The organism is Streptomyces sp. NRRL S-378 (assembly GCF_000720645.1).
Lineage (GTDB): Bacteria > Actinomycetota > Actinomycetes > Streptomycetales > Streptomycetaceae > Streptomyces.
Map to the genome: position 1 here is coordinate 1 of NZ_JOBX01000048.1, position 54125 is coordinate 54125.

At 73.3% G+C, this 54125-nt stretch carries 49 protein-coding genes, 3 tRNA genes and 1 pseudogene; 15 read left to right on the forward strand and 38 right to left on the reverse strand.

Going from position 1 to position 54125, the window contains the following annotated elements:
* Window positions 1-345: 345 nt before the first annotated feature.
* Entirely contained in the window at window positions 346-960 is a 615-nt protein-coding gene (locus tag IH80_RS0127690) for a histidine phosphatase family protein (protein WP_030964124.1), read from the reverse strand.
* A 126-nt stretch (window positions 961-1086) separates the two neighbouring features.
* On the opposite strand from IH80_RS0127690, the gene IH80_RS0127695 reads away from it, so the two are divergent.
* The 3 genes from IH80_RS0127695 to IH80_RS0127705 are packed head-to-tail and all read left to right on the forward strand — an operon-like array spanning window position 1087 to window position 5173.
* Window positions 1087-2256: a hypothetical protein gene (locus IH80_RS0127695; protein ID WP_107056913.1), complete on the forward strand. Its 1170-nt coding sequence runs from the start codon at window positions 1087-1089 to the stop codon at window positions 2254-2256.
* Window positions 2244-3827, forward strand: a complete 1584-nt coding sequence (locus tag IH80_RS0127700) for a hypothetical protein (protein ID WP_030964127.1) — start codon at window positions 2244-2246, stop codon at window positions 3825-3827. Before IH80_RS0127695 ends, IH80_RS0127700 begins: the two co-directional genes overlap by 13 nt.
* Window positions 3824-5173, forward strand: coding sequence for an AAA domain-containing protein (locus IH80_RS0127705; protein ID WP_234432403.1), 1350 nt, complete (start codon window positions 3824-3826; stop codon window positions 5171-5173). Before IH80_RS0127700 ends, IH80_RS0127705 begins: the two co-directional genes overlap by 4 nt.
* A gap of 30 nt (window positions 5174-5203) precedes the next feature.
* Here IH80_RS0127705 and IH80_RS0127710 read toward each other — a convergent pair whose 3' ends face one another.
* Window positions 5204-5686, reverse strand: coding sequence for a MarR family winged helix-turn-helix transcriptional regulator (locus IH80_RS0127710; protein WP_030964129.1), 483 nt, complete (start codon window positions 5684-5686; stop codon window positions 5204-5206).
* A gap of 114 nt (window positions 5687-5800) precedes the next feature.
* Here IH80_RS0127710 and IH80_RS0127715 point away from each other — a divergent pair, with 114 nt between their 5' ends.
* The 4 genes and pseudogenes from IH80_RS0127715 to IH80_RS0127730 all read left to right on the forward strand — a co-directional run bounded on the left by IH80_RS0127715 (window position 5801) and on the right by IH80_RS0127730 (window position 7782).
* Entirely contained in the window at window positions 5801-6388 is a 588-nt protein-coding gene (locus tag IH80_RS0127715) for an NADPH-dependent FMN reductase (RefSeq protein ID WP_030964130.1), read from the forward strand.
* A gap of 204 nt (window positions 6389-6592) precedes the next feature.
* Complete coding sequence (locus IH80_RS0127720) at window positions 6593-6937, forward strand: hypothetical protein (protein WP_030964132.1); 345 nt, start codon at window positions 6593-6595, stop codon at window positions 6935-6937.
* A 156-nt stretch (window positions 6938-7093) separates the two neighbouring features.
* Window positions 7094-7718 (forward strand): annotated as a pseudogene (locus IH80_RS39755) (bifunctional DNA primase/polymerase).
* Window positions 7709-7782, forward strand: a tRNA-Lys gene (locus tag IH80_RS0127730). The pseudogene IH80_RS39755 and the gene IH80_RS0127730 overlap by 10 nt, the downstream one beginning before the upstream one ends.
* Before the next feature lie 43 nt (window positions 7783-7825).
* Here the strand turns inward: IH80_RS0127730 and IH80_RS0127735 are convergent.
* Window positions 7826-9061, reverse strand: coding sequence for a M6 family metalloprotease domain-containing protein (locus IH80_RS0127735; protein ID WP_030964136.1), 1236 nt, complete (start codon window positions 9059-9061; stop codon window positions 7826-7828).
* Between the two features lie 345 nt (window positions 9062-9406).
* Between IH80_RS0127735 and IH80_RS0127740 the strand changes: the two genes are divergently transcribed.
* Window positions 9407-11284: a putative bifunctional diguanylate cyclase/phosphodiesterase gene (locus tag IH80_RS0127740; RefSeq protein ID WP_051810033.1), complete on the forward strand. Its 1878-nt coding sequence runs from the start codon at window positions 9407-9409 to the stop codon at window positions 11282-11284.
* A 63-nt stretch (window positions 11285-11347) separates the two neighbouring features.
* Here IH80_RS0127740 and IH80_RS0127745 read toward each other — a convergent pair whose 3' ends face one another.
* The 4 genes from IH80_RS0127745 to IH80_RS0127760 form a co-directional block, all read right to left on the reverse strand.
* On the reverse strand, window positions 11348-12658 hold the full coding sequence (locus IH80_RS0127745) for a hypothetical protein (RefSeq protein WP_030964140.1): 1311 nt from the start codon (window positions 12656-12658) through the stop codon (window positions 11348-11350).
* Window positions 12659-12764: 106 nt separating this feature from the next.
* The gene (locus tag IH80_RS0127750) at window positions 12765-13970 is read right to left on the reverse strand and encodes a tachylectin-related carbohydrate-binding protein (protein ID WP_030964141.1); all 1206 of its coding nucleotides are present in this window, start codon (window positions 13968-13970) and stop codon (window positions 12765-12767) included.
* A 21-nt stretch (window positions 13971-13991) separates the two neighbouring features.
* Window positions 13992-14267, reverse strand: a complete 276-nt coding sequence (locus tag IH80_RS0127755) for a hypothetical protein (protein ID WP_030964142.1) — start codon at window positions 14265-14267, stop codon at window positions 13992-13994.
* A gap of 5 nt (window positions 14268-14272) precedes the next feature.
* Entirely contained in the window at window positions 14273-14614 is a 342-nt protein-coding gene (locus IH80_RS0127760) for a hypothetical protein (protein ID WP_030964143.1), read from the reverse strand.
* Window positions 14615-14751: 137 nt separating this feature from the next.
* Between IH80_RS0127760 and IH80_RS0127765 the strand changes: the two genes are divergently transcribed.
* On the forward strand, window positions 14752-15738 hold the full coding sequence (locus IH80_RS0127765) for a LuxR C-terminal-related transcriptional regulator (protein WP_030964144.1): 987 nt from the start codon (window positions 14752-14754) through the stop codon (window positions 15736-15738).
* Between the two features lies 1 nt (window position 15739).
* Here IH80_RS0127765 and IH80_RS0127770 read toward each other — a convergent pair whose 3' ends face one another.
* The 3 genes from IH80_RS0127770 to IH80_RS0127780 all read right to left on the reverse strand — a co-directional run bounded on the left by IH80_RS0127770 (window position 15740) and on the right by IH80_RS0127780 (window position 19500).
* Window positions 15740-15982, reverse strand: coding sequence for a DUF397 domain-containing protein (locus IH80_RS0127770; RefSeq protein ID WP_030964145.1), 243 nt, complete (start codon window positions 15980-15982; stop codon window positions 15740-15742).
* A 392-nt stretch (window positions 15983-16374) separates the two neighbouring features.
* On the reverse strand, window positions 16375-18063 hold the full coding sequence (locus IH80_RS0127775) for a glycosyl hydrolase family 18 protein (RefSeq protein ID WP_030964146.1): 1689 nt from the start codon (window positions 18061-18063) through the stop codon (window positions 16375-16377).
* 255 nt (window positions 18064-18318) lie between these two features.
* On the reverse strand, window positions 18319-19500 hold the full coding sequence (locus IH80_RS0127780) for an LLM class flavin-dependent oxidoreductase (RefSeq protein ID WP_030964148.1): 1182 nt from the start codon (window positions 19498-19500) through the stop codon (window positions 18319-18321).
* A 251-nt stretch (window positions 19501-19751) separates the two neighbouring features.
* Here IH80_RS0127780 and IH80_RS0127785 point away from each other — a divergent pair, with 251 nt between their 5' ends.
* Window positions 19752-20510, forward strand: coding sequence for an IclR family transcriptional regulator (locus IH80_RS0127785; RefSeq protein WP_030964149.1), 759 nt, complete (start codon window positions 19752-19754; stop codon window positions 20508-20510).
* A gap of 104 nt (window positions 20511-20614) precedes the next feature.
* Here IH80_RS0127785 and IH80_RS0127790 read toward each other — a convergent pair.
* The 7 genes from IH80_RS0127790 to IH80_RS0127820 all read right to left on the reverse strand — a co-directional run bounded on the left by IH80_RS0127790 (window position 20615) and on the right by IH80_RS0127820 (window position 29287).
* A tRNA-Lys gene (locus tag IH80_RS0127790) sits at window positions 20615-20688 on the reverse strand.
* 48 nt (window positions 20689-20736) lie between these two features.
* Window positions 20737-21378, reverse strand: coding sequence for a LuxR C-terminal-related transcriptional regulator (locus IH80_RS0127795; protein WP_037881293.1), 642 nt, complete (start codon window positions 21376-21378; stop codon window positions 20737-20739).
* Window positions 21375-22658 carry a sensor histidine kinase gene (locus tag IH80_RS0127800; RefSeq protein ID WP_030964151.1) on the reverse strand — a complete coding sequence of 428 codons (1284 nt, stop codon included), beginning with the start codon at window positions 22656-22658 and terminating at the stop codon, window positions 21375-21377. The genes IH80_RS0127795 and IH80_RS0127800 overlap by 4 nt, the downstream gene beginning before the upstream one ends.
* A gap of 258 nt (window positions 22659-22916) precedes the next feature.
* On the reverse strand, window positions 22917-24602 hold the full coding sequence (locus IH80_RS0127805) for an AMP-binding protein (protein WP_030964152.1): 1686 nt from the start codon (window positions 24600-24602) through the stop codon (window positions 22917-22919).
* A gap of 26 nt (window positions 24603-24628) precedes the next feature.
* On the reverse strand, window positions 24629-25222 hold the full coding sequence (locus IH80_RS0127810) for a lytic polysaccharide monooxygenase auxiliary activity family 9 protein (RefSeq protein ID WP_030964154.1): 594 nt from the start codon (window positions 25220-25222) through the stop codon (window positions 24629-24631).
* Window positions 25223-25427: 205 nt separating this feature from the next.
* Window positions 25428-27920 (reverse strand): SPFH domain-containing protein, encoded by a 2493-nt coding sequence (locus IH80_RS46270; protein WP_234432404.1) that lies wholly within the window; start codon window positions 27918-27920, stop codon window positions 25428-25430.
* An 11-nt stretch (window positions 27921-27931) separates the two neighbouring features.
* A complete protein-coding gene (locus IH80_RS0127820) occupies window positions 27932-29287 on the reverse strand; it encodes a peptidoglycan-binding protein (RefSeq protein WP_030964156.1) in 1356 nt (451 codons plus the stop codon).
* Between the two features lie 215 nt (window positions 29288-29502).
* On the opposite strand from IH80_RS0127820, the gene IH80_RS0127825 reads away from it, so the two are divergent.
* A tRNA-Lys gene (locus IH80_RS0127825) sits at window positions 29503-29576 on the forward strand.
* A 68-nt stretch (window positions 29577-29644) separates the two neighbouring features.
* Here the strand turns inward: IH80_RS0127825 and IH80_RS0127830 are convergent.
* From IH80_RS0127830 to IH80_RS0127890, 13 genes are all read right to left on the reverse strand, one after another.
* Window positions 29645-30319 carry a class F sortase gene (locus IH80_RS0127830; protein ID WP_030964159.1) on the reverse strand — a complete coding sequence of 225 codons (675 nt, stop codon included), beginning with the start codon at window positions 30317-30319 and terminating at the stop codon, window positions 29645-29647.
* 15 nt (window positions 30320-30334) lie between these two features.
* Window positions 30335-30940 (reverse strand): hypothetical protein, encoded by a 606-nt coding sequence (locus IH80_RS0127835; RefSeq protein WP_030964162.1) that lies wholly within the window; start codon window positions 30938-30940, stop codon window positions 30335-30337.
* 165 nt (window positions 30941-31105) lie between these two features.
* Entirely contained in the window at window positions 31106-31885 is a 780-nt protein-coding gene (locus IH80_RS0127840) for an HAD-IIA family hydrolase (RefSeq protein ID WP_030964163.1), read from the reverse strand.
* 127 nt (window positions 31886-32012) lie between these two features.
* Window positions 32013-33533 carry an alkaline phosphatase family protein gene (locus IH80_RS0127845; RefSeq protein ID WP_030964165.1) on the reverse strand — a complete coding sequence of 507 codons (1521 nt, stop codon included), beginning with the start codon at window positions 33531-33533 and terminating at the stop codon, window positions 32013-32015.
* A gap of 147 nt (window positions 33534-33680) precedes the next feature.
* Complete coding sequence (locus IH80_RS0127850; RefSeq protein WP_030964166.1) at window positions 33681-34763, reverse strand: 2-aminoethylphosphonate ABC transporter substrate-binding protein; 1083 nt, start codon at window positions 34761-34763, stop codon at window positions 33681-33683.
* Between the two features lie 73 nt (window positions 34764-34836).
* Window positions 34837-35634, reverse strand: coding sequence for an ABC transporter permease (locus tag IH80_RS0127855; RefSeq protein WP_030964167.1), 798 nt, complete (start codon window positions 35632-35634; stop codon window positions 34837-34839).
* Complete coding sequence (locus IH80_RS0127860) at window positions 35621-36466, reverse strand: 2-aminoethylphosphonate ABC transporter permease subunit (protein WP_420708867.1); 846 nt, start codon at window positions 36464-36466, stop codon at window positions 35621-35623. The genes IH80_RS0127855 and IH80_RS0127860 overlap by 14 nt, the downstream gene beginning before the upstream one ends.
* A gap of 148 nt (window positions 36467-36614) precedes the next feature.
* A complete protein-coding gene (locus tag IH80_RS0127865; protein ID WP_030964170.1) occupies window positions 36615-37664 on the reverse strand; it encodes an ABC transporter ATP-binding protein in 1050 nt (349 codons plus the stop codon).
* Window positions 37661-38461: a phosphonatase-like hydrolase gene (locus IH80_RS0127870; RefSeq protein WP_078906777.1), complete on the reverse strand. Its 801-nt coding sequence runs from the start codon at window positions 38459-38461 to the stop codon at window positions 37661-37663. Before IH80_RS0127870 ends, IH80_RS0127865 begins: the two co-directional genes overlap by 4 nt.
* A gap of 5 nt (window positions 38462-38466) precedes the next feature.
* Window positions 38467-39594: a TIGR03364 family FAD-dependent oxidoreductase gene (locus IH80_RS0127875; RefSeq protein WP_030964172.1), complete on the reverse strand. Its 1128-nt coding sequence runs from the start codon at window positions 39592-39594 to the stop codon at window positions 38467-38469.
* Between the two features lie 157 nt (window positions 39595-39751).
* Window positions 39752-40516 (reverse strand): GntR family transcriptional regulator, encoded by a 765-nt coding sequence (locus IH80_RS0127880; RefSeq protein ID WP_030964173.1) that lies wholly within the window; start codon window positions 40514-40516, stop codon window positions 39752-39754.
* Window positions 40517-40831: 315 nt separating this feature from the next.
* Complete coding sequence (locus tag IH80_RS0127885; RefSeq protein ID WP_030964175.1) at window positions 40832-41590, reverse strand: hypothetical protein; 759 nt, start codon at window positions 41588-41590, stop codon at window positions 40832-40834.
* A gap of 594 nt (window positions 41591-42184) precedes the next feature.
* Entirely contained in the window at window positions 42185-43420 is a 1236-nt protein-coding gene (locus tag IH80_RS0127890; RefSeq protein ID WP_051810035.1) for an ROK family transcriptional regulator, read from the reverse strand.
* 56 nt (window positions 43421-43476) lie between these two features.
* On the opposite strand from IH80_RS0127890, the gene IH80_RS0127895 reads away from it, so the two are divergent.
* The gene (locus IH80_RS0127895) at window positions 43477-44583 is read left to right on the forward strand and encodes a Gfo/Idh/MocA family oxidoreductase (RefSeq protein WP_030964177.1); all 1107 of its coding nucleotides are present in this window, start codon (window positions 43477-43479) and stop codon (window positions 44581-44583) included.
* Window positions 44584-44797: 214 nt separating this feature from the next.
* Here the strand turns inward: IH80_RS0127895 and IH80_RS0127900 are convergent, their stop codons facing one another.
* The 4 genes from IH80_RS0127900 to IH80_RS0127915 form a co-directional block, all read right to left on the reverse strand.
* Window positions 44798-45655 carry a fumarylacetoacetate hydrolase family protein gene (locus tag IH80_RS0127900; RefSeq protein WP_030964179.1) on the reverse strand — a complete coding sequence of 286 codons (858 nt, stop codon included), beginning with the start codon at window positions 45653-45655 and terminating at the stop codon, window positions 44798-44800.
* A 122-nt stretch (window positions 45656-45777) separates the two neighbouring features.
* Complete coding sequence (locus IH80_RS41055) at window positions 45778-46674, reverse strand: hypothetical protein (protein WP_107056915.1); 897 nt, start codon at window positions 46672-46674, stop codon at window positions 45778-45780.
* Between the two features lie 112 nt (window positions 46675-46786).
* Window positions 46787-47140 (reverse strand): DUF6412 domain-containing protein, encoded by a 354-nt coding sequence (locus tag IH80_RS0127910; protein WP_107056916.1) that lies wholly within the window; start codon window positions 47138-47140, stop codon window positions 46787-46789.
* Window positions 47141-47288: 148 nt separating this feature from the next.
* On the reverse strand, window positions 47289-48086 hold the full coding sequence (locus IH80_RS0127915) for a class E sortase (protein ID WP_030964183.1): 798 nt from the start codon (window positions 48084-48086) through the stop codon (window positions 47289-47291).
* A gap of 74 nt (window positions 48087-48160) precedes the next feature.
* Between IH80_RS0127915 and IH80_RS0127920 the strand changes: the two genes are divergently transcribed.
* Window positions 48161-49156 (forward strand): SEC-C metal-binding domain-containing protein, encoded by a 996-nt coding sequence (locus IH80_RS0127920; RefSeq protein WP_030964184.1) that lies wholly within the window; start codon window positions 48161-48163, stop codon window positions 49154-49156.
* 31 nt (window positions 49157-49187) lie between these two features.
* On the opposite strand, the gene IH80_RS0127925 is transcribed toward IH80_RS0127920, so the two are convergent.
* From IH80_RS0127925 to IH80_RS44925, 3 genes are read right to left on the reverse strand one after another with little or no spacing between them, the layout of a single operon-like run.
* Complete coding sequence (locus tag IH80_RS0127925; protein WP_078906778.1) at window positions 49188-50117, reverse strand: YDG/SRA domain-containing protein; 930 nt, start codon at window positions 50115-50117, stop codon at window positions 49188-49190.
* A 51-nt stretch (window positions 50118-50168) separates the two neighbouring features.
* Window positions 50169-50465, reverse strand: coding sequence for a hypothetical protein (locus tag IH80_RS0127930; protein WP_030964189.1), 297 nt, complete (start codon window positions 50463-50465; stop codon window positions 50169-50171).
* A gap of 39 nt (window positions 50466-50504) precedes the next feature.
* Entirely contained in the window at window positions 50505-50666 is a 162-nt protein-coding gene (locus IH80_RS44925; protein ID WP_158943641.1) for a hypothetical protein, read from the reverse strand.
* 216 nt (window positions 50667-50882) lie between these two features.
* On the opposite strand from IH80_RS44925, the gene IH80_RS0127940 reads away from it, so the two are divergent.
* Window positions 50883-51419, forward strand: a complete 537-nt coding sequence (locus tag IH80_RS0127940) for a GNAT family N-acetyltransferase (protein ID WP_234432405.1) — start codon at window positions 50883-50885, stop codon at window positions 51417-51419.
* Window positions 51420-51453: 34 nt separating this feature from the next.
* Window positions 51454-52470, forward strand: a complete 1017-nt coding sequence (locus tag IH80_RS0127945) for a hypothetical protein (protein ID WP_051810042.1) — start codon at window positions 51454-51456, stop codon at window positions 52468-52470.
* On the opposite strand, the gene IH80_RS0127950 is transcribed toward IH80_RS0127945, so the two are convergent.
* The gene (locus IH80_RS0127950) at window positions 52440-53828 is read right to left on the reverse strand and encodes a DUF445 domain-containing protein (protein ID WP_078906779.1); all 1389 of its coding nucleotides are present in this window, start codon (window positions 53826-53828) and stop codon (window positions 52440-52442) included. The two genes, IH80_RS0127945 and IH80_RS0127950, sit on opposite strands and share 31 nt — an antisense overlap.
* Between the last annotated feature and the right edge of the window lie 297 nt (window positions 53829-54125).

Consider the following 54125-nt stretch of genomic DNA (forward strand, 5'->3'; position numbering starts at 1 on the left):
GACCAGGGCCGCCTGGCCGGGCCCGGGCAGCACGCGCCGAGCCGAGGAGATACCCCTGCCCGGCACCCCGACCCACCCGCACCACACCCGTACCCCGCCCCCGCCGCACACTCCGGCCGACCGGACCCCCGAGCAGCCCCGCAGGGGACCCGCCGCACGGTCCCGACCCGGCACAGCAACCCCGCAGGGGCACCGCACCACGCCCCATACCCCGGCCCCGCCGCACGACTCCGGTGGACCGGACCACCGCCCAGCCACCCCGCAGGGGACCGCCACGACCGGACCCCGCGGAGCAACCCCGCAGGGGCCCCGTACCCCGCCGGGCGGCAAGGGCGGCCCGGACTGCTACCCCCGCGGGAGCGGATCGGCGTCCAGGTGGCCCGTGTCGTTCCAGCGCTCCAGGGCCGGTGCTCCGTACGCCCAGCCCAGGACCGAGAGGGACGTCGGCTCCAGGCGGATGCGGGCGCCGAAGGACGCGTCGAAGCCCAGCCAGCGCGCGGCCAGCGTGCGCAGGATGTGTCCGTGGGCGAAGACCAGGACGTCCCGCTCCGCCGAGCGCGCCCACGCCACCACCTCGTCGGCACGGGCCGAGACGTCGGCCACCGACTCGCCGCCCGGGACGCCGTCGCGCCAGATCAGCCAGCCCGGCCGGACCGCCTGGATCTCGGCCGGGGTCATGCCCTCGTACTCGCCGTAGTCCCACTCCAGCAGCGCGTCCCACGGTTCGGCCCGGGCGCCGAAGCCGGCCAGGTCGCAGCTCTCGCTCGCGCGGACCAGCGGGCTGGTGCGCACCTCCAGGCCGGGCAGGCCCTTCCACGGGTCGCGGGCCAGGCGGTCGCCGAGCAGTTGCGCGCCCTGTTTGCCCTCCTCCAGCAGCGGCACGTCCGTGCGTCCGGTGTGCTTGCCGAGCTGGGACCACGCCGTCTGGCCGTGGCGGGCCAGCAGGATGCGGGGGGCCATGCGAATCTCCCGATCGGTGCGTTTCCTCGTCCGCCCATCATCCATCACGCTCCCGGCCGCCCCTCCCAGCGGCCCGTTTCCGCACTCCGCACACGATTGTCAGTGGCGGATGGGACACTTCCGCGGGTGAGCTCTTACCCGCCCCGCAGTCCCGCGCAGCCGACCACGCTGCGGCAGCGGCTCGCCGGCCTGCGAGGTCCTGACGTACAGCCCCGCCCGCTCGACGCCCGGGCGCTGGCGGCCCTGGCCGCCAACCCCGGCTGCGGCAGACGCGCCCTGCTCGACGGCGCCGGTGTGGACAAGAACGCCCTGGCCACGGCCCTCGGCTCGCCCGCCGCCTTCGGGCAGTCGCAGTTCGCCATCGTCCGCGGGAACTCCTTCGAGGCGAAGGTGAAGGGCGACGGCGGCGCCGAGCTGCTGCGGCTGGTCCACGGGCATCTGGATCCGGCCGCCGAGCCGCCCGGGGCCGGCGCCCGCGTTCCCGACCTGACGGCCGCCGGGCCCGAGGGCCGCGCCGCGCGGACCGCCCTGGCCCTGCGCGAGGCCACCGCGGCGGAGGAGTGGACGCTGCTGGACCACCCGATGCTGGCCCTGGAGGTGGCCGGTTCCCCGGCCTATCTGGAGCCGGACGCCGTGGTCGTGCACCCCGACGGCCGCTGGACCGTGGTGGAGATCAAGTCGTTCCCCATGATCGACGCGGCCGCGGACGCCGCGAAGGTGGGCGCGGCGGCCCGGCAGGCCGCCGTCTACGTCCTGGCCTTGGAGCGGACCGCCGGGAAGCTGGCCGGCGCCGAGGTCGGGCACACCGTGCTGCTGGTCTGCCCGAAGGACTTCTCCAACCTGCCCACGGCCGCCCCCGTCGACATCCGCCGCGAGCGCTCGGTGACCCGCCGCCAGCTGGACCGGCTGACCCGGGTCGAGGAGCTGGCCGCCGCGCTGCCCGAGGGGCTCAGCTTCGACCCGGAGCGGACCGCCGAGGAGCTGGCCGAGGCGGTGTCCGCGGTGGACGCCGCCTACGCCCCCGAGTGCCTGGCCGCCTGCGAGCTGGCCTTCCACTGCCGGGAGCGGGCCCGCGCCGCCGACGAGGTGACCGCGCTGGGCCGTTCCGTGCGGGGTGAGCTGGGCTCGCTGACCACCGTCGAGGAGGCCCTCGCGGCGGCCGCCGGCGGCGGGTGCGCCGAGGACCCCACCGCCGCCGCCCTGCACCGCGCGGCCCGGCTGCGCGCCGAGGCGCTGGAGGCCGCTGCCGCCCGTCCCCGTCCGCACGCTCCGGAGATCCCCGAATGCCCCTGCTGAGCACCCTGGCCCGGCTGGAGGCCGTCCGCGCGGGCCGCGCCCAGCCGATCGCGACGGTGCGCCACCGTCACCTGAGCGAGAAGCCGCTGGTCTTCGTGCCGCTGACGACGGCCGGTGAGGCCGGGGCCCCGCTGGGCGCGCTGGTCGGCACCGACCGGCACGATCCGCGCGTCTTCGTGATACCCCAGCCCCGTGACCGGGACCTGCGCTGGGCGTTCCTCGCCGACCTCGCCGTGCACGTGCTGGCGCACATCGAGGCGTACGCCGACGCGGTGGAGCCGGCCGAGCGCACCGAGACCGATCCGGAGACGGGCAAGAGGGTCAAGGTGGAGACGGAGCTGTGCGTCGACGCCCCGCAGCTGATCGTGCCGAGCCGGGCGGGCATCGAGTACGTCCGCCTGCTCGGGCGGTCGATGAGGTTCCGGCGCACCGCGGAGGAGGATCCGGACAATCCCTTCCCGGCGCCGTCGCGGGTGCCGCTGCTGGGCCGCTGGTTCACGCACCTCGGTGAGCGCGCGCGGGTGCCCGGGTCCTCGATGCTGCTGTCGGCGACGGATCTGCTGTCCCGGCACTGGGCGACGGGCCAGAGCAATCTGGAGGACCAGCACCTGGGCGCGCTCCTGGCCTGGATCGCCCCGCCGGGGGGCGGGTCGGGGGCGGAGGCGGCCCTGCGTGCGGAGCTGGGCCGGGACGAGCACGGCCAGTTGCTGTGCCCTCCGGCCGGTCCGGCCACCGACCCGGCCTTCGACAACAAGCTGCTGGCGCCGGCCATCGCCCGCTACGACGCGGCGCGCGCGGCCCTGGCGGCCGGGCCGGGGGACGACGACCGTGAGGTGCGGACGGCCGAACGGGCCGTGCGCCGGCTGGTCGTGGACCAGATGTCGAGCACCTGGTGGGCGACGTGGGAGGCGATCGACCTGGTCCGCGGGCTGCCGCCGGGCGAGCGGGCGCAGGAGCGCTGGGCGCGCGACCGCTGGTCGTACACGGGGCACCGGGACCGCGTGCGGGCGGGCGAGCCGCCGCAGCCGCGCCGCGACGACGCGGTGACGGCGGCCCAGAAGCTGGCCACGCGGGAGACCGAGCAGGTGCGGCTGGACGCCCAGGAGGCGCTGGACGACCCGCTCGTCATGGCGGGCCGGCGGCTGGCGGGCGAGGCCTTCGCGGGCGAGGTCACCGAGGTGGTGATGGAGTGGACGGAGTCGAAGCGGCCGAGTCCGCGTCCGCTGGTGACGGTGTCCACGGAGGACCGGCCGCAGCTCGCGGACGGGGGCGTGGTGAAGGTGTACCGCTCCCTGGACGGGCGGCCGCAGAGCGCGCAGTTCGTCCGTGTCGAGGAGGACGGGCAGGTGGTGCTGCGGCTCCTCGACAAGATGGGCCGCGGCCGGGACCCGGAGCCGGGTTCCGTGCCCGAGAAGGGCGACCGCGTGTGCTGGACGCTGTTCGAGCACGACGCGCGCGGTGGCCCGAAGCTCCCGGACCCGGAGCGGACGCCGTGGACCCATGGCGGCCCGCCGGGGTCCGGGTCCGCCGTTCACCTTCCCGACGCCGTCACCGACGAGGACATCCTGTGACTCCTGTGTCCGCTCCCGCCGCCTTCGACCCGGGTGCGGCGGCCGCCCGGGCGACCGCCGCGATCCTGCACGACACCCTGTACGGGACCGAGCGGGGTGTCGTCGTCGACTCTCCGCCGGGGGCCGGCAAGTCCACGCTGGTGGTCCGGGCGTCCCGGGAGCTGGCCGCCGCGGGGCGCCGGCTGATGGTGGTGGCACAGACGAACGCGCAGGTCGACGACCTGGTGCTGCGGCTGGCCGACAAGGATCCGGAGCTGAAGGTCGGCCGGCTGCACAGCAGTGAGGGGGATTCCTACGATCCGGCGCTGCGGGAGCTGCCGTCGGTGACCCTCTCGGCGAAGCCCGGGGATCTCGCGGAGCTGCCGATCACCATTTCGACGGCGGCGAAGTGGGCGTTCGTGAAGGACGTCGAGCCCTGGCAGCACGCGATCGTCGACGAGGCGTACCAGATGCGCTCCGACGCGCTGCTGGCGGTGGCCGGGCTGTTCGAGCGGGCGCTGTTCGTGGGCGACCCGGGGCAGCTGGACCCGTTCAGCGTGGTCGGCGCGGAGCAGTGGGCGGGGTTGTCCTACGATCCGTCGGCGTCGGCGGTGAGCACGCTGCTGGCGCACAACCCGCAGCTGCCGCAGCACCGGCTGCCGGTGTCCTGGCGGCTGCCGGCGACGGCGGCGCCGCTGGTGTCCCGCGCGTTCTACCCGTACACGCAGTTCCGCAGCGGTACGGGGCCGGGCGACCGGAGGCTGTCGTACGGGGTGGCCTCGGACGGGTCGGGCCCGGACCGGGTGCTGGACGAGGCTGCGGAGGCGGGCTGGGGGCTGCTGGAGCTGCCTGCGCGGCACACGCCGCGGACCGATCCGGAGGCGGTCGGCGCGGTGGCCCTGGTGGTGCGCCGGGCCCTGGACCGGGGGGCGGTGACGTCCGACGAGCAGTCCTCGGGGCCGGTGGCGCTGACGGCCGACCGGATCGCGGTCGGCACTGCGCACCGCGACCAGGCGGCGGCGGTCCGCGCGGCGCTGGCCTCGCTGGGGGTCTCGGGGGTCACGGTGGACACGGCGAACCGGCTGCAGGGCCGCGAGTACGACCTCACGGTGGTCCTGCACCCGCTCTCGGGGCGCCCGGACGCGACGGCCTTCCATCTGGAGACGGGCCGGCTGTGCGTGCTGGCCTCGCGGCACCGGCACGCCTGTGTGGTGGTGGCCCGGGCGGGCATAGCGGAGCTGCTGGACGACCACCCGTCGACGGAGCCGGTGCAGCTCGGGGTGACGGTGAAGTTCCCGGACGGCTGGGAGGCGAACCACTCGGTCCTGGCGCACCTGGCGGAGCACCGGGTGCGCTGGCGGCCGTAGGGGGGTCCCGCCGGTCGGGGCGGGGTCCGCTCAGTGCCGGCCCTTGCGGGGGGTCCCGAGGCGGTGGCGGAGCACCTCGCCGACCTCGGCCAGGGCCTGGAGCTGCTGCGGGGTCAGGATGTCGATGAGGTGGCGGCGCACCGATTCCACGTGGAGCGGTGCGGCTTCGGTGATCGCGGTCACCCCGGCGGCGGTGAGGACCACCTCGGCACCCCGGCCGTCGGTCGCGACGTCCTCGCGGCGGACGACGCCGCGCTGTTCCATGCGCGTGAGCTGGTGGGACAGCCTGCTGCGCGACCACTGCATCAGGTCGGCCAGTGCGCTGATCCGCATGCGGTGCCCGTCCGTGGAGCCGAGCACGGACAGCACGTCGTAGTCGGCTTCGGAGAGCCCGCTGTCCTGTCCCAGGTCGCGGGCGATCTCCGCGTTGACCAGCGGGAACATCCGCCGCCACGCGTACCAGGCGTCCTGCTCGGCCTCGGTGAGCCAGCGGGGCTCGGATGCGGGGGTCATGTCTTCCACTGTAACCAGATCGGTGACACATCATCTACCTTGTTGACACGTCACACACATAACGCTTTCATTAGGTGACACATCAACAACCGCATCGATCGGGAGAGTCCGCCCATGACCCGCCTGCACGTCATCTCCGCCGCCACCCGCCCCACCTCCTCCGGCCGCCCGCTCGCCCAGTGGGTCACCGGCCGGGCCCGCGAGCACGGCGGCTTCGAGGTCACCCCGGTCGACCTCGCCGAGATCGCACTGCCCTTCCTGGACGAGCCCGAATACGCCTCCACCGGGAACTACGCCCATCAGCACACCCGCGACTGGAGCGCCCTGGTCGACTCCGCCGACGCCTTCCTCCTCGTCCTGCCGATGTACAACGGCGGCTTCACGGCGCCCTTCAAGAACGCCATCGACTTCCTCTACAACGAGTGGAAGGGCAAGCCGGTCGGCATCGTCAGCTACAGCGCCGGCCCCACCGGCGGCGCCCCGGCCGCCGAGATGCTGCTTCCCGTCCTGACCCGCCTCGGCATGCGGCCCGCCGAGCACTCCGTCGCGATCCCGGGCATCCGCAAGCTGATCGGCGCCGAGGGCTTCGAGGCCCCCGAGACCCTCTCCGGCGAGCTGGCCGCCGTACTGGCCGACGTGGCCGAGCTGGCGGCGAAGCGCGAGGCGGAACTCGCGGCGGAGGCGGTCACGGTCACCGCCTGAGCGGCCTTCCGGCCGGGTGGCGGTACTCCTTGCGGGGCTGACGGCCGATCACCTGAACGACTCTCCCGCCACCGGATCCACCCCTCCGCTCGCGCGCCCCATTCTCCGTACAGGCGTTCCCTCCCGTCGGGGCGCGCCCTTGCGGGGCATTGGACAATGGACGGTGGCCCGGAAGGATTTCGCACGCGCACCAGGAGGACAGGGATGGCAGAGCCCGAGCGGACCGAGCGGCGGCTGCGGCCGGCGCCTCTGCTCTTCGAGCCCTCGGAGGCCGTGGCGGATCCGGAGCACTTCTTCGACCTGGAATCGATCGAGGACCCGCGCGAGCTGCTGGCCCGCGCGACCGAGCTGACCCTCGCCTTCCGGGCGGCGCAGGAGCGGGCGGTGGAGTTCCAGGCCCTGGCGGCGGCCCAGCTGGCGGATCCGCGGCGCTTCGACCGGCTCACCGCCGCGGCCATCGCCGAACGGGCGGAGTGGACGGAGGACTACGCCCGCAAGATGATCGAATTCGGCGAGACCCTCCAGCACGGCCGCGCCGACCTGGCGTAGCGGCCGGGGCGGCCGGCATCGTGGCCGCCGGGCTCGTCACCCCGGGGCGCTGCGGCCCGGCATATGCGGGGGCAACATACTCCAGACCTACTCACCCTGTCCCGGTTTTCGGTAACTCCTGGAGTTCGGACCGCTACGGCGGGTAGACCTTGGCATATGACGACGCTGACGACGGCCCACGGATGCACCGCCCTCCATGCGCGCGGCGAGCGCACGCGCACCGCGCCCGCCACGCACGTCACGCCGCAGGGAGCCGCCTGGCTGACCTCGGCCTCCGCGTATCCCCGGCGCACGCTCGCGCTGTGGGAGGCCCGGCCCGGCCTGTCGGCGACGCTGCCCTGCGGGGAGGTCTTCGACGTCGTCAACGTCCCGCTGGTCCTCGGGCGGCGCGTCCTGGACCTGCTCTGGGCCGAGGGCCCCGGCTCCGGCCCGGTGGCCGTGCACCGCGGCCGGATGCTGCTCTTCGCCGCCCCCGGCACCGCGCACCGGCTGCCCGCCCTGCTGGCATGGGAGGAGTGGGGTGCCTCGCGCACCGCCCCGGCGCCCCTGTGCCACGGCCGGGGCGACGCCGTCACCGTGCCGCCGCTCGCCGCCGGCCCCGGCCCGTCGCGGTGGGTCGTGGCCCCCGATGCGCGGGAGCCCTGGCTTCCCGGGCCGGAGGCGCTGCTCTGGGCCTTCGTACGGGCAGCGCGCACCGCCACACCGACGGGACCTGGGGATATCGATTTTTCGTTCCGTCGATCCTCCTGCTAATGTCTTCCTCGTCAGCAAGCGCCGCTAGCTCAGTTGGTTAGAGCAGCTGACTCTTAATCAGCGGGTCCGGGGTTCGAGTCCCTGGCGGCGCACAGACGGAAGAAGGCCCTCCACGCGAGTGGGGGGCCTTCTTCGTCATGTCGTGATCTTCACCGTGTATGCGCCGGACCGGGTGCGGTCGGCCACCTCGATGGTGATCCGCTCCCCCGGCACCGTGTACGTCTCGCCCACCTCCAGCGGTGCGTCCGCCAGCGGCGGGTACACCGAGCGGTCCCAGCAGGCCTCCGTCTGCGGGTGCGCGTCCAGCACCTCGATGGGGCCGCCTCCCGACGCCGCCTCGTTGCGCACCCGGTAGACCAGCACGCCTTCGGTGCAGCTGTCGCCGTCGTTGCCGGACGAGCCCCGCGCCTCGACGGCGATCGCGCTGCCGGGCCCCGTACGGACGACCGCGAGCCGGGTGCCGCCCGTGCCGCCGCTCGGCGGGGCCTGCCCCAGCGGCTGCAGGGTGTGCAGCGACGAGCCCGACTGCACGCAGTCCACCTGGGAGGCCTCCAGCCAGCCCAGCTTCCACTTGTGCCAGGCGAAGAGGTCCGGGGACATCCCGAACTGGCTGCCCATGACGTCCCAGTCCCCGACGTAGGTGTCCCAGTCGCCCTTGCCGTCCGTGGGCCGGTGGTAGAGGTCCGGCAGGTCGAAGACGTGCCCCGTCTCGTGGGCCAGCACGTTGCGGTCCGGCGGGTGGCGTTCGAAGACGGTGACGATCCGCCGCAGTTCCGCGCCGTCGGCGACGATCGGGCGGTCGAAGTTCACGACCTTCGTGGCGTCGGAGTCGACCCCGGGCGCGTCCGGGTCGGCGACGAAGTAGACGACGTCGTACGCGCCGAAGTCCACCTGGGCGTCGGCCGCGGCGACCGCGTCCCGCAGGTAGGCGGCCCGGTCGCCGGGGGCCCAGTCGCGCTTTATCCCGTACGCGGTGGACGGCTTGGGCATCCGGATCCACTGCTTCTGCGGGTGCGGGACCAGGCGGAACCGCCCGTACGAGGCCTGCTCGAAGAAGTCGCTGGTGGCGGGGAAGTAGTCACGGGTGAGCAGTTCGGGGGTCAGGGTGCCGGTGTGGTCGGGGAAGGAGAGGAAAACCATGACCGCGTCGAGCGTGCGCTCCGGCTTGGGGTAGGCGCCGTTCCAGGTGTCCAGCCCGAGCGAGTGGTGCGCGGCCGTGCGGGTCAGCGCGCAGGGCCCGGCGCCGGAGTCGGCCACCGCGGGACCCGCGACGAGCGACATGGCGGCGAGCGCCGTCAGGGAAGTGAGTGCCGCGGCGGTACTTCGGACGCGAGAGCGGTCCACTCCCCCGGGTGTCTGCTGTCGCGTCACATCGACCTCCGGTGGTGGATTCGTGCCTGTTTAGCCACCTTGAGGCGATTGTCTTACTAATGCCCTGTTCCGCTGCCCCACACGAGTGAGCGGTGCGGCAAGCCGGTGACCCGCGGGGTTCACGCGGTTGCCTACGGAACGTCACGACCGATCACCCGAGATCAGTGGGGACCACGCGCCGCTCAGAGCCGCGCAGAAACGATCACGCGATCTTGGTCCGACGATCCGTCATCACACCGAACCTCCGCGTCTCAACCGGTGACGCCGCTGGATAGGGCCTCCCCACAGCCTCTATGATCGGCACACTTTCCTGCACGGACACTCACGAACACTGCGGGGCCAACGGTGAGCGGAACCTCAGAAGGAACCGGTTCGGCGGCCGACAGCATCCGATCGGCCATTACGGAGCGTCACCCGGCAGTGCCGGCAGTGCCGTCGGCGTCCCATCGCGCCGAGTCCGAGCTGCGCGACTACCGGGCCGCCTTCAACGCGGCCCACCTCGCCATGGCGGTCGTGGACCGCGAAGGCTACGTGGTCACGGCCAATCAGGCATTCGCCGGCCTGCTCGGCAGCGAACCGCACGCACTCGTCCACCGCTGCGCCGCCGACCTGGTGGACCTGGCCGCCGAGGCCCGTACCTGGGCCGCGTACCAGGAGGTCCTGCGCGGACGGCAGGCCCGGCTGCGCTGCACCCGCCGCCTCAAGCACCCCGACGGACACTCGCTGTGGACCGAGGTCACCCTGGGACCGGTGCCGGGCACCGGCAACGTCCTGCTGTCCGTCTCCGACATCAGCGACCGGCGCGACCTCCAGGCCCGGCTGCGGCACCTCCAGATGCACGACCCGGTCACACGGCTGCCCAACCGGGCGCTGTTCTTCGAACGGCTCTCCGCCGCCCTGGAGGCGTCCTCCTACGACCACGGCGGCGGCACCGGCCGGATCGGCCTGTGCTACCTGGACCTCGACGGCTTCAAGGCCGTCAACGACACCCTCGGACACCGCGTCGGCGACCGGCTGCTGACGGCCGTCGCCTCCCGGCTGACCCAGTGCGCCGACCAGTCCGGCTACGGGCGCCGGGGCGGGCACCTGGTCGCACGGCTCGGCGGCGACGAGTTCGCCCTGCTCGTGGAGGACTCCACCGGTACCGAACAGCTCGCGGACCTGGCCAGCAACGTCCTGGCCGCCGTGCAGGAGCCGTTCGACCTGGCCGGGCAGCGGCTGTCGGTCTCCGCGTCCATCGGCGTGGTGGAGCGGGCCACGGACGGGACCTCCGCGACCGGGCTGATGCAGGCCGCCGACACCACCCTGTACTGGGCCAAGGCGGACGGCAAGGCCCGCTGGACCCTCTTCGACCCGGAGCGCAACGCCCACCGCATGACCCGGCAGGCGCTGTCCTCCACGCTGCGGCCGGCCGTGGAGCGGGGCGAGTTCGCGCTGGAGTACCAGCCGCTGGTGGACCTGGAGAGCGGCGCGCTGCGCGGGGTGGAGGCGCTGGTGCGCTGGAACCACCCGCAGTTCGGCACGCTCACGCCGAATCGGTTCATCGGTATCGCCGAGGAGGACGGCTCCATCGTCCAGCTGGGGCAGTGGGTGCTGCGGACGGCGTGCCGGCAGGCGCGGCGCTGGCAGATCGAGCAGCCCAGCGACACCCCGGTCTTCGTGTCCGTCAACGTCGCCGTCCGGCAGGTGTGGGACTCCGACCTGGTGGGCGACGTCGCGGAGATCCTCTCCGAGACGGGCCTGGCACCGCAGCTGCTGCAGCTGGAGCTGACCGAGTCGGCGGTGATGGGCTCGGCCGGAAGACCGCTGCAGGCCCTGCAGGCGCTGAGCGACATGGGCGTGCGCATCGCCATCGACGACTTCGGCACCGGCTATTCGAACCTGGCCTACCTCAGCCGGCTGCCGGTCTCGGTGCTGAAGCTGGACGGCTCGTTCGTCCGGGGCTTCCGCTACGACGAGGGCGCGCACCCGAACCCGGCCGACGAGACCATCGTGGAGGCCCTGGTGCAGCTCGCCCACCGGCTCGGCCTCACCGTGACCGCGGAATGCGTGGAGACGGCCGGGCAGGCGGCCCGGCTGCGGCGCGTCGGCTGCGACACGGGCCAGGGCTGGCTGTACTCCCGCGCGGTGGCCCCGGACGTGATCGCCCGCATGATCGGCCGCCGCGTGGAGGCGCCGGCCGCCCCTCTCCCCGACGAACCGGCCCAGCACCCGCTGGTCTGAACGGCTCCGACCGCGCCGAAGGCCGGACCGTCCGAGGGGCGGTCCGGCCTTCCGGCATGCGGGTCAGCCGTTGACGGTCTGGTCGTAGCGCAGGGCGACGTAGCCGGAGGCGGCGTGGCCGGCGATCCGTCCGTCGCTGCCGCCGCTCAGGTAGTCCTGGCCGCGCATCATGTCGTCGTTCGGGTTGGACTCGTGGATGTACGAGAACTTCCCGGCGCCCTTGTCGATCCACTTCTCGAACAGCACCACGTGCCCGTCCGAGGTGTTCAGCGCGTCACCGGGCTGCAGGTCGGACTTGGAGATGGTGGTGCTGACGCTCGGCAGGCTGGCGGTCGTGTAGCTGGTGGAGGCGTGCCACGCCATGGAGATGAAGCCCGAGCAGTCGGTGCGGTAGGTGTGGTCGCCGTCCGGGTCGGAGGCGTACGCGCTCTGGCTGTAGGGGATGTCGCGGTTCAGCCAGTTCACGGCGCGGCTCATGATCTCGCTGCGCGCGATCTGGCCGCCCTTGGTGGAGGGCGTGGGGGTGGGCGGGGCGGGCGGCTGGTACGTGCAGTCGTTGGCGAAGGCGGAGAGCAGGCTCTGGGTCCAGCCGCTCGCGTCGACCGGGTCACCGGGGTGGTAGGCGATGTCGTCGCCCTTGCCGTCGGTGGGGTCGGCGTCGTGGTACCAGTACATGCCGCCGTTCGTCCGGCCGTAGTAGAGGCCGCCGCCGGGCGAGACCAGGCTGTCGACCGCCGACCAGCCGCTGCCCTTGAGCTGCGAGCTCTCCCAGTCCCCGACGCCGTTGATCTGGTAGGAGAGCAGCCTGCCGTCGGCCGTGCTGGCGACGAGGACGTCGTCGCCCGCCGCGGCGAGGGTCTTGAGGACGAAGCCCTCGTCGATCACGACGTGCTTGGCGATGTGGGCGGGTCCGCTGGGCTTGGCCTGGGAGACGTTGTACCGGTGCAGCTGGCCGGCGACGGTGCCGTAGAGGTGGCCGGCGCCGTCGTAGGTCATCTTGTCGAAGGTCCAGCCGCCGTCCCAGATCTTCGTGACGCCGGCCAGGACGAGGGCGTTGTCGTTGGTCTGGATGTCGACGCGGTACAGCTCTCCGGCCGTGGACGTCACGAGGACGGTGTTGAAGTTGAGGGTGGCCATCGCCTTGGGCGTGAAGCCGAGGTTCGCGCCGATCAGCGTCTTGACGCGGTCTCCCGTGTTGGGGGATATCGCCGTGTAGGTGAGGCGGCCGTCGGGGAGCGTGCCGTAGACGGACACGTTGCCGCCGCAGATGGCGGCGGCCTGGGCCGGTGCCGAGGTGACGGTGACCAGGCCGAGGGTCGTGGCGCCGACGGCGAGGGTGGCGGCGAGGCGGCGCTTGAGGGACGACGAGAGCATGGGTGTCTCCGGTTTCGGGCGGCCCGGACGTACGCGCGTCGGGCCGGGGAGGGGGAGGCGAAGCGGCAGGAGGGGGGAGGCGAAGCGGCAGGAGAAGGGCTGCGGCTCAGTACCAGTTGTTGTTCAGGAAGTGGTTCCAGGCCGCGCAGGGCGTGCCGTACCGGCCGTCGATGTAGGACAGGCCCCACTTGATCTGGGTGACGGGGTTGGTGCGCCAGTCGTCACCGAAGGCGTCCATCTTGGAGCCGGGCAGGGCCTGCGGGATGCCGTAGGCCGTGGAGCCGGGGTTGTCGGCCCAGTAGCGCCAGCCGCTCTCCTTGTCCCACAGCTGCTCCAGGCAGTTCCACTGCGTGGAGTTGTTCCAGGCGCCGCCGTCGTGCTTGTTCATCAGGTCGCGCCCGGCCGCCTTCACCGCCGGGATGTCCCGGCCGTCGAGCGGCTCCGTGGTGGTGGTGCAGCTGAAGGTGGCCGGCTGGGCGGAGAGCAACTGCTGCGTCCAGCCACCGGTGTTGACGGGGTCGTCGTTGTGGTAGGCGATGTCGGCGCCGGAGCCGTCGGCCGGGTCGGCGTCCTTGTACCAGTACATGGCGCCGGTGGTGGCGATCCGGCCGTAGTAGAGGCCGCCGCCGGGTGAGACGACCTGGTCGAAGGCGGACCAGCCCGAGGTCTTGAGGTCGTCGCGGTCCCAGCTGCCGTCGCTGCCGATCGTGTACGAGTAGAGGGCGCCGGCCCCGGTGGTGGCGAGCAGCCGGTCGTCCCCGGCTGCGGTGAGGGTCTTCAGGACGAAGCCGCTGCCGATCTCCTTGCGCTGGCCGATGTGCGCCGAGCCGGTCGGCTTGGGCTGCGAGACCAGGTACTGGATCAGCACTCCCCCGGCCGTCCCGTAGAGGTGGCCGTGTCCGTCGTAGGTGAGCTTGTCGTGGGTCCAGCCGCTGTCGAAGAGCTTGACGGGCGGGCGTTCCAGGACGAGGGAGGTGTTGTTGGTGAGGACGTCGAGGCGGTAGAGCGCACCCGTCGTCGAGGTGACGAGGATCGTGTTGAAGTTCAGGGTGGCCATCGCCCTGGGCTCGAAGCCCAGGTCGGCACCGACCAGCACCTTCTTCAGCTCGCCGGTGGCCGGTGTGATGGTGCTGAAGGTGAGGCGGCCGTCGGGGAGGACGCCGTAGAGGGAGGCGGTTCCGCTGCAGGTGGTCGCGGCGGTTGCCGCGGGAGCGGCGGCGACGGCCGCGGCGGTGAGCAGGCCGGCTCCGAGGGCGCCGGACAGGGCGGCGACCGCGGTCTTGCGGGCAGCCCGGCGGAGGGTGGTGGTCACGGGTGTTCCTTCGTGAGGGCGTCAGCGACGTGGTTCGGCGGTGCGGTAGCCGTGGGCGCACAAGGGGGCGCGGGCTCCGTCGAGGAGCGCGCGGGCCTGGTCCAGGGCGGCGGCCTCGGAAACGGCACGCAGGAAGAGGTAGAGGTCGACGCCTTGGCCGGCGTCCTTGGCCCGGACGTGTTCGAGCCCGTGCGCGGCCTCGGCGTGGGCCCAGATCAGGTCGGAGAGGAGCGCGAGCACGCCGGGGCGGTCGGGGTCCTGTCGGGGCCCCGACAGGGCGGCCCGGACGATGCGCACGCCGGCTAGTCCCAGTTGATGCTGCCGTCGGCGTCCGCCGGGGGCGTGTCCCAGTTGATGCTGCCGTCGGCGTCCGCCGGGGGCGTGTCCCAGTTGATGCTGGCGCCGACGTGGCTGCCTTCGGCGGGGGCGGGCGCCGAGGTGGCCGTGACGGCGGCGGCGCAGAGGGCGGCGAAGGCGGCGGCGACAGCGGCGAGGCGGGCGGTGCGGGACATGGCTTCCCCCGAGGTCGAGTGCTGGGTGGTGGTCCGTTCGGTGCGGTGTGCTGCTGCGCGCTGTCCCGGATCGGCCTTGAGGCTCTGGCCCGAGCCGGGGACTCCCGCCCCCGCCGTTCCGGTGATCACCATGCTGCTGTCCCGGCGAGCGGTGCAGAAGGGTTTCCGGCTGGCACCAAGAGGTCTGGCACCTTGGTGCCGGACTTCGCCTACGATCACGGTGGCGGCGGCTCGGCAGGGCGGCCGAAGTTGCGCTGGGGGGCGGGGACTTGCTGCAGGCACTGGGGCTCGGGGCCGATGTGGAAGCCGTGTACCGGGGGATGTTGACCGACCCGTCCGGAGGGGTCGCCGAGCTGGCCGCCCGCCTCGGCCTCACCGAGACGCAGGTCCGCGACGGCCTGGACCGGCTGGTCGACCTGGACCTGCTCAGACCGTCCCGGGACTGCCCGGGCGCCCTGCGGGCGGTCCGCCCGGAGCTCGGCCTGGAGCTGCTGCTGCGCCGCCAGGAGGAGGAACTGGCCCGGCAGCAGGAGGAACTGGCCCGCAGCAAGGCCGCGGCCGCGCAGGTCGTCTCCGAATTCGCCGAACTCCGCCCGAACACCGAGGTCGACGGGGCGGAACGGCTCGTCGGGATGGACGCCATCCAGAGCCGCCTCGAACAGCTCGCCCACGGGCTGGAGCGCGAGTGCCTGGCGATCCTGCCGGGCGGCGCCCTGTCCGAGGCCAGTCTGGAGTCCTCCCGGCCGCTCGACGAGCGTGCGCTGGCCCGCGGCATAGAGATGCGCTCGGTGTACCAGGACAGCGCCCGCAACGATCCGACGACGCTGGCCTACGCGCGCTGGCTCACGGAGCAGGGCGGCCAGGTCCGGACGAGCCCGCTGCTCCCCCCGCGCCTGCTGGTCTTCGACCGCACGGTGGCGGTCGTACCCATCGACCCGGCCCATTCCCGACTGGGTGCGCTGTGCACGAGCGCTCCGGGGATCGTGGCGTCCCTGGTCACCCTGTTCGAGCAGACCTGGCAGGCCGCCGTGCCGCTGGGCGCGGACCGCGGCCGTACCGACGGCTCCCGCCCCAGCCCGGCCGAACTGGAACTGCTGAAGCTCCTGGCCTCCGGCATGACGGACGAAGCCGCCGGCAAGCGGCTCGGGGTGTCGCTGCGTACCGTCAGGCGGCAGATGGCCGCGCTGATGGAACGCCTGCACGCCACGAGCCGCTTCGAGGCGGGCCTCAAGGCGGCCCAGCAGGGCTGGCTCTAGGTCACAGGCTGCGGACGAAGGCGGCGAAGGCCGACGCCCCGACCGTGAAGGTGGGCCCGTCGGGATTCTTGGAGTCCCGCACGGCGACCCGGCACGGCTGCGCGGCCACCTCGACGCACTCGCCGCCGGAGTTCCCGCTGTACGAAGCCTTGCGCCATGCGGCGCCGCCGAGGGGTGCGCACTCGACGCACTCGCCGCCGTTGGACCCGCTGTAGGGCGACTGACGCCACAGCGCGCCCGTCAGGTTCCTGGTGCTTCCCCCAGCGTTCCTCCATTACGCGAGCGATCAGCTCTGCCGACGCCCGGGGTGAGAGGGCCTCGGCCTGCAGGCGAGCGCAGCCCAGCGAACGCTCCTTGATCACTTGCGGGTTGGCGGTCATGTGCCCGGAGTCGTAGCTCTGGGCCGCCGATCTCCCGGTGGAGCGCCGCCTCGTCCAGCACCACCCGTAGCACCGGCGGGTTGTCGCGGGCCAGGACCATGGGGCGGCACCCCCAAGCGGGAAACAGGCTTGTGGCCGAGCGTAGCGATTCCACTACGGGCCGGTGTCCGGAATCCGGCAACCATGTGACACACCTCCGCCCCGCCCCGGGAGAGGGGCGGGGCGGAGGCGTCGCTCGGCGCGGGGTGGGGGGAGATCAGCAGGCGCCGAGGTCCTTCCAGACACCCCATTCACCGGTGGTGCCCGGCGTCTCGTTCTGCGTCCACCACTGGGCCTTGTACTTGCGGCCGTTGTGGGAGACCTCGCTGCCGCCGGTGTAGACGGTGCCCGCGACGTAGGCCGGGGTCGAGCCGCAGCCCGTGGTCGGCGGGGTCGTCGGCGGGGTGGTGGTCGGCGGGGTGGTCGGCGGCGTCGTGGGAGGCGTGGTCGGCGGGACGGTGGTGCCGCCCAGGGCGTCGGAGATCTGGCCCAGCAGCGTGGCGTTGTTGTCCAGGCCGAGGAGCGAGTACATCATCGCGCCCGCCAGGCCGCGCTGCTTGCCGTACTCCACCCGGGCCTGGATCGACTTCTGGTTCAGGCCGGTGAAGAACTCGCCGTCCTTGTAGAAGTACGAGGACTTCGACTGGTCGTCCCAGAAGGTGGTCGCCGCGTTGTCGACGATGCCGCCGAGCTCCTTGTAGTGCGCGATGCCCGCCTGCTGGCTGAGCGGACGCGCGGCGGAGCCGCCGGTCGCGGTCTGGGCGAGGCCGTTGGTCGTGCCGGCCGGGACGCCCTTCCAGCCGCGGTAGTAGAACTCGTAGCCCAGGGTCAGCTTGTTGGCGGGGAAGCCGCCGGTGATGCCGTAGGCCGGGTTGCCGTCGATCCAGGAGTCGATGGCGTTGTCGATGCTGTACTTCTCGGTGCCCGGCGCGATCGGGTCGGTCGGGTCGGCCGCGGACGGGTACAGCGGGGACTGGTGGTACGTCGGCCCGTCGCCGTCCCAGGCGCCGTGCATGTCGTACGTCATGATGTTGGCGTAGTCCAAGTACTGGCCGATCTTGTCGGTCTCGATGTACTTGATCTTGTCCTGGCCGGCCGGGAGGGCTGCGGTGAGCAGGTACTTCTTGCCACCGTTGGCCGCGCCCTCGGCGTCGAGCTGCTTGCGGAACTCCTGGAGCAGCAGCGTGAAGTTCTGCTTGTCCTCGGGGCCGTAGTGGTTGCCCAGGTGGCCGCCGGAGGAGCCGGGGTACTCCCAGTCGATGTCGATGCCGTCGAAGATGCCCGCCGCGGTGCCGGCGCCGCCGAAGCCGCCCTCCACCGGGAGGTCGCCCTTGATGTACTGCTTGATGCAGGAGGCGACGAACTTCTTGCGGGAGGCGTCGGTCTTGGCCGCGTCGTGGAAGTACTTGGAGTACGTCCAGCCGCCCAGCGAGATGTTGATCTTCAGGTGGGGGTACTTGGCCTTCAGTTCCTTGAACTGGTTGAAGACGCCCACGATCGGCTGGTTCCACGTGTCGGCCACGCCGTCCACGCTGTCGGCGGCGCTGAAGGACTTCTGGTAGTCGGCGTAGCTGTCGCCCGCGCCGTCACCGGCGTTGGGGTTGTTGTCGTCGCCGGCCGCCTTGTTGGCCTCGAAACAGGTGAGCTCGGTGGGGTGGATGTTGCCGAACGAGTAGTTCAGCACGTCGAGCTTGCCCGCTATGCCCCGGGTGTCGAGGTGCTTGGGGTAGAAGGCGTTCCCGTACACCGACCACTGGTCGTAGTAGGCGATGCGGACGCCGCCCGCCGCCGCTCCGGCCGTGGCGTCGGCAGCCTGGGCCGTGCCGAGGCCGGCGAAGGAGGCGAGCGCTCCGGCTGCCAGCGCGGCCGTGGCGGCGGCCGCGACGAGGGGTTTACGGATGTGCATGAACTGCCTCCGGGGGGCTGGGAGGAGAGAGCGGGAGGTTCGGGTGAGAGAAGTGATAGCGATCACTCCAGCCCCGCGTCAATGGTTCGGACCAAAGAAGGACTAGACCACTCCGGCGCCATTTCCCCAAGTCAGAGACCTGAACGCGCATCAGAAACCGCTCGCCACCCCGGGTGACGAGCGGTTTAAGGTTCCCTTGAGACACGCTCGCGCAAGGTTTCGGCAATGAACCAGCCAAACCCCGTTATCCGGCGTTCAGTTGACCTCGAGCGCCTCCGCGGGCATGCCGTACGCATCTGCGACCAGTCCGTACGAACGCAGTCGGGCGGCGCCGCTGTGGGCATTGGCGGTCAGCATCAGCTCGTCCGCGCCGGTGCGCTTGGCGAGGGCGTCGAGCCCGTCGGCGACCGCGTCGGGGGTGCCGTGGACGATGTTGGCGAGCCAGCCGTCCACGAACTCCCGCTCCAGCGCGGTGTAGGGGTACGCCGCCGCCTCCTCGGGTGTGGGCACCAGCCCCGGGCGTCCGGTGCGCAGCCGCAGCATCGACAGCGCGCCCGTGGCCACCTGGGCGCGGGCCTCCGCGTCGGTGTCGGCGGCGAGCGCCGAAACCCCGATGACGGCGTAGGGGGCGTCCAGGACGGCTGAGGGCCGGAAGCTGCTGCGGTAGAGGTCGAGCGCGGGCAGGGTGCCGGCCGCGGAGAAGTGGTGGGCGTAGGCGAAGGGCAGGCCGAGCTCGCCGGCGAGCTGCGCACTGAAGCCGGAGGAGCCGAGCAGCCACAGCGGCGGCCGCCCGGCCGGGCCCTGCACCGGACCCGGCACGGCGTGCACGCGGGCGTAGGGATGCCCGTCCGGGAAGTCGTCGTCGAGGAAGCGGGTGAGCTCCATGAGCCGGCGCGGGAACTCGTCCGCGCCCTCTTCGACGCGTCCTGGCCCGCGCAGGGCGGCGGCGGTACGGCCGTCGGTGCCGGGGGCCCGGCCGAGGCCGAGGTCGATCCGGCCCGGGGCGAGCGCCTCCAGGGTGCCGAACTGCTCGGCGACGGCGAGCGGGGCGTGGTTGGGCAGCATCACGCCGCCGGATCCGAGCCGGATGCGGGAGGTGTGCGCGGCGAGGTGGGCCAGGATCACGGCCGGGGAGGAGCTGGCGACGCCGGGCATGGAGTGGTGCTCGGCGACCCAGTGGCGGTGGTAGCCGCGGGATTCGGCCAGGCGGGCGATGGCCACACTGGTGCGCAGGGAGTCGTGGGCGGTGCTGCCGGCGCCGACGGTGACGAGGTCGAGGACGGAGAGCGGTACGGGCGCCCGGCCGTGGGCGGTACCCCGTATGCCGTTGCGGTCCCCCTGCGCCTGCGCGCTCCCGGCCCGGCCGCCGCCCCGGTCCTCGGCGCCGCCGCCGGACAGCCCGTCCGCCGCGCCGTGCACGTCCCCGGTGTCACTCATCGTCGCTCCCGTCCCGTGGTCCACGTCCGCACGACGCCCGTGCGACACCGTACGAAGAACTCGAACCGTGGACGGCCGCCGGGCATTCCCCCTGCGGGGCGACTGTGCCCATGCCTCTGGCATATGCCAATGGCGTAGGTCCAGGCAGACAGACGTGATTGAGCCATCAATCTCCTCAACAGGCGCTCCACATGGGCCTCTTGATGGCTATCGTGGTAGGGCAAGCGGTAACAACCTGCTAGGGGGAAACCGTGGCGCTGAAGCCCGAGCCGACCGCGCCGTTCCACTCGGTGCAGTACGCACTGCGCGTACTCGAAACGATCGCACGGCACACCGGTGGTGTGACCGACGTGCAGATCGCGCGTGAGACCGGCCTGCCCGCAGTCCATCTCGCCCCGATGCTGCTCATGCTGCGCCGGGAGGGATACGTCCTGCAGGTGGCGGACGGCGCGTACGCCATAGGGGATTCCCTGGTCCTGCTCGGCTCCGGCACCGACCGCCAGCAGGCCCTGACCGACAAGCTCCAGGAGACCCTCGACCGGCTGCGCGACTCGGTCGGCGCGGCCGTCTACATCAGCCGGTACGTGGACGGCGAGGTCAGGATCACGCAGTTCGCGGACAGTCCCCGCACCCCGAAGGTCCACGAGTGGGTCGACTTCCGCTCCGCCGCCCACGCCAGCGCGGTCGGCAAGTGCCTGCTGACGCAGCTCGACCTGAACGGGCGGCGCGACCACCTGTCCCGGCACAAGATCGCCCGGCTCACGTCCAAGACCATCGTGAACGAGCGGATCCTCTTCTCGAAGCTGGACGCACAGCCGGCCACCGTCCCCATGCTGGACCTGCAGGAGTACGCCGTGGGCACGGTCTGCGCGGCGGTTCCGATCACGGCGGGCGCCTCGGTCGGCTGCCTGGCGCTGTCGATGCCGGTCGAGCACGCGCACCGGCTGCGGGCCGCGGCCGACACCCTGAACCGGAAGGCCGCACCGCTGCTGCTGTCGCTCACGCTCTAGCCGGGAGCCTCGGACTCCGGCGGAACGGCGGCGCCGACGGGCGCGAAGGGCCGGAAAACACTTCGGGCGGTTCCCGGTGAACCGGAAACCGCCCGAAGGACAGGTGCGCCGCCAGGGACTCGAACCCCGGACCCGCTGATTAAGAGTCAGCTGCTCTAACCAACTGAGCTAGCGGCGCCTGCTGACAGAGAAAATACTACCTGGTCCCCAGGGGTGCTCCAAACCATTACCCACGGAGGTAGGCGAGGACCGCCAGCACCCGGCGGTGGGTGTCCTCGGCGGGCGGCAGGTCCAGCTTTCCCAGGATGTTCCCGATGTGTTTGCCGACGGCCGCCTCGGACACCACCAGCTCCCGGGCGATGGACCCGTTGGACCGGCCCTCCGCGACCAGGCCCAGCACCTCCCGCTCGCGCGGGGTCAGCGCGGCCAGCGGATCACGCCGCCGGCGCAGCAGCTGACGCACGACCTCGGGGTCGACGACGGTGCCGCCGCCGGCCACGGTGACCACGGCGTCGAGGAACTGCTCCACATGGCCGACCCGGTCCTTGAGCAGGTAGCCGACGCCGCTGCCGTCGCCGGAGTCCAGCAGATCGGCCGCGTACGAACGCTGCACGTACTGGCTGAGCACGAGGACCGGCAGGGCGGGGCGGGCCGCCCGCAGCTCCACGGCGGCGCGCAGCCCCTCGTCGCCGAAGCCCGGGGGCATCCGTACGTCGGTCACGACGATGTCCGGGGCGCGGTCGGCGACGGCGGTGCGGAGCGCGTCCGCGTCCCCGACGGCGGCGGCCACCTCGTGGCCGAAACGCGTCAGCAGACCGACGAGCCCTTCGCGGAGCAGGACCCCGTCCTCGGCGAGGACGATCTTCAAGGGGCGCTGCTCTCGGGGCTGCTCACCGGGCACGGGATCTCCAGGCTCAGGACGGTCGGGCCGCCGGGCGGGCTGGTGATCGTCAGTGTGCCATCGAGGACCGCGATCCGGTCGGCGAGTCCGGTCAGTCCGGAACCGGCGGCCGGATCGGCGCCGCCGCGTCCGTCGTCGGTCACGTCGATCAGCAGCGCCCCGCCGGTGTGACGGGCGGCGAGGGCGGCCCGGCTGGCACCGCTGTGCCGGCCGATGTTGGCGAGGGCCTCGCAGACACCGAAGTACGCGGCGGCCTCGACGGACTCGGGCAGCCGGGGCAGGTCGGCGCACAGATCGGTGGCGACGGGGACGGCGGAACGCTCGGCGACGTCGGCGAGGGCGCCGGCCAGGCCGTAGTCGGTGAGCACCTGGGGATGGATGCCGTGGATCAGCTCGCGCAGCTCCGCGAGGACCCGGCCGGCCTCGGCGTGGGCGGTGTCGAGCCGGTCGGCGAGCGGGCCGGGCGGGGCGTCGAGGCGGGCGAGGCCGAGGGTCATGGTGAGGGCGACGAGCCGCTGCTGGGCTCCGTCGTGGAGGTCGCGCTCGATCCGGCGACGCTCGGCCTCGAAGGCGTCGACGAGCCGGGCACGGGAACGGGTGACCTCGGTGAGCAGGACGCGGAGCTCGCGCTCGCGGGGCGCGAGGAGGGCGCGGGTGAGGGCGGCGCGGGCGCCGGCGAGGGCGCCGAGGGGATAGAGGAGGGCGGGCAGGAGCACGGCCCCGGCGGCGGCGAGGGCGAGGGCGGCGGGGTAGGAGGTGACCAGCCAGAGCTTGAGCACCCTGACCTCGCCGTCGGCGGCGAGGGCGAGCTGGAGCGGGGTGGCCAGCAGCAGGAGGGGCAGCCCGAGGAGGGCCACCAGGGCGGCGAGGTCGACCCACCACAGCAGGAACCCGTGCAGGACGGCGTGGGCGAGCTCCCGCCAGGTGGCCGGCTCGCGGTAGCGCAGCCGGGCCCAGGCGAGGAGGCCGGGCTCGGCGGGCGTGCGGTGCGGGGTGGGGGCCGGGTCGGAGTCGACGATCCGCAGACGGCGGCGCTCGACCGCGGCGGCCGGGACCCCGGCGAGGCCGAGCAGGGCGAGGAGGGGGAAGGCGATGACGCCGACCGCGGCGAGGAGAACGAGGCCGAGGAGGAGCGGCGGGCCGGTGAGGGCGCCACCGGCGAGGTACCCGGCGGCGCGCCAGGGCCAGGCGGAGCGGAGGTACCTGCCGTCGGCCAGTGCCTGCCAGGGGGTGCGGGCGTCGTCCATGAGGGCACGCTAACGGGGTGCCCTCCGGCGGAACCATGGGCCCAGGGGGCGGGCGGGGGGTGGGGCCGGCCCTACCCCGAGCCCCGGCGGGCGGTGCGGTCCCCGTGGCGCGGGTGCTTCCCGGGCGCTGCCCGGACCCGCGCCCCGATCGCCGGCGGGGCCGAAAGCCGGGCTCCGTCCGGACCCGGTCCCCCATCACCGGACGGCCGGAACGAGGGGGGAGGGGGCGGGGCAGCGCCCCGCAGCGGCGGTGCGCGCCTAGCGCTGCAGGAGGTCGAGGCGGCCCTGGGCCTCGTAGGTGGCGAGGAGGGCGGACAGGGCCGACGGGGTCAGCACGGCGTAGCCCCCGGCGGAGGACCGGTGCCAGACCGGGTCCCCACAGCGGAAGCCGGCCCGGCGGAGGGCCACCCGGTGGACCTTGTTCGTCGCGGTGACCGGCATCCTCGGGACGACACGGACGTAGCGCGGGGCCATCTTCGTGCCCAGGTCCGGCTGGCGGGAGAGGAAGTCCTCGAACGCCTCCGGGGAGAACACCGCGCCGTCCCGGAGGGAGAGGGCCGCCATCACCTGGTCGCCCGCCACCTCGTCCGGGACGCCGTAGACGGCGACCGCCGTCGCGTCCGGCCAGCGGGCCAGGATGTTCTCGATCACCGCCGCGGCCAGGTTCTCGCTGTCGACGCGGAGCCGGTCGTCGGTGCGGCCGGCGAAGTAGAGGAAGCCGGCCGCGTCCCGGAAGAAGAGGTCTCCGGTCCAGTACCAGCCGTCCCGGGTGCGTTCGGCCTCGGCGTCCGGGTTGCGCCAGTAGCCCTCGAACAGGCTGCGGCCCCGGTTGACGAGTTCGCCGATCGCGGCCGAGCCGTTGAGGAGACGGCCGTCCCCGTCCAGGACGGCCGGCGGGCATTCCTCGCCCGTCTCCGGGTCGATCACCGCCAGGTCGTCGCCCGCGCCGGCGCGGCCCAGGGCGCCCGACGGGGTGTCCGGGGTGCGCTGGACGGAGGCGCCGCCCTCGGTGGCGCCGTAGCCCTCCACCAGGCGGACGCCGAAACGTTCCGCGAAGCGTGCCGCGTCCACCGCCCCGGCCTCGGTGCCGAAGCCGAGCCGCAAGCGGTGGTCGCGGTCGTCGGGGCGGGGCTCGGTGGCGAGGAGGTACTGGACGGCCCGGCCGACGTAGGTGAAGTACGTGGCCCCGTACGCCTGTACGTCGTCCAGGAACGCCGAGGCGGAGAAGCGGCGGCGCAGCGCCACCGCAGCTCCGCCGACGAGCGCCGGGAGCCAGTCGGCGATGACGGCGTTGCCGTGGAAGAGCGGCATGCAGACGTAGTGGACGTCGTCCGGGCCGACGGAGAACTGGCGGGCCAGTGAGGCTCCGGCGGCGGCGAGCCGGCCCTGGCTGCAGATGGCCGCCTTGGGAGCGCCGGTGGAGCCGGAGGTGAAGTAGAGGAGGAGGCGGGAGTCACGGCCGGGGCCGGTGGCGCGCAGCGTGGCTTCGCCGGGCTCGGCGGCGGCGTAGGGGGCGAGGAGCGCCTCGTACTCCTCGGTGCCGGTGACCAGGACGCGTACGCCGGGCAGGTCGAGGCCGCGCAGCAGGGGCAGGTGGGCGGGCTCGGTGATCAGGAGCCGGCAGTCGGTGTGCAGGATGTCGCGGGCGAGTTCCGGGCCGCGCCGGGTGGGGTTGATCCCGGCGACGGCGGCCCCGGTGAGGGCCGCCGCGCCGAGCCAGAACGGGAACTCGGGGGTGTTGTCGAGCAGGACCCCGAGGTGGGGCTCGGCCTCCGCGGGCATGAGGTCGACGAGCAGTGCGGCGCGTGCTGCGGCTTCCTGGGCGGTCCGGTGGCGGGTGAGGACGTGCCGTTCGCCGTCCTCGTACATCAGCCCGGGCCGGTGGTCGCCCCATTGGCACGCCATGAGCTCCGCGACGGTTTCGGGTGCTGTCGTCGTCCGCATGCCGCCGGAGGGTAGCTGACGTACCGTCAGAACTGAACGTCCGAGCAGGCGTAGAAGGCCATCGGGGTGTCGTTGACGGTCCAGACCGCCAGGATCAGGTGCCGGCCGGTCTTGCCGCTGGGCATGGCGCCCTGGTGGACGGTGGTCATGGCGGGGCGGGCGCCGTTGTAGGCGACGGTGAGGAAGGGCTGGGGTTCGAGGTCGGCGCGGGTGAGGGCCTTGGTGCCGGTCCAGCCGTTCTTGGTGACGTAGTACTTGAAGTCGGTGGTGGAGTGGTTGGCGGTGAACTGCCACCGGAAGCCGTAGCTCTGGCCGCTTGCCACCTTGGTGGTGGGCCAGGCGCCGCCGCGCGGGTTGTCGAGCTCGGCGAACTGCGGGAGGCCGCCGGAACATATCTTGCCGTCGGCGGGGCCGGCGGCCGGGAAGCCCTTGAAGCCCTCGACGCTCTGCGGCTCCCACTGGATCGCGCCACAGTCGGACACGGTCTTGTTGGCGCAGAGCTTCTGGCGGCTGATGGGGGTGTCGGTGTAGCCGTGACTGCTGGCGCTGGGGGCGCCGATGAGGGTGATTCCGGCGACGAGGCCGAGGCCGAGCGCGGCGACGCCGGCCCGTCCGGGCATGCGGACGTTACGCATGATGCTCCTTGAACGTGGGGGGAGTTCGGCGAGCGCGCGCGTGTGGGGATTCAGGTCTAGACCAAGTCCCAGATTATTGACGAGAGTTGGCCATGTCCATACCAATGGGAAAACGGGTGGTCCGGTCCCTTCCGGCCACCCGTTCCCCGTTGCGCAGTGCGTCCCGATGCGCGTTCTGATGCGTGTTCCGCTACTCGGTGCGTCCCGTGTAGAAGGCGACCGTGAGGTCCTTCACCAGGGCCTTGCGCTCGTAGTCGTCGAGCTCGACGAGTCCGCGCGAGGTCAGCCGGTGGACGGTGTCGTCCACGGCGTCCACCACCGAGGTCAGTACGGCGTCCCGGTGCTTGGCGTCGATCGCCGCGACCCGGCGGCGGCGCATGGCCTCGGCGACCTCGGCCGCGTACTCGATCCGGGTCGGCTGGGCCGAGAACACCTCGATCCCGACCGCCTCCGTCTCCGCCGCCAGCATCCGGGTCAGCGCGTCGCCGACGGCCTCGGCGTCGCGCAGGGTCGGGGCGTCCTCGTGGAAGGCGTCCGCCGGGAGCTGGGAGAGCACGCGGGCCATGGCCGACTCGACCTGTTCGGCGAGGTACTCGGTGTGGTCCGCGACGGCGAGCGTGGCCCGGGCGGTGTCCTTGACCTGCCAGACGACCTGGACGACGACCTGGAGGGCGAGGCCGCCGGAGTCGACGGCGGGCATCGGGTCGCTGCGCCAGTGGCGCAGCCGCACGTCGACCCGGCGGCGCAGCAGGAGGGGGCTGACCCAGGTCAGGCCGGTGCGGCGGACCGTGCCGCGGTAGCGGCCGAAGAGGGTGAGCACCCAGGCGTGGCCGGTACGGGCCCGGCCGAGGCCGCCGAGCGCGATGAGGGCGACGATGCCGAGGAAGGCGAGCGGCGGCCAGTGCACGGCGCGCAGGCCCTGGTAGGCGCGGGGGGCCGCGCCGAAGGCGGCGACGAGGGGGGCGGGGAGGATCCCGGCCCGCCAGAGCACCGCCGTGCAGCCGGCCAGGGCGAGGCCGCCCACGGCCACGCCGACCCAGCCGGGCAGCACCGGGCCGCGGTGCTCCCGGAGCCGGTCGTCCCCGCGGGGGACCCGGCGGCCGGGGGCGGGACGCGCGGGGTGGGGCGCGGCGGCGCGCGCGCGCTCCGGCAGGGGGACCGTCGACGCGGCACGGAACGGGAGGTGCAGCGGAACCTCGGTGACGGCGCTCCCGCGACGGGGGGTGGCGACGTTCGGGAGGCCCTGCGTGTCGTCCTCGTCCATGGCGCGTGCCACCGCCCGGGCGACGATCTCGGCCACCCCGGGCCCGGGCACGCCGGAGTTCGCCGCGCCGGGCCCGTCGCACTGCCGGTCCGCGCCGCCCGAGCCGGGCCCGGGCTCGACCGCCTCCCGCGCGGCGGGCACCACCGCCTCGGCCGACGCCGGTACCGAGCCGGCGCCGGCCCCCCGCGCCGCCGTCGTGGACTGCGGCGCGGATCCGTCCTCGCGGCGCGAAGCCGGCCCTGCGGGCTCGTCCTCCGCCGCCGCGGTTGCGGGGAGCGAAGCCTGCCCGCCGTCCGGTGGGGGCACGGCCGCCGGGGCGGTCAGGGGCCCTGAGTCCCGCTCCACCGGCGCGGACTGCGGTGCAGGCACCGTCGCAGCGCCGTGTGCGGGGGCGTCCTGCGCCCCGCGCCCCGCCAGCGGTGCGGGTCCAGATCCCGGGCCTGTCGGCGGAGGCGGAGCCTGACCGGCGGGCACGGCGTCCGGTGCGGACACCGCCGCCGGACCGGAGCCGGGTACGTGCTCCGCGGTCCGTCGGCGCGCGGGCACGGAAACGTCCTCCGCCGCCGCGCGGGGCGAAAGCGCTGCGGGGCCCCCGACGCCCCCCGTCGGGGCGGCCATGGTCCCGGTGTCCCGCTCCTCCGGCGCGGACTGCTGTGCGGACTGCGGTGCGGACTGCGGTGCGGACTGCTGTGCGGACTGCGGTGCGGGCACGTCCGCCGGGCCGGAGGCCGCGGACTGCGGTGCGAACTCCGGCGCGGACTGCTGTGCGGACTGCGGTGCGGGCACGGCCGCCGGCCCGGAGGCGGGGACGTACTCCGTCCCCGCCGTCGCGCGGGGCGACGGCTGCCGCACGGGCACGGGCGCGGGCGCGGGCACGGAACACGGGGCGGAACCGGCGAGCGGGGCCTCCGCCGCCCGGGGCGGGCGGTACGTGCCCAGCGGGGCGGAGGGGGACACCGTCCCGGGTTCCCCCTCACGCACGGCGTGCAGAGCGCGAACCGTCGCCGGAGGCGAAGCCTGCCCCGCGGGCACGGCCTCCCGGACCGCCGCCGGAGGCGCCAGGGCCGCGGCCGGCCCGGCCGACGGCTCCGCCCCCTCGGCGGGGCGGGCCTCCGCGACCGCCGCGGCGACGGGCGGCACGGGGGCCACCGCCACCGGCGTCCCGCACCGGGCCGCAGGGCCCGGCGGCGCGGCCGCGGGCGCCGGGACGGTGGCGGGGGCGGCCACGGGTGCCGGGACGGTGGCGGGGGCGGCCGACGGGTCCGGCCGCCGCTCGGCTTCGCCTGTGGGCTCCGGCGCGGCTACCCGCAGGGACAGGGTCGGGGTCGTGGTGGCCCAGCCGAAGGAGGTCGCGGCGGCAGCGGTGGCGGCCGGTACGCGGAGGGTGCCCGTCGTCGAGGTGGTGCGCGTGGGAAACATCGTTACCTCCGTCATGCGAACAGCCGGCGCCAGGTTTCCGGGCCCGGGTAGCCGTTGGCCGCGGCCCCGCGCCAGCCCTGCGCACGCTGGAAGGCCTCGACGTTGCGGCGGTCGGCCTCACCCCAGCGGGCGCCCGGACCGGACGTGTAGTACTTGCCGAAGCCCTTCTTCACCAGCTGCCGGCCGAGGGCTTCGACGGCCGGGTGGGACTGGCCCGGGCGGAACACCGCGGGCCCCGGGTAGGCCCGTACGCCGCCCGGGCCGGGCGCCGCGCCCACCGTCGGCGGGATGTTCCTGCCCTGCTTGTCGACGAGCAGGCGCCAGGTGTGCGCGCCGGGGATGCCGTCGGCGTCGGCGCCCGTCCAGCCCTGTGCGCGCTGGAAGGCCTGGGTGGCGAGCTTGTCGTGGTCGCTCCACGTCCGGTCGGCCACCCCCTTGGGGTAGAAGCGGTACGCGCCGCGCTCGATCAGCATCCGGCCCAGCTGGGCCACGTGGTCGTTAGTGGCGCCCGGGGCGAACTTGTCCGCGCCCGGGAAGGTCTTGGTCGCGTCGCCCGGCTTCGGGCCCGCCGCCGGCGGTTCGGGGGCGGGGACGGCGCCGGGGGCCTCCGGGACGATGCCGCCCGTCACCCCGTTGAACCGGTACGGGACGTACTTCGCCGCGTTGGCCCAGTAGCCGTAGGGCGTGGCCAGCTTCCGCGTGGTGGGGCGCGTCTGCTCGTAGGCCACGTAGTGCGTGCGCGTCTCGTCGACCCAGCCGCCGAAGAGGACGACGTGTGAGCCGTTGTTGGGGTCGGCCGGGTTGTGGAAGAGCAGCATGTCCCCCGGCAGCAGCTCGTCTTTCGTGATCTTGGTGGCGAACTTGTCGAGGCTGCCGGTCCACTCGTTCGAGCCGAGGTTCCAGGCCATGGAGACGTAGCCGGAGCAGTCCTGGCGGTAGCCGTCCGTCCAGTACGCCGACATGCTGTACGGGACCTGCGCGTCCAGCCACAGCTTCGCCCTGGTGATGATCGTCGTGCGGTCGATCCGCTTGACGGCGCCCGGCTTGCCCGGGGCTCCGGGGTTGCCGGGCTTGCCCTTCGGGCCGTGCAGGGGGGTGCGGCCGCCCTGCGGGCTGCCGGGGTCGTCGAGGGCCACCGGTCCGGTGGCCGGTGTGCTCAGGGCCACGGCGGTTCCGCCGCCACCGCCGAGGACCACTCCGGCGGCGGTGGCCAGGACCAGGGCCCGGCGTGCCCCGCGCGCGGCGGGGTGGCCGCCGTCCCGGAGCGGTATGGCCCTGGCCCGGGCGAGGGCGCGGCGGCGCTGGGCGCATCCCCGGCACACGCAGTCGCCCGCGGGCTCGTACTCCTCGAAAGCGGGCATCGGCATCTGCACACGCGTCGGGGGCTGCATCGTCATGCGGTTCCGTCCACTCCCCTGCTGTTCCGGTGGTCGACCGGGGCCGCACCTGATAAAGCATCAGATGCGGTCGGCGCAGACATATCGTGCACGATAAACCCCTCAAACATGGGTTAATCGGACAAGGCGGGCGTGGCTGGTCACGAGCACCCGCGGAGGTGGGGTAGAGTTTTCCCTGTCAGCAAGCGCCGCTAGCTCAGTTGGTTAGAGCAGCTGACTCTTAATCAGCGGGTCCGGGGTTCGAGTCCCTGGCGGCGCACAGACGGAGGAAGCCCCTCACAGCGAAAGCTGTGAGGGGCTTCCTCGTTCTCCGGGCCGGACGGCCGCCTAGACCGACGTGCCCGCGCGGACGCCCACGCCCGTCAGGTAGGCGGAGACCACCACGTTCGCCGTGTACTCCTTGGCCGCCTTGTCGTACGTGCCCCCGCAGGTCACCAGCCGCAGCTCGGCCCGGCCCCGGACCCGCGGACCGTACGCCTTGTGCGCGTCGAAGGCCGCGCGCTCGTAGACCCGTACGTCCTCGATCGTGAACTCGGCGACGGATCCGTCCGCCCGCAGCACGCGCACCTTGTCACCCGGCTGCGCCGAACTCAGGCCGTAGAAGACTGCCGGCTTGGACCGCGTGTCCACGTGCCCCACCATCAGCGCCGTCCCCGCCGCCCCCGGCTGGACGCCCTGCCCCCACCAGCCCACCGTGCCCGGGTTGTCGTACGGCGGCGGATCGATCGCACCGTCCTTGTCCAGGCCCCGGGACACCACCGGGGCCTGGATGCCTATGGACGGCACGTCGACGCGCTGCGGCAGGGAGCCGGCGACGGGGGCGTGCGCGGCCGGCAGCCCCGCACTCAGCGCCCCGCCGGCCTGTCCGGAGAGCGGGGCCGGTGCGCCGGTCAGCTCACGGCCCCACAGCCACAGGCCCAGCACCAGTACAGACCAGGCCGCGAAGGTCAGCAGCCGGCCCCCGGCGGAGGCCTTGGCCTCCGCCGTCCGCCACTCGCTCACCCGGGGCCCGTCCCCTCACTCACCGCTGCGGCGGCGGCGCAGGGTCAGCGCCCGGCCCGCCACGGCCAGCGTCGCCACCGCGGCGAGCACCGCGCCGATCACCGTGTGCGGCATCCCCGGGCCGTCGTACCCGCTCTCCTTCTTCGCCGCGGTGACCAGGCCGGGAGCCTCCGCCGGGCGGTCCGCCATGCCGCCGCCACCCGCGTGGACCGGCCAGACCGGCGAGGCGTGGTGGGACGGGTGGCGGTGCGCGGAGACCTGCACCGAGCCGGTGAACTTCTCGTCGCCGTCGCAGTACACCCGGACGGCGTGCCAGCCGGGTGAGGCGTGCGAGCTGATCATCGCGTCGCCGTAGAGCGGGCTGCGGCGACCGCCGTCGCGCCCGTAGAGATCGGCGTCCGCCACGAAGACGGAGGACTTGGCCACTCCCCGGTTGCCGTCACACCCCTGGACGCGCAGCTTGACCTGCGCTCCGGGGTGGGCCGGGCTCGGGTCGACGGCGATGCTGCCGCGGTCGCGGTCCTCCTCGCCCGCGAGGGCGGTCGGCGCGGTCACCGCGGAGAAGGCCGCCAGGACGGCGGCCACGGCGGCGGTGCGGACAGCGATCGGAACACTGCGCATGGTGAACCTCCTCGACAAGGAGATTCACGCGCGGCACGCCGCTCCGCATCCGGAGCGGCGCCGTACGTGTCAGCCGTACGCCCCGAACGCGGTACGCCCGGACGGCGTCCCCCGGAGGCCCAACCGCCCGGAGGCCCAACCGCCCGGCCGCCCGGTTGCCGGCCGTCAGACCAGGTCGACCAGGTCGGCGATCGAGGGGACCGTCCTGGTCGGGCGGTACGGGAACTTCTCGGTGTCCTGCTCGGTGGTCAGACCGGTCAGCACGAGGAAGGTCTGCATGCCCGCCTCCAGTCCGGCCAGCACGTCCGTGTCCATCCGGTCGCCGATCATCGCGCTGGTCTCCGAATGCGCGCCGATGGCGTTGAGGCCGGTACGCATCATCAGCGGGTTCGGCTTGCCGGCGAAGTACGGCTGCTTGCCGGTCGCCTTCGTGATCAGCGCGGCCACGGCACCGGTGGCCGGGAGCGGGCCCTCGGTGGACGGGCCGGTCTCGTCGGGGTTGGTGCAGATGAAACGCGCCCCGGCGTTGATCAGGCGGACCGCCTTGGTCATGGCCTCGAAGCTGTACGTCCGGGTCTCGCCCAGCACCACGTAGTCGGGCTCGTGGTCGGTGAGGATGTAGCCGATGTCGTGCAGGGCGGTCGTCAGACCGGCCTCGCCGATGACGTAGGCCGTGCCGCCCGGGCGCTGGTCGTCGAGGAACTTCGCGGTGGCCAGGGCGGAGGTCCAGATGTTCTCGACGGGAACGTCCAGACCCATCCGGGCCAGGCGGGCCTGGAGGTCGCGCGGGGTGTAGATGGAGTTGTTGGTCAGCACCAGGAAGGGCTTGCCGGACTCGCGCAGCCGCTTGATGAAGGCATCGGCGCCGGGGATCGGGGTGCCCTCGTGGATGAGGACCCCGTCCATGTCGGTGAGCCACGATTCGATCGGCTTGCGCTCTGCCACTGGACTGCTCTCCGCTCTCGCTGACCTGCGACCTCGACTTCTGGTCTGTACCACCTGCTCCCCACCCTATCCGGGCCGGGCCGCGGCCGTCCCTGCCGTCCACAGCCCGGACTCCGGGGGCGGCCGGTCAGCCCAGGCGCACGTCGTCCACGGCCCAGAACCAGTTGTTGTCGCCGCTGTAGCGGAAGCGGACCTGTACGTCGGTGGCGCCGGCCGGGACCTGGAGGGCGAGGGACTCGGTCCTGGCGACGGCGTCGGCGGTGTAGGTCTTCACCACCGTCGGGGTGCCGCCGTCGTAGGAGACCAGGACCTGGGCGGTCTGGCCGGCCTCGTGGCGGTAGTGCGACCGGAAGGCGAGGGTGCGCGTACTGCCGCCCGCGACCGGCCACTTGGGCGTGACGAGGGTGGAGTCGAAGGTGCCGGTGTGGGTCTTGTCGTCCCACTCGTCGGAGTCGGCGACGGCGAAGACGTCACGGGAGCGGACGTTCAGCTCGCGCCACTGGTCGCGCTGCGACTGGGTCCAGAACTCGTCGGTCGCGAAGGCCCAGCCGGCCCACTCGGTGACGCCGCCCGTGCCCATCTTGGAGTTGTCCACGGACCAGCCGGCGGGCGGGGTGTGCGTGAAGCCCTTCACCCCGGCCGGGATGCCCGTCTCGTCCACCCGGGCCTGGAGGGCCGGGCGCACGGTGTCGAAGGGGTCGCTGTCCGGGGAGCCCAGCGGGACGCCGTCGATGCCGGGTGCGGCGACGCCGAGCTGGGCGAGGGCGGTCGCCGCCACGTCGGCGAGCTTGACGTCGTCGCGGACCGAACCGGCGGGGATCCCGGCGCCCTTGGCGATCACGAAGGTGCCGCGTTCGGCGATGGTCGAGCCGCCGTGGCCGCCGGAGGAGGTGTGGCCGTGGTCGGTGGTGACCAGGATCTTCCAGTTCTCCTGGCCGTACGTCGGGCGGTTCTGGACGGCGGTGAGCAGCTGGCCGACCAGGGCGTCGACGCGGGCGACGGCGTCGAGGTACTGCTGACTCGCGGCGCCGTAGGAGTGGCCGGCGGCGTCGATCTCGCCGAGGTAGACGAAGGCGGCGTCCGGGTTCTGGGTGCGCAGTTCGGTGGCGGCCGCGGCGGCCACCTTCGGGTCCTCGCCCCGGTAGCCGTCGCGGTCGCCCTTGAGGGAGAGGCGCTTGTCGACCTTGGCGGAGAAGATCGGGCCGTTCTGGTCGGTGGAGGTGATGGGCTCCCAGTCGGCGGCCGCGTACGTGTGGAGCGCCGGCCTGGCGTTCTCGATGCGGGTCAGGAAGTCCGGGTACGCGGCGTAGTTCTTGCCGGTGAAGGAGTTGTCCTTCACCCCGTGCTTGTCGGGCCAGACGCCGGTGGCGATGGTGGACCAGCCGGGGCCCGAGGAGGTGGCGGCCATCGGGCCCGCGTAGAGGGTGCTGCGGGCGGTCAGCCCCTGGGCCATCAGACCGTTCAGGTAGGGGGCGTTGGCGGCCTTGACGCGGTCCAGGACCGCGCCGTCGACACCGATGACGAGGACCTTGTCGGTGGCGGCGGCCGGGGCGGCGGTGGCGGGGTGGGCGCCGAGGGCGGCGGCGAGCAGGGCGGTGGCGGTGACGGCCACGGCGAGGGTGCGTCCGGCGGGGACGGCAGGCGACACGAACTCCTCCGGGAGTGATCGTGGAAGGAAGGCGCTGGGGACGTGCGCCGGGTCCGGACCGAAGGTGCGGTCTTCGGTCCAGACCCGTTATGCACGGGACACTCTGCCGGTCGTGGGTGGCCGGGAGGGTGACCTGGAAGCAACCAGTCAGCTTCCGGTTGCCGACTTCCACGCGTCGACGTAGGCGGTGAGGTTCTTGTCGACGTCCGCCCAGTCCGGCTCGAATACCTCGACACCGTTCATGAGCCGCGTGAGTTCGACGGCGTTGGCGTCGGTGGGCTTGACGTCGGTGCGGGCCGGGAAGCCGCCGCCCACCTCGCTGACCAGCTTCTGCGCCTCCTCGGTGAGCAGGTGGTCGAGGAGCTTCTTGCCGTTCTCGGTGTGCGGGGCCTTGGCGACCAGGCCCGCCGCGTAGGGCAGGGCGAAGGTGGTGGGCCTGCCGCCGTCCTTCGCGGGGAACCAGATCCCCAGGTTCGGCATGGACTTGGACTGCGCGAAGTTCATCTGGACGTCGCCGTTGGCCACGAGCAGCTCGCCCTTGTCGGTCTTGGGCGCGAGCTTGCTGGTGGAGGAGGACGGGCCGACGTTGTTGGCCTGGAGCTTCTTCAGGTAGTCCATCGCCGGCTCCTTGCCGCCGAAGTCGTGCATCGCCTTGATGAGGACGGCGGTACCGTCGCCCGCGACGCCCGGCGTGGAGTACTGCAGCTTGCCCTTGTAGCGGGCGTCCAGCAGCTCCTCCCACGTCTTGGGCGCCTCGGCGAGCTCCTTCTTGTTGTAGACGAAGCCGAAGTAGTTGTTGACGACCGAGGTCCACTTGCCGTCGGTGGACTTGTCCGCGCCGTTGACCTTGTCGGCGCCCTGGGGGACGTAGGGCTGCAGCAGGCCCTTGCCGTCGGCCTGCTGGATGAAGGGCGGCAGGGTGATCAGCACGTCGGCCTGGGTGTTGGTCTTCTCGCGGACGGCGCGCTGCACCATCTCGCCCGAGCCGCCCTCGACGTACTTGACCTCGATGCCGGTCTTCTTGGTGAAGTCGGCGAAGACCCGGTCGTACCAGCCGTCGCCCTTCTCGCTCTTGAGGCCGTCGGCGCTGTAGACGGTGACGACCTTCCCGGGGCCCTTGGAGTCGGCCGGGCCGGCCGGGGAGGCGCCGCCGCAGGCGGTCAGGGAGGCGGTCAGGGCGAGGCTGCCGGTGACGGCGGCGGCCCCGCGGAGCACGAGGGTTCTGGGCATGGAACTTCCTTACGGGGAGAGGGAGCCGGCAGGGATCAGCGGGGAGCAGCGGGGATCCGGGATCCGGCCGGGTTCAGCGGTACGCGGCCTTGGTGCGGATGCGGGAGACCGCCAGGAGGACCAGCAGGGTGGTGGCCATCAGGACCACCGCGACGGCGGAGCCGCTGAAGAGCGAACCGCGGTCGGTGGCGGTGAAGATGCGGACCGGGAGGGGCATCCAGTCCGGTGGGTAGAGCATCATCGTGGCGCTCAGCTCGCCCATGGACAGGGCGAAGCAGAGTCCGGCGGCGGCCGTGAGGGACGGCAGCAGCAGGGGGAGCCGGACCCGCCACAGCACGTAGGCGGGACGGGCGCCCAGGGAGGCCGCCGCCTGCTCGTAGGCGGGGTCGAGCCGGACGATCGCGGCCGAGACCGACTGGTGGGCGAAGGCCGTGACGAGGATGGTGTGCGCCAGGACGACGATCGAACCGGTGCCGTTGAGCAGGACGGGCGGACGGCTGAAGGCGACGAGCACGGCGAGGCCGACGACCACGGACGGCACGGCGACGGGCAGCAGGAACAGCGCGTCCAGGACACGCCTGCCCCGCTTCCTCAGCGCGGCCCCGGCCAGCGCGGCCCAGGTGCCGGCGGTGAGCGCGAGGAGGCTGGCGGCGACGGCGGTGAGCAGGCTGGTGATGAGTGCCTGGAGCGATTCGCCGCGGACGGCGGCGGTGTAGTTCGCGGTGGTCGGACCGGAGGGGAGGGCCCCGGACCAGTGGGTGGCGAAGGACGCCGCGACCACGACGAGCAGGGGCAGGGCGAAGAGGGGCACGAAGAGCAGAGCGAACACGCTCCAGGCGGCCCATCGGCCGGTCCGGCTATGCACCAGCACGCTTGCTCACCACCCGGTAGAGGCCGTACAGGCCGACGGAGATCGCGATGTTGACGACGGCGACCACGCAGGCGGCCGGGTAGTCGGATTCGAGGATGGCCTTGCCGTAGATGAGCATCGGCAGGGTCGTGACGTCCTTGGCCCCGGTGAACAGGACGATCCCGAACTCGTTGAGGCACATGACGAGGACGAGGCTGCCACCGGCGCCGAGGGCCGGGAGCGCCTCGGGCAGGATCACCTGCCGGACGATGCGGGCGGGGCGGGCGCCGAGGCCCGCGGCGACCTCCAGCTGTGCGGTGTCCAGTTGGGAGAACGCGGCGAGGAGCGGGCGGATCACGAAGGGCGTGAAGTACGTGATCTCAGCGAGGAGGACGCCCCAGGGTGTGGTGAGGAAGTGGAAGGGGCCCTCGGCTGCTCCGGTGAGCTCGGTGACGAGGCCGTTGGCCATGCCGACGGTGCCGTAGAGGAAGAGGAGGGCGAGGGTGATGAGGAAGGAGGGGAAGGAGAGGAAGACGTCGATGAACTTCGCGACGGCCCGGGCTCCGGGGAACGGCACGAAGGCGATGACCAGCGCGAGGGTGAACCCGAGGACCAGGCAGCCGAGGGTGGCCCCGACGGCCAGCCGGACAGTGGTCCCCAGTGCGTCGAGAAAGGCCCGCGACCCGAAGACGCGGGCGTAGGCGTCGAAGGCGCCGCCCCCGCCGTCGGGACTGAGTGACTGCCGGACGACGAGGGCGAGGGGATAGAGGAACAGCACCGCCAACACGGCGACGGGCGGCACCGCCCACACCCCGCGCGGAACCGCCCGGCGCGCGGCCGGCGCCCTGTCCAGCCCCGCCGGCGTTTGAGGCGCGGGGCCCGGGGCGGAGCCCTGCTCTTCCAGCCCCACCGGCGCTGGAGGCGCGGGGCGGGGGGCGGAGCCCCGGGCCTGCCCGGGGACGGGCAGGCCGGCGGTCGGCGGTGCGGCTCGCCGCGAGGCTTCAGGCATCGGTCACCCCCGCCGCCAACAGCACGGCGTCCCGCGGCTCGAAGTGCAGCGTGACCCGGTCCCCCAGTGCGGGCGTCTCCCGCAGTTCGGGGAGGTCCGCCTTCACCCGGTGGCCGTCGACATCGACGTACAGCCGGTGTGTCGAACCCCGCCACTGCACCTCGGCGATCGTGCCGCTCAGCGCGTTCGGTCCGGCGCCGAGGCCGAGCAGGTGCGGCCGTACGCACAGCGTGGCCGTGGAACCAGGCGCCGCTCGCCCTCGGTCGAGGGTCAGCGCACGGCCCTCGAAGACCGCGCCACCCTCGGCCACCGTGACCGGGAGCAGGTTCGCGTTGCCGACGAACGAGGCGGTGAACTCCGTGCGCGGGGACCGGTACAGCTGTTGCGGGGTGCCGCAGTCCTGCAGCCGGGCCCGGTCCATGACGGCGATCCGGTCGGCCAGGGTGAGGGCCTCCACCTGGTCGTGGGTGACGTACAGGATGGTCACGTCGGGCAGTTCGCGGTGCAGCCGGGCCAGTTCGGCGAGCATTCCGGAGCGCAGCTGCGCGTCGAGGGCGGAGAGGGGTTCGTCCAGCAGGAGGACACCGGGGCGGATGGCGAGGGCACGGGCGATGGCGACCCGCTGCTGCTGGCCGCCCGACAGCTCGCGCGGGTAGCGCCTGGCGTAGGCGGCCATCCCCGTCATCTCCAGGGCCTCGGCGACCCACCCGGGTATCGCGGCCCTCGGCGCCTTCTGCGCCCTGAGGCCGAAGGCGACGTTCTCCTCGACCCGCATGTGCGGGAAGAGCGCGTACTGCTGGACGACCATGCCGATGCCGCGCTTGTGCGGCGGGAGCGCGGTGACGTCCCGGCCGCCGATGAGAACCCGGCCGGCGGCGGGCCGCACGAAGCCGGCGACCGCGCGCAGGGCGGTGGTCTTGCCCGAACCGGAGGGGCCGAGCAGCGCCATCACCTCGCCCGGCTCCACGGTCAGGTCGAGGCGGTCCAGGACGGTGTTGCCGTCGTAGGCGACGCAGACCCCGTCGAAGCGGATACCGCTCACGCCGGCTCCGCGAGGAGGCGCGGCAGTTCGGTGACGGAGCCGAGGACGTGGGTCGCGCCGTGCCGGGTCAGCGTCGCGCGGTCGTGCGCTCCGGTGAGGACGCCCGCCACGGTGCCGGCGCCGGCGCGTCGCCCGCTCAGCATGTCGTAGGCGGTGTCGCCGACGACCACGATGTCGCGTACGTCGGCCACGGCGCCGGTGCGCAGGAACGCGGTCAGCACCATGTCCGGGTGGGGCCGGCCGCGGCCGCCCGCGTCGGCCGGGCAGAGGGTGAGGTCGGCGAGGTCCTTCCAGCCGAGGGCGTCGAGGACGGCGTCCTGGGTGACCCGGGCGAAGCCGGTGGTCAGGACGACGGTCCGGCCGTCGGCGCGGAGCTCTTCGATCGCGGTGCGGGCGCCGGGGACCTCGGTGACGTGGCCGCCGTCGACGAGCTCCCCGTACGCCTCCTCGAAGGCGGAGTTGGCGCGCCGGGCGAGTTCTTCCGTACCGAAGAGGTGGCGGAAGACGGAGATCTTGGACTCGCCCATGGTGGCGAGCACGTAGCGGAGCTTCTCGGCGTGGTCGGGGGTGCCGGGCCGGACGCCGAGGCGTTCGGCGGCCCGCTCGAAGGCGCGCTCGACGAGGCCGCCGTCGGCGACGGTCGTGCCGGCCATGTCGAGGACGACGAGCCGGCGGGCGCCGGCCGCCTCCTCGCAGGTCGCGGTGTCGGTGATGGTGGTGTCGGTGTCGGCAGCGGTGACGGTGGTGTCGGTATTGGTGCCGATGTCGGTGTCGGTGTCGGTGTCGGTGTCGGTCATCAGACTTACCAGCCCAGTTCGTTCGCGGTGGTCTCGGCAATGGCGGGGGAGCAGGTCATGCCGCGCCCGCCGGGTCCGGTCACCAGCCAGACGTCGTCGGCGACCTGCTGACGGTGGACGACGCGGGTGGTGTCGGTGCACTGCGCGTACACGCCCGCCCAGCGGTGCCTGGTCTTCGGCAGGGGGCGGCCCAGGAAGGACTCGACCACCTCGGTGAGGTGCTCGTAGGGGTCCTCGACGGTGTCGAAGGCGAAGGGGTGCTCGTACTCGTGGGTGTCGCCGATGGTCAGTCCGCCGTCCCGGCGCTGGACCATGAGCAGTTGCATCTTGTGCGCGGCGGCGACGGCCGTCTGGGCCTGGCCGGCGTTCAGCTCGTCGAGGGCGGCGGACCGGTAGGCGGGGTAGTAGCGGAAGCTGTCGGCGTCCGCGACGGAGGTGGTGAGCTCCTCGCCGAGCGGGGCGGTCTGCATCATCTGCAGCCGGACCCGGCGCACGGGCAGGTCGGGGGCCAGTTCGCGGACCAGCCCGGACAGCCAGGCGCCGGTGGCGAGGACCACCACGTCGCCCCGGTGGACATCACCGTGGTCGTCGCGGACGGCGCCGGGCCCGGTGACCTCGCGGACCTCGCGGCCGGGGAGGAAGGTGTAGCGGCCGCCGGCCCGGGCCATCAGGGCATTGCGCAGGTGCAGTTGGGCGGTACGGGGCTCCACCGCCGCGTCCCGCTCGCACCACAGGGCGGCCTCGAACGCACCGCGCAGGGCCGGGTTGATCCTGCGCGCCTCCTCGGCGCCGAGCAGCGCGTAGCCGCGGGCGGCGGAGTCCGGGCGGGCGAGGGCCGCCTCGGCGACGGCGTACTCACGGGCGGTGCGGACCGGGGTGAGGGAGCCGTTGGCCCGGAAGCCCAGGCCGGGCACCTCCGCGCCGATGCGCTCCCAGAGCTCGCGGGCGCGCAGGGCGGTGGCGAGTTCCTCCCCTCCGGCTCGGCCACTGATCCAGATCTGGCCGAAATTGCGCAGTGAGGCGCCACGCGCCTCGGCCTCACGCTCGATCTGGACGACCTCGTGGCCGCGTTCGACTGCTTGCCAGGCGTGCATGGTGCCGACCACGCCGCCTCCGACGACTATGACTCTCACGCCGCCAACGGTGGGCGCGGCCCGTGACCCGGGAGGGTCGGTCCGGCGACGCGCCGGTGAACAGCCCTCGACGCTTGGACTAGACCCGTTACCTTTCTGTGACTTCACTGCGCCCCTTTTATGCCGATACGGGTGGTGTGCCGCGGGCGATGCAGGACTATTCGGCCCGCAGGCGGGTCGTGAAGCTGAACCGGTCACCACGGTAGAGCGAACGCACCCGTTCCAGGGGCCTGCCCTCCTGGTCCCGTGAGAAACGGTGGATGAGCAGCATGGGAAGGGCCGGCGGGGTGCCGATCAGCAGGGCCTCGCGGGGGGTCGCGAGCACGGTCTCCAGCTTCTCGTCGGCCTCGCCGAAAGAGATGCCGAGGCTGTCGCGGAGGTAGCCGTAGAAGGAGGAGTCCGGCTGGAAATCGGCGTTCAGGCGGGGGGCGCGGGCCACCCGGATGTACGTGCTCTCCAGGCCGACGCGCTCGTCGTCCGCGAGCAGGACCCGCTCCAGGTGCCAGACGGGCTCGCCGGGCTCGGCCCCGATCCCGGGCGCGAGGTCGGGCGGGCAGGGGAACTCCTCCAGGCCGATCAGCTGCCGGCCGGGGCGGCGGCCCTGGCGGCGCACGCCCTCGGTGTAGCTGGCGAGGGAGAGCGGCTGTTCCAGTTTGGGCCCGGCGACGACGGTCCCGCGGCCGGATCGGCGCAGCCGGCCCTCCAGCAGCAGCTCGCGCAGGGCCTGCCGGACGGTCTCGCGGGACACCTCGTAACGCTCGGCCAGATCCCGCTCGGTGGGCAGGGTCCCGCCCTCGCCGAGCTCGTCGAGAAGCTCGGCGATCCGGGCCTTGACGGCGTAGTACTTGGGGATGCGGCCGTGCTCGGGGATACCGGACCGCACGGGCGAGCCGGGGCGGTGACCCGGGAGGTTCTTTTCCACAACGGGACTCTATGCGGGGCGACCTCGACGTCCGTACGGGACTCCGCACGGACGGGGGGGCGGGACCTGCGGGCGGCCTACGGGCGCGTCGGACGTGGAGGCGGGACCTGCGGGCGACCTACGGGCGCGGGCGGAGGTGGGGGGCGGGACCTCCGGGCGGCCTACGGGCGCTTCGGACGTGGAGGCGGGACCTGCGGGCGACCTACTACGGGACTCCGCACGGACGTGGGGGCGGACCCCCGGGCCAGGCCGCCTCCGGGCCTCCGCACGGACGGAGAGCGGGATCTGCGGGCGGCCTACGGGCGCGGGCGGAGGTCAGTGCGCGCGGGTGCGGGCCCGGTTGCGGAGCCGGCGGGCCCCCAGCAGGAGGCCGCCGCCCGCGGCGAGGGCGGCCACGGACCCTGCGCCGTACGCCCACTCCCGGGGACCGGTGTGGGCGAGCGAACCGGCCTCGACGGAGTCGTCGGACTCCTCGACGGAGAACCGGTAGCCGCCCGCCTCGCCGACCCAGTCCCCGTCGTCACCCTTGCGCTGCACGAGGGCGGCGTCGGCGACGACCTCACCGGTGGGGGCGTCGGGGGCGAAGGCGAGGCCGACCTTGACGGTCCGGGTGCCGCCGGGGCCCACGGTGAAGCCGGGGAAGGCCTCGCCGCCGTCGAAGACGGCGATGATCTCGTCGCGGTCGCTGCGTTCGAGGCCCGCGGGCAGGACGCCGTCCGGGGTCTCGAACTCCATCCGCAGGTGGGCCGGGCGCAGGGTGCGGGCCTTGTCGGTGAGGACCACGACGGGATGGATGGCCTTGCACTCGGAGTCCGTGGTGTTGGTCAGGTCCAGGTACCAGGTCTGCAGCTCACCGCCGGTGCGGTACACGGCCGGGCCCCCGCGGATGCGCGCCCCGATGGGAAAAGCGGAACTCTTGCCGTCGCCACAGGTGGCCTGGACGCGGGACGGCATCGCGGGCGCGGGACGGGCACCGCCACCGGTGCCGATGTCCGCGCCCGCGGTCGGTGCGGTGAGGGCGGCCAGGACGGCGGAGAGGAAGGCGGTGAGGGGAAGGGCTTGGCGCAGTCGCATGGAAGACCTTCGCTGCTCGCCGGACAGGACGATGGTCGGACGAAGTGATCATCACCCCGGCCTGCCCGCACCTTGCCACGTCCGCACGTTCCCTCTCCGCGCACCACGCCCGAGTCGTTCCGGTTTACGCCCGATTGCCTCACAGGTCAACCCCGTCCACCCCAGGCCCACGGACACCTGAGCCACGGGGCCCGGGGCGAAGCCCCGCTCTTCCAGCCCGGATGCCCTTCCCAGCCCGGCTCCACTTCCCGGACCTACCGACGATTAGTGCCCGGGGGCGGGACGGAGACCCGCTCTTCCAGCCCGCCGCGCCATCCCGACCCCGCTGGCGCTTGAGGCACGCGCCCGGGGCGGAGCCCCGCTCTTCAGCCCTGCCGCCCATCCCAGCCCGGCCGCACTTCCCCCTCGCCGCACCTTCCCGGCGGCCCTGCCGCACCCTCCGGCGGCCCCGCCGCACATCCCGGCCCCGCCGACGCCTGAGCCACGGGGCCCGGGGCGGAGCCCCGCTCTTTCAGCCCCGCCGGCGTTTGAGGCGCGGGGGCCTGGGGGCCGGCGCCCCCGCAACGGCGCCGCACCCGCGCGCCCCGCGAACCGTCACCCCGCACGCCCGAACAACGACGTCAGCGCCATCTCCGCCGCCCCCTCCGCCACACCCGCCCCCGCGAGGGCGACCACCGGCCGGGCCGGATCCAACGCGCGGGCCGCGAGAACGGCCCCGACACCGGCTACGAAGACGTCCGGCGCCGACGCCACCACCCGCCCGCCGAGCAGCACCCGGTCCACGTCCAGCAGCGCGACCAGGTTGGCCGCGGCCTCACCCACGATCCGCGCCGCCCCGGGAAGATCACCTCGGGCCACCGCCTCCAGGCACAGCACCTCCACGCAGCCGCGCGCCCCGCACCGGCACGGCGGGCCGTCCAGCAGGAGCACCTGGTGACCGAACTCCCCCGCCGCCGAGCGCGCACCCCGGTAGACCCCGCCGCCCAGCCACAGCCCGGCCCCGAGCCCCGTCCCGACATGCAGGTACACGCAGGTGTGGGGCACGCCACCGGCAAGGCCGCCCCCGGCGACCGCCCCCACATCCGCAGACGCAGCAGCGGCACCCGCCCCCGCGGCCACTGGAGCCACCGCCGCCACATCCGCATCGGAGCCCGCATCCGGCCAGGTGGCTCGGAGCCACGCCCCGGCGGCCGCGGCCGCGCCGGCGTTCGTGTCCTTGTCCAGCAGCACCGGAAGGCCCAGCCTCCCCTCCAGCACCCCCCGCAGCGGGAAGCCCTTCCAGCTCGGGAACCCGGTCACCCGCCCCATCACCCCGGCCCGGTGGTCCAGCGGCCCCGGCGCGGCCACGCCGACGCCCAGGAGCGGCGGCCCGTACGGATCACCGAGCCGCGCGACCGCCCGTACGACCGCCTCCACCGCCACCTCCGGTCCGGCCCCGAAGTCGAGCGGGCCGCCGCTGTCGGCGACCACGCAGCCCGCCAGGTCCACCCGTACCGCCCTGAGCACGTCGCGGTCCAGGTGCACTCCTACCGCGTGCCGCGCGTCCGGCACCAGCCGGAGCAGGGTGCGCGGCTTGCCGCCGGTGGACGCCGCGCGGCCGGCCTCCGCGACCAGGCCGTCCGCGCCGAGGCGTGCCGTGATCTTGCTGACGGCCTGGGGAGTGAGCCCCGTGCGGGCGGCGAGTTCCGTACGGCCCAGGCCCACCGGTCCGGCGCCGCGCAGCAGGTCCAGCACCAGTGCCTCGTTGTGGCCGCGCAGCGCAGGCAGGTTCACCCCGCCACGCCGACCGTTCGCATCGCTGTGGCCGCTGTTCCTGCTACCCCTGTTCACGAGCCCATTGTCCACCCTCCTTGCACTTTGACAACACTGTTGCGAAAGTGGTCCCCATGAGCACCTCCGCCCCCACCGCACCACTCCGCGTCGGCGTCATCGGCTACGGACTCGCCGGTTCCGTCTTCCACGCCCCCCTCGTGGGCGCCACGGACGGACTCGTCCTCGACACGGTCGTCACCTCCGACCCGGCCCGGCAGGCCCAGGCCCGCGCGGAGTTCCCCGACGTCCACACCGCCACGACCGCCGACGAGCTGTGGGAGCGCGACCTCGACCTCGTCGTGATCGCCTCGCCCAACAAAACGCACGTCCCGCTCGCCACCACCGCCCTCGAAGCCGGCATCCCGGTGGTCGTGGACAAACCGCTCGCCGCCACCGCCGCCGAGGCCCGGGCGCTCGGCGCCCTGGCCGACCGGCGCGGGACCTTCCTCTCCGTCTTCCAGAACCGCCGCTGGGACAACGACTTCCTCACCCTGCGCCGCCTGATCGCCGACGACGAACTCGGCGAGATCCAGCGCTTCGAGTCCCGCTTCGAGCGCTGGCGCCCGCAACTGAAGGGCGGCTGGCGCGAGTCGGGCGCACCGGAGGAGATCGGCGGCCTCCTGTACGACCTGGGCAGTCACGTCGTCGACCAGGCCCTCGTGCTGTTCGGGCCCGCGGTACGGGTCTACGCGGAGACCGACACGCGCCGCCCGGGCGCCGAGACGGACGACGACACCTTCATCGCCCTCACGCACGCGAACGGGGTCCGCTCCCACCTCTACGTCAGCGCGACCACCGCCCAGCTCGGGCCGCGGTTCCGCGTGCTCGGCTCCCGGGCCGGCTACGTGAAGTACGGCCTGGACCCGCAGGAGGGGGCCCTGCGGGAGGGGCTGCGGCCGGACGGACGGCTGCCCTGGGGCGAGGAACCCCCGCACCTGTGGGGGCGGGTGGGGTCGGGCGAGTCCCCGCTGACCGGTGGCGGGGCTCCGGTGCCGACCGAACTGGGCGACTACCCGGCGTATTACGCGGCGGTGGCGGCCGCCCTGCGCACGGGCGGGCCGGCCCCGGTCACGGCACTGGAGGCCGCGCACTGCCTCGACGTACTGGAGGCGGCCCGCATGTCCTCCCAGGAGGGCGTGGCCGTGGAACTCCCCCTCACCGCGGAGCACGGAACCGCGTGACGTCCCGGCGTCCGCAGGCACCCGTGCAGGCGGACGCGGACGCACATGCGGACGCGACGCACGCGTGAACGGCGCGGACACCCGCGTGAACGGCGCGGACACCCGCGTGAACGCACGAACGCGCTCGGACCCGGAAAGGGCGGGGCCGCCACCACGGCAGCCCCGCCCTTCCCTTCCCTACGCCTGCTCCGCTCCGCTCCGCTCCCGACGAGGGCTACGCGCCCTTGAACTCCTGGCGCTGACGGCCCAGCCCCTCGATCTTCAGCTCCACGACGTCACCCGCCCGCAGGTACGGCTTCGGCTCCTGCTGGCCCATCGCCACACCGGCCGGCGTACCGGTGACGATGACGTCGCCCGGGTACAGGGTCATGAACCGGCTCAGGTACCGGACGACCTCGCCGACCGGGAAGATCTGGTCAGAGGTGTTGCCGTCCTGCTTGAGCTCCCCGTTGACCCACAGTTTCACGTCCAGGAGCTGCGGGTCCGGGATCTCGTCGGCGGTCGCCAGCCACGGGCCGAGCGGGGTGAAGGTCTCGCAGTTCTTGCCCTTGTCCCAGGTGCCGCCGCGCTCGATCTGGAACTCGCGTTCCGACACGTCGTTGACCAGCACGTAGCCGCCCACGTGCGCCAGACCCTGCTCCGCGGAGTCCAGGTACCGGGCGGTGCTGCCGATGACGACACCGAGCTCGGCCTCCCAGTCGGTCTTCACGCTGCCGCGCGGGATCAGGACCGTGTCGTCGGGGCCGGCCACCGTGTCCGCCGCCTTCAGGAAGAGGATCGGCTCGGCCGGCGGCTCCGCGCCGATCTCCGCCGCGTGCCCGAAGTAGTTCAGGCCGATGCCCACGATCTTGCCGATGCGGCCCACGGGCGCGCCGATGCGCAGCCCTTCGGCGTCCAGGACCGGAAGTTCACCCGACTCCGCCGCGTCCCGCACCCGGGACAGCACCGAGTCGTCGGCGAGCAGGGCGCCGTCCACATCCGTGACCAGGCCGGACAGGTCCCGCAGGGTCCCATCGTGGTCGAGCAGCGCGGGGCGCTCCGACCCGACCGGTCCGACACGCAGCAGCTTCATGGGCATTCTCCCGTGGTCGTGGGTGGTCGGCCCACGGGCATGCCCCGGGCCGGACGATGGGTTGCGGCCATCGGAGGATTGGTTGATCCTCCAAGAAGTCCACCCAATCCGCAAGACCCTGTTCACAGACTGGAACGCGCCGCTCCGTCGGGCGCCCGCTCGACACCGGGCGTCTCGGCGAGGGCAGCGGCCCGGGCCTTGCGGTGCTCGAGCCAGGCCCGCTCCGCGACCGCCCATGCGGTGGTGGTGAGCAGGTAGAGTCCGGCGGCCAGCGGCACCACGGCCGCGGTGATCAGCGTCCCGAACGAGAGCAGTGGCAGTACGCCGCCCAGCTTGCGCATGGCTTCCTGCTGCTCGGCAGTCAGCTCGGGCAGCGCAGCAGCTCCGGCCCCGGCCCCGGCACGCTGACCGGAACCGGCACGGGCACCGGCGGCAGCGCGGGCACGAACACCGGCACCGGCACCGGCACCGGCACCGGCACCGGCGGCAGCCCGGGCACGGACACCGGCCCCACCGCCACCCCCACCCACGGCACCGGCCCCGGCTTTGCTCCCCTGCTTCGCCCTGCCGGAGCCGGTGGCGGGCTTCTTCGCCGCGTCGGCGGCAGCAGCAGCGGCCGCGGCCGCCGACCGGCGCCCGCGCACGGCACTCCAGGCGGCCACCACCGCGATCGCCCCGAACAGCGCCAGGAACACCAGCCCCTGCGCCCCGAACGGACCGCCCTCCCCGAGCGCATCGGCCCACCGCGACCCCAGCGGCGCGGCGAACAGCCGATGGCTCAGCAGCTCACCCCCCGAGGAGAACGCCTGGTACATGAGGAAGAACACGGGCAACTGCAGCAACAGGGGCAGACAGCCGGCCAGCGGCGTCGCACCGCGGAAGGCGGCCCTGCTCAGCGGGTGCAGGGCGAGCCGTACGAGCACGGTGAACAGCACGATCGCGGCAGCGGTCGCAGACTCGGCCAGCACCGGCTCGAGAAGCCGGCCCAACTCGACAACAAGGTGGGTGAAAACGGACACGTGGGCCCTCCGGAGGGTCTCGTCGAACGTCGAAAAGGTGCATTTCGGCGTGACGACCCACGAGGGGCGTAACAGTGATCAGTCAGCAGAAGGCGAGGAGAACTGCGCGCCCCTACGCGGCCGTCGGAACGAGACGGCCGGGCGCCCTGGGCCGCGACCGGCCCGAGGCATCAGGATCACGCTGCGGCAGGAACGCCGTGCGCTGCTCGCGATCACGGATCGCGGTGCGTATTCGGTGCGGCGCCACCGGCCGTACCAGCCGCGCGGCGGCGGCCAGGGCCTCGGCACCCACGGAGACGGAGGCGACGGTCGCCGCGAGGGCGACCACCACAGCGCCCAGCCCGCTCTCACCGGCGAACAGGCCGAGGGCTCCCCCGAGCAACACGAGCGGGAGCAGGACGGAGAGCGCCCGGGCCATCCGGGTGAGCGGCACGAGCGGGACTTCGTGGCGTCGTGACGGGCCCATGCGAACCTCCCCCTCTCCCTGCGCTGTTCGAACTGTCCTCGATCGATGGTAACCGGGCCCACCGACAAGGGGAGATGAGGAGGCCAGGCGGTCGGTGTCAGGGGGTCAGTGCCGGAGGGGCAGTGCCGGAGGGTCAGTGCCAGGGGGGTCAGTGCCGGAGGGTCCCCCAGACCACCAGCCGGTACTTCGAGCTGTACTCGGGCGTGCACGTGGTCAGCGTGATGTACGCGCCGGGCTCGCTGTAGCCGTACTCCGGCTTCACCACGCTCCGCGGCACCGGGGCGATCACCCCGGTGTCCCGCTCGGTCGTCTCGCTCAGGACCTTCCCCACCACGTACGTGTACCTGCGGCCCCGCATGTCCACGATCAGCTCGTCCCCCGCCCGCAACCGGTTGACGTACCGGAAGGGCTCGCCGTGGGTGTTGCGGTGACCGGCCAGCGCGAAGTTCCCCCGCTCCCCGGGCCCGGCGGTCCCGGGGTACTGCCCCGCGTACCCCTTGTCGAGGACGGCCCGCTTGTCGATGCCCTGCGCGACGGGGACGACGAGGCCGAGGCGAGGGATGCGCAGCACCGCGTACACCCGGTCCCGCGCCCCCGCCGGCCCGGCGGGCGGGGGCGGCGGGGGCGCGGGAACGGCAGCAGGACCCCCGGGAGGCGAAACGGAGGACGCCACGGAAGGCAGGACGGAAGGCAGGACGGAAGGCAGGGCGGAAGGCGAGGCGGAAGAAGGAGGGGGTGGAGGGGGAGGATCGTTCCCCCAGGCCCGCTCCAGGGCCCGGACCTGCTCCTGCGCCGCGGCGGCGGCCTGCCGGTTGGTCCACCACATCTGGTGCACCACCAGCAACAACACCACCACGCCCACGGTGACGGCCAGCTCGGCGGTCGCCCACAGGACCCCCACAAGACCGGCCCGGCGCGCCCGCCGGCCCTTCCCCTGAACCACCACAGGTATGTGATCCCGCACGGGCGGCACCCTAAGACCTCCCCCGTCAACTGACCAGCGGCAGTACGGTGTGAACCATGCGCCCCGACACGCCTGCCGAGCACATCGCCGAAGCCGAGCGCCTCATCCGCACGGCGACCCGCTACCCCGAGGACCAGGAGCCCTTGCTCCTCCAGGCCGCGGCCCACCTCGAACTGGCCGACGAACGGGACCGGGCGAGCGCCCTGTACGACCGACTCCTCTCCTCCTCACCCTCCGACCCCCACCTGATCAAGGCCCTCCAGGCGGCGAACCTCTGGGAGTACGGCCACGAGGCGGAGGCCCGCGCCCTCATCGCGGGCATCCGCGCCGCCTCCCCCAAGGACCCGGCCCCGTGGGAGGTCATCGCGGAAGCCCTCGAGGCCCACGACGAGTTGGAGGCCTCCGAGGACTGCTTCACGCAGGCCGCGACGCTCCTGATCGCGGACTCGACCCCGCTCACCCCGGCCACGACCGCCCTCCTGACGGGCCGCCACCGGGTGCGCCGCCTCCTCGGGCGCCCGCACGACGACTGGGACATGGTCGCCGACACCCGCCACATCGGCCCGATCCCGCTCGACGAGCTCCACGACCCGAAGCGCATCTGGGCCCTCGGCTCCGACGACCCGGCCGAGCTGCGCGCCGAGATCGCCCGCCTGCGCGCCGAACTGGGCGACCGCCGCGCGGCCCTCTCCCGCCCGTTCCCGGTGGCGATCCTCCACTGGCCGCAGCGCGAACTGTCCGAGCTGCTGACCAGCTACCCGACGCTCGCCTCGGAGTACGCCTCGCACGAGGCCCACCTCCGCGACATCGAGACCTCCCTGCGCGCCCTGGCCGCCTCGGGCACCACCAACCTCGGGATCGTGACGGCGAGCGTCCCCTCGTACGAGGCCTTCGCGGCCTCCGAGAAGACCTCCCCGGCCTCCCCGTCCCTCCTGGCGGAGTACGCCACGACCCTGGCAGCCCGCGGCAAAGCCACCCCCTGGCCCCCCACCCCCACCTCCCCCTGCTGGTGCACCTCGGGCAAGCCGTACGCGGAGTGCCACGGAAGCTAGGTCAGGGGACGGGACGCCCCTGAGGGACGATCTACGGGAGACGGTTCGCCCAACGTTCGCGGTGCTTGCGCGCAAACTCGATGCCGATGTTGTGCCCCTTGACCTGCGCAAGCACCGCGCGGAACTGACCGGTGACTCCGTTGATGACGTGGAGGTCGTCCGTCAGCTGCAGTGCACCCCGGTCGAACAGGGCGTGGCAGTTGGGGCACAGACACAGCACGTTTTCGAGCCGGTCGGCACCGTGGTGCGGCTTGCCGACGGCCTGTATGTGAGCCGCTTCGCTGTAGGCCTCGCCCGCAGGCGAGACGACCAGCCGCTCGCGACAGATCTGGCAGGTGTTGTCGTACAACTTCTTCACTGCGCTGGCCACCCGGGAATCGCGCACCAGGCGGTCTTGCGAAATGTAGCGGCGGGCCTGCTCCTCGAAGGTCGTCTCGTCGCCGGCCAACGGGTCCACCGGCTGACGGGGTGGCGGTACCTGCGCCGGTACGATCTTCAGGAGCTTGAACTGGCAGATGCGGAAGCCTTCCTGCCCCACCGTCATCCAGTGGTCAGCGACCCTGAACAGGCCGCGGTAGGCGTACCCCTTGGTCGCCCGCCTGCGCTTGCCCTTGGTGATCCCCAGCCCCTCGATCACCCGCACCGGGTGCCCCAGCGCCTGTGAAATGACCAGCGCCGCATTGCCGCTGTCGCCGAGGGACTGGTCGGCGTTCATCTGCCCCGAATCCCGGTCCCGTCCGCCTTCGCCGGTGTAGATGATCAGGTCACCTTCATCGCGGTCATCCACGTATCCGCCGGAGAGGACGATCGAGTCGGCGCCGGTCTTTTCCGTGCCTGAAATGCCGCGGCCCCTAAAACGGTGCACGTCGTGGGCATAGAGCTCATCGTGGCTCGGGAACCAGTCCCCCTCGCTCACGCCATCCGGAGTGCCGAACGAAACGGCTTTTGAACGCGCAGTCATCCGCGCATCATGCCAAGGATCTCCGTAGACCGAGCGAGCTTTTCGGTCGGGCTATCGGTCGGCCGTGGCGTAGGTGGTGGCGGCCATGGCGGCGGCTGCCGTGAAGACCGCGGGCCAGGCGCCGATCTTCTTCGCCAGGGGGTGCGAGCCCGCGAAGGCGGCGACGTAGGCCGCACCCAGCAGGGCCGTCGTGGTCGGCGACGTGCGGCGGTGCCACTCGCGGGCCGCGAGAGTGCCGGCCGCCGCGAGGACCACGCCGCCGAGCGGGCGCTTGCCGGTCCAGCGGGCCGCGGCGTAGCCGCCGACCAGGCCGCCTGCGGCTACGAGCGAGGTGGGGAACTGCGCCATCGTGGGGGCCTCCAGCCGTTCGAACGTCACCGCACGAGGCTAACGCGCCCGCCGCGCGAACCTGCGCGCGGCCGCCACCGCCAGCACGACCGCGGCCCCGCCCAGGACGTTGTCGGGGAGCGCGTCCTGCAGTGCCCGCGGGAGCACGGCCACGACCCCCAGGATCACGAAGAACGCCACCGCGCAGGCGGCGAGACCCATCAGGCTTCTCCTCAGGATGCTGTTGTGCACGCCGGGCTCAACGCCCGGCGCGGCGGGGCGATACGGGTCGTCCGCGACACCGTACGGAAGTCGGATTTGTCGCACACCCTCCGGATCTGTCGACCTGCCCGCCGCAGCACCGCGCAGGCGTAGATTCAGCCTTCGATAGGGGCGATACGACCCAAGCCACCCGAGCCGGCCCAAGGAGCTGCAAACGTGATCTGTTACGGACCGGCCGTCCTCGACCTCACGGACGAACTGGCCGACACCTACGGCGAGGTCTTCTCGGCCCCGCCGTGGAACGAGGATGAAGAAACCATTCGCCAGTTCGCCGTCCGGCTGCAGACGGACAGCCGGCGCCTTGGCTTCCGTACCGCCTTCGCGCAGTCGCCCCTCGGCGTCGACGGATTCGCCACCGCCTGGCTGACGCCCCGCGCCTTCCCCGCGGACCGGTCCTACGGACGGGTCGCCGCCCAGCTCGGCCGGCAGCGCGTACGGGAGCTCCTCATCGGAGCCCTGGAGATCGACGAGCTCGCCGTACGACCGCACGCGCGCGGGCGCGGCACCGGGCGCGCCCTGCTGGCGGAGATCACCGCCGACGCCCCGGACGACCGGGCCTGGCTGCTGACCGCCCGCGCGGCCACCGACACCGTGGCCACCTACCACCGGCTCGGCTGGCACGAGGTGAAGCCCCTGCCCGGCGCCGAGAACGGGGTCGTCGTCTTCCTCGCCCCGAACCACCCCTCGGCCTGAGCGTCGGCCGCCCGCCACCGGGCATACCGGGGGCATGATCACTCGTACCGCCCAACGCCAGCTGAACATGGCCACCCACCACCAGCTCCGGCAGGCCGGTATCCCGGCCGCCACCATCAGCGGCCGCAGCCGCCGCGGAGGACCCTGGCAGCGGCTCCTCCCGAGGGTCTACCTCCTGCAGACCGGCCCGCCCGACACCCGGCAGCAGGCCCTGTCCGCCGTCCTGTACGCCGCCCCGCCCACCGCGGACCCGCTCACCGGGACCACCGCCGCCCTCACCGGCGGCGCGGTCCTCGCCCTCCTCGGCATCCGCGACGCGCCGCCCGAACCCCTGGACGTCCTCGTCCGCGCCCCACGGTCGGTGGCCGCCACCGGACGCGTCCGGCCCGCCTCGACGACCCGTTGGCCCGCCACCATCACCATCGCCGGGGTGCCCAGCACCCGCCCGGTCCGGGCCGCCACCGACTTCGCGGCCCGCACGGACGACCCGGACCTCGTGCGCTCCGTCCTCGCGAACGTCGTCCAGGGCGGCTGGTGCCACCCCCACGACCTGCACGCCGAACTGCGCGCCGCCCGGGTCCGGCACCGCCCCGCCGTCCGCGCCGCCGCCGCGGAACTCGTCGCCGGCGTACGGTCGATCGCCGAGGGTCGCGCCCGCGACACCCTGTCCGCCACCGACCTGCCCGCCCCGCTCTGGAACGCCCGGCTCCACGAACCCGACGGGACCTTCCTCGCCAGCCCCGACGCGTACTGGCCCGAGGAGGGCGTGGCACTGGAGATCGACTCCGCGGAGTACCACTACACGCGGGACTCCTGGCAGGCCACGCTGCGCCGCAGACTCCGCATGGAGGCCCGGGGCGTCCTGGTGGTCAGCACGACGCCCGGGCTCCTGCGGGAGCGGCCCGCGGACCTGATCGCCGCCCTGCGCGCACTCCTCGCCCTGGGCGCCGCCCGCCCCGCCCCGCCGCAGATCACGGCCCGCGGACACGCCCAGCTGGAGCTGCCGCTCCCCGGAGCCCCCTACGCGCCGAAGGCGCGGGAGACCGTGTAGATCAGCAGGCCCGCCAGGGCGCCGACCACCGTGCCGTTGATACGGATGAACTGCAGGTCGCGGCCGATGTGGGCCTCGATCTTGCGGGAAGTGTGCTCGGCGTCCCAGGCCGCCACCGTGTCGGTGATCAGCGAGGTGATCTCCTTCCGGTAGGTGGTCACCACATAGACGACCGCACCCTCCATCCAGCCCTCCACTTTCGCCTGGAGGCGGCCGTCGCTGGCCAGGCGCGCGCCCAGGGACATCAGCGAGGCGCGGACCCGCAGGCGCAGCTCGCTATGCTCGTCCTCCGCCGTCGAGATGATCATCGAGCGGATCGCGGACCACGCCGAGGCGATGACGTCCTGGACCTCGTCACGGGCCAGGATCTCGGACTTGAGGCGTTCCACCTTCGCGCGCGTCGCCGTGTCCGACTGGAGGTCGGTGGCGAAGTCCCGCAGGAAGCGGTCCACCGCCGCGCGCGCCGGGTGCTCGGGCATGTCCCGCATCTCCGTGACGAAGCGGAGCAGCTCCTTGTAGACGCGCTCGCCCACCTTGCGGTCCACGAACCGGGGGGTCCAGCCGGGGGCGCCGCCCTGGACCGCGTCCGTGATCGAGTCCCCGTGGGTGATCAGCCAGTCGTGCGCCTTGGCGCAGACGAGGTCGACGGCACGGCGGTGGCCCCCGTCGGCGACGACCTTCTGCAGCGTCTTGCCGAGGCCCGGCGCGATCTCGGCGGTCTCGGCGCGCCGGGTGATGGCCTCGCCGACGACGGCCTGGACGTCGGAATCGCGCAGGACGGTCAGCGCTCCGCGCAGGGCCGTGGCCAGCTCGGCCGTGACGCGGTCGGCGTGCGCGGGCTCGGCCAGCCAGGCGCCCAGGCGGCCGCCGATGCCGAGGGCGCGGAGGCGGGCCCGGACCACGTCGGAGGAGAGGAAGTTCTCGCCGACGAACTCACCGAGGGTGACGCCGAGCTGGTCCTTCTTGGTCGGGATGATCGCGGTGTGCGGGATGGGCAGGCCGAGGGGCCGCTTGAAGAGGGCGGTGACGGCGAACCAGTCCGCGAGCGCGCCGACCATGCCGGCCTCCGCGGCGGCGGCGACGTAACCGGCCCAGCCTCCGGCGCCCCAGGCGTGCTGGGCGTACTTGGCCAGTACGTAGACCAGCGCGACCAGCAGCAGCAGGCCGGTCGCGGTGGCCTTCATCCTGCGGACGCCGCGGCGGCGCTCCTCGTCGGCGGCGTTGAACACGAACGCTCCGCGGGGCGGGGGCGGGGCCGGGGCGGCGGTGCCGCCGCTGGCTGTGCCGCCGGCTCTGGTGCGGTGGTCCACGTGGTCCTGCCTTCCCCCGGGGGCGCCGGGCGCCGGTTTTGTCTGCATAGCATCCGACTCCTGGGAGGGCGGTGGAGTTCCCGCCACGCCCTTCCGCTCCCGCGGGGGCAGCAGACCGACCCCCTGCGGGGTTGCTTTGCGGTGGTCCGGCCGGAGTGTGCGGCGGGGCCGGGGTACGGGTGTGGTGCGGGTGGGTCGGGGTGCCGGGCAGGGGTATCTCCTCGGCTCGGCGCGTGCTGCCCGGGCCCGGCCAGACGGCCCCGGTCGCGCCTCGTCCTGCGGGGACACCCCTCCCCGTCCCCCCTCCAGCAGTACGAGCCGGTTCCGGGAACGGTGGTCTTTGCT

What these genes read in the sequence shown, in the direction of transcription:
- IH80_RS0127835 (WP_030964162.1), bottom strand. Translation starts at nt 30,940, where the DNA reads ATGCGCAGTGTTCCGATCGCTGTCCGCACCGCCGCCGTGGCCGCCGTC.
- IH80_RS0127810 (WP_030964154.1), bottom strand. Translation starts at nt 25,222, where the DNA reads ATGCCCGGACGGGCCGGCGTCGCCGCGCTCGGCCTCGGCCTCGTCGCC.
- IH80_RS0127920 (WP_030964184.1), top strand. Translation starts at nt 48,161, where the DNA reads ATGCGCCCCGACACGCCTGCCGAGCACATCGCCGAAGCCGAGCGCCTC.
- IH80_RS0127950 (WP_078906779.1), bottom strand. Translation starts at nt 53,828, where the DNA reads ATGCAGACAAAACCGGCGCCCGGCGCCCCCGGGGGAAGGCAGGACCAC.
- IH80_RS0127780 (WP_030964148.1), bottom strand. Translation starts at nt 19,500, where the DNA reads ATGAGTGACACCGGGGACGTGCACGGCGCGGCGGACGGGCTGTCCGGC.
- IH80_RS0127895 (WP_030964177.1), top strand. Translation starts at nt 43,477, where the DNA reads ATGAGCACCTCCGCCCCCACCGCACCACTCCGCGTCGGCGTCATCGGC.
- IH80_RS0127900 (WP_030964179.1), bottom strand. Translation starts at nt 45,655, where the DNA reads ATGAAGCTGCTGCGTGTCGGACCGGTCGGGTCGGAGCGCCCCGCGCTG.
- IH80_RS0127925 (WP_078906778.1), bottom strand. Translation starts at nt 50,117, where the DNA reads ATGACTGCGCGTTCAAAAGCCGTTTCGTTCGGCACTCCGGATGGCGTG.
- IH80_RS0127710 (WP_030964129.1), bottom strand. Translation starts at nt 5,686, where the DNA reads ATGACCCCCGCATCCGAGCCCCGCTGGCTCACCGAGGCCGAGCAGGAC.
- IH80_RS0127690 (WP_030964124.1), bottom strand. Translation starts at nt 960, where the DNA reads ATGGCCCCCCGCATCCTGCTGGCCCGCCACGGCCAGACGGCGTGGTCC.
- IH80_RS0127760 (WP_030964143.1), bottom strand. Translation starts at nt 14,614, where the DNA reads ATGGTGATCACCGGAACGGCGGGGGCGGGAGTCCCCGGCTCGGGCCAG.
- IH80_RS0127715 (WP_030964130.1), top strand. Translation starts at nt 5,801, where the DNA reads ATGACCCGCCTGCACGTCATCTCCGCCGCCACCCGCCCCACCTCCTCC.
- IH80_RS0127805 (WP_030964152.1), bottom strand. Translation starts at nt 24,602, where the DNA reads ATGCGGACGACGACAGCACCCGAAACCGTCGCGGAGCTCATGGCGTGC.
- IH80_RS46270 (WP_234432404.1), bottom strand. Translation starts at nt 27,920, where the DNA reads ATGTTTCCCACGCGCACCACCTCGACGACGGGCACCCTCCGCGTACCG.
- IH80_RS44925 (WP_158943641.1), bottom strand. Translation starts at nt 50,666, where the DNA reads ATGGGTCTCGCCGCCTGCGCGGTGGCGTTCTTCGTGATCCTGGGGGTC.
- IH80_RS0127850 (WP_030964166.1), bottom strand. Translation starts at nt 34,763, where the DNA reads ATGCCCAGAACCCTCGTGCTCCGCGGGGCCGCCGCCGTCACCGGCAGC.
- IH80_RS0127820 (WP_030964156.1), bottom strand. Translation starts at nt 29,287, where the DNA reads ATGCCGATGCCCGCTTTCGAGGAGTACGAGCCCGCGGGCGACTGCGTG.
- IH80_RS0127910 (WP_107056916.1), bottom strand. Translation starts at nt 47,140, where the DNA reads ATGGGCCCGTCACGACGCCACGAAGTCCCGCTCGTGCCGCTCACCCGG.
- IH80_RS0127745 (WP_030964140.1), bottom strand. Translation starts at nt 12,658, where the DNA reads ATGCTCTCGTCGTCCCTCAAGCGCCGCCTCGCCGCCACCCTCGCCGTC.
- IH80_RS0127885 (WP_030964175.1), bottom strand. Translation starts at nt 41,590, where the DNA reads ATGCGACTGCGCCAAGCCCTTCCCCTCACCGCCTTCCTCTCCGCCGTC.
- IH80_RS0127930 (WP_030964189.1), bottom strand. Translation starts at nt 50,465, where the DNA reads ATGGCGCAGTTCCCCACCTCGCTCGTAGCCGCAGGCGGCCTGGTCGGC.
- IH80_RS0127775 (WP_030964146.1), bottom strand. Translation starts at nt 18,063, where the DNA reads ATGCACATCCGTAAACCCCTCGTCGCGGCCGCCGCCACGGCCGCGCTG.
- IH80_RS0127870 (WP_078906777.1), bottom strand. Translation starts at nt 38,461, where the DNA reads ATGACCGACACCGACACCGACACCGACACCGACATCGGCACCAATACC.
- IH80_RS0127700 (WP_030964127.1), top strand. Translation starts at nt 2,244, where the DNA reads ATGCCCCTGCTGAGCACCCTGGCCCGGCTGGAGGCCGTCCGCGCGGGC.
- IH80_RS0127945 (WP_051810042.1), top strand. Translation starts at nt 51,454, where the DNA reads ATGATCACTCGTACCGCCCAACGCCAGCTGAACATGGCCACCCACCAC.
- IH80_RS0127720 (WP_030964132.1), top strand. Translation starts at nt 6,593, where the DNA reads ATGGCAGAGCCCGAGCGGACCGAGCGGCGGCTGCGGCCGGCGCCTCTG.
- IH80_RS0127800 (WP_030964151.1), bottom strand. Translation starts at nt 22,658, where the DNA reads ATGGACGACGCCCGCACCCCCTGGCAGGCACTGGCCGACGGCAGGTAC.